Source organism: Chitinimonas sp. JJ19, from assembly GCF_036961565.1.
Lineage (GTDB): Bacteria > Pseudomonadota > Gammaproteobacteria > Burkholderiales > Chitinimonadaceae > Chitinimonas.
Genome location: NZ_JBAMDD010000013.1, coordinates 57672 through 115342 on the forward strand (window position 1 = coordinate 57672; position 57671 = coordinate 115342).

Sequence of the window (57671 nt, forward strand, 5' to 3'; positions counted from 1 at the left end):
TGAACGCGCTGCCCGGTGCCGACGCCAATTGAGCACGGTGCTGCAGGCCGCACAGCGCCTGGGGCAGATTCCTGCCCATGTGAACTGCGACTTGGCTGCCTTTGCCCTGAACAGCTACTTGATAGGCTGCATACGCGAGTGGCTGGAGCTGCGCGAGTTCAACCTTGCCGACCAGGCCGAATGGTTGATGCAAACCTTTTATGCCGGCCTGCAACACGCACCACCACCGCCTGCCAAAGTCGAGTAAGCCTACGGCCATCTGTGTTTCCCCCGGTCTGTTTGGCTGCAGTCTGCACCGGGGCTACTGACAACGTGTTGTCAGTAGCTTGCAGGAACACCGGGCGGGCAAAGGCCTATCTGACCGCGTACTGTGTAGAAATAGTGCGTGTTTTCCCCCAAACGGAGGATTCGCAAATGATCACGTCAGGATATATTCCATCTCGTAGTGACATGTCAGTAGATGAAATCATCACGGCAGCGCTAAGGAACACCAAGAGGAGGAGGACCTCGCATCCGTTGCAGCAAGGCCTGGCCAATTTGGCGCCGATGGCGACGGTAAGTGGTGCATAGATGGGTATAGATTCTGATACGTGAAACCGGCCCGACACGCGGGCTGGATAGTTGAAAAAAGGCGGTGATCGGCAACGGTTATCGCCTTTTTATATGGCTGCAGCGGCAAGGTGCTGGTAGCACCTTAGGGCTATCAGGGTTTTTGAAAAGATCACGCTTGAAATCCGAAAACGCGTTCATATCTTCCTCTTGCGGGTGCTCAACGGAGGCCCGCCAACAACCGATATCGCTTGCTATCAGAGGATATGAACCATGCAAAACTTCGACTTCTCCCCACTGTATCGTTCCGCCATAGGCTATGACCGCCTGGCACACATGATGGATGAAGCGCTGCGCAATGATGCCCAGCCCAGCTATCCCCCCTACAACATCGAGTTGCTGGGGGATGATCAATACCGCATCTCGATGGCGGTGGCCGGTTTTGACCGCAGCGAACTGGATATCGAGATAGAGCGCGACACGCTCAAGGTGGTTGGTCGCAAGCAACGCGCCGATGCCAAGCCGACCTTTCTGCACAGGGGTATTGCCACCCGCGACTTCGAGCACCGCTTCCGCCTGGCTGATCATGTAAAGGTGGTCAGCGCCGGTCTCGAGAATGGCCTGCTCAATATCGAGCTGGTGCGCGAGATCCCTGAGGTGCTGAAACCGCGAAAGATCGCCATTGATGGCGATAACGTGCATATGCTGGAGCGCAAGGTTGCATAAGACCTAAGCTGCGGGTTGATGGATAGCACTATGGCCGGGAGTTTCCCGGCCATAGTCGTTTTGCTAGGCTGCGGCTGTTGAGGCGGTACTCATGCGGATAAGGGGGCTACTGCGATTGCCGAGGTGAGCGCGGAGATAGGCCTTGTATATATCCCTACTGGCTATAGGCTTATTAAGCCATGGCATGCTGGAGGAAGCGCGCCGGGCTTAACCTCAACCGGAACTGGCTAAATGAGAAAAAACTTGCCTGTCACCGAGGTGGAGCATCATCTCGACCCTAAGCGCCCAGTGGTCACCAAGACCGACCTGAAAGGCATCATCCGCTACGTCAATCCGGCATTCATCGAGATCAGTGGTTTCCAGAAAGATGAACTGCTGGGGAGCTCACATAATCTTGTCCGCCATCCGGACATGCCACCTGAAGCCTTTGCCGATATGTGGCGTACGCTTCAGTCGGATTTGCCCTGGCGAGGACTGGTTAAGAACCGCTGCAAGAATGGCGATTACTATTGGGTAGAGGCCTATGCTACCCCGCTGTATGAGCAGGGGCAGAAAGTGGGTTATATGTCGGTTCGCAACCGACCTGATGCCGCCGAGGTCAGACGCACCGATGCGCTTTACCGCGCCATCAACCAGAAGCAGCAGGCGTTTCCTGCTACGCGTGCACCACGGCGTATACCCATGGCAGCCCGTATGCTTGCACTGGCGCTGGTACCGGTACTACTGATGGATGGCTTGCCTATGCTGGGTAGCCCGTTCTGGCTGACAGCCTTGGCAGGCCTTGTTGTCGCGACCGGTTTGGGCATCTGGACATGGTTGGGCATGCAAGTGCCGTTGCAGCGTGCCGACTTGGCCTTGCGTAAGCTATCTGAGGGCGACTTTCGTTTTGAGTTGGATACCGATGCCGCCAGTGAATATGGACAGTTGCTGAACGGCCTTAAGTCCATGCAGATCAATTTGCGCGCCATCATGTCCGACGTGGTCTCGGCAGCGGACAGCGTCAGTGATCAGTCCCGCTCGGTAAACCAGGAGGTGGCGGATGTAGTGCATCGAGGCAATCAGCAGTCCGATGGGATTGCCAGTGTGGCGGCGGCATTGGAGCAGTTGTCGGTCTCGGTGAATGAAATATCTGAAGCAACCACACGCAGCTCACACCATGCCCAGACCACCATGACGCTGGTGGGGGAGGGGGTGGGGGCCATGCGTTCAACCCTGTCGGTTAGTCATGAGTTGGTGGAACGGGTACACGGTGCGCAGAACGTCATCGATCAATTGAGCCAAGAGGTCCTGGCCATCAACAAAGTGACCCTGACCATCAAGGAAATTGCCGATCAGACGAATCTGCTGGCCCTCAATGCCGCCATCGAAGCGGCAAGGGCAGGTGAAACCGGGCGTGGTTTTGCGGTGGTGGCGGACGAGGTGCGCAAGTTGGCTGAACGTACCACGCAAAGTACTGCCGAAATCGCCACTACCATAGACCGCATCGTGGGCCAGACCAATACTGCGCTATCGGCCATGCAACTTGCGACAGGCAAGGTGGAGGAGAGCACCCGCTATATTCATCAAAGCCATGCTGCGCTGGATGCGATCAAGATTTCCAGCGAGGCGGTGTCAGCCTCGGCCCAGGATATTGCCAATATGCTGAGCCAGCAAAGCCAGGCCTCGGGTGAGGTTGCGCGTAGCATGGAGCGCATGAGTGCCTTGACCGAAGAGAACAGCAATAGCATGGGGGCTGCTGGTGGCTCGGTGGAGCAGCTATCGGAGACGGCCGGAGAGCTGCACCTGCTGGTCAAGCATTTCGAGCGTAGCTTGTAGCAAGCAACGTAGCGGTGCCCATCAAGCATCAAGTAAGGAAAGGGGCGCAGACTCGATATGGCCGCTTTTGCTGAACAATCAATGGGGTGCGCTATTTGCATTCCATCGGCTGTTTAGGAAGTGCGGAAAACAAGACGACTCTTGGGTTAAGCGCTCCCAATACGGTCACTCGCCCCATACTTGCTTAGTCACTGATGTCTCTCGCAATCCCCTGCAGCAAGGCCAACCCCTCGGGCCAGTCGGCCAGCCCACTTTGGGCATTGATATGGCCTGCGCCAGTGAGCAAGTAAAAGCCGGAGCCCCATTGTTGCGCAAATTGCTGGCTACGCGCCAGCTGGCAATAGGGGTCGTTGTCGCTGGCGACCACGATGCTGGGAAAAGGTAGCCGCTGATGGGGTATAGGTGCGAAGCCTTGTATCTCGGCCGGGGCGTGGTCGCGTTCGACGTCGGCCGGGGCAACCAGCAGGGCGCCGGCAACGCGGTGTTGATGCTGCGGGTAGTGGGCGAGCCAGTGCAGCAGGGTGAGGCAGCCCAGGCTGTGGCAGGCCAGTAGTACGGGCTGAGCTTGCTGGGCCAGGTGCCTATCCAGCGTCTGTATCCAGTCGTTCAGGTTGGGGTGGTCCCAATCGGTCTGTGGGACGCGGCTGCTGCCGGGCTGGCTGGTTTGCCAGTGGCTTTGCCAGTGTTCGGGGCCGGAATTTTGCCAGCCTGGGTGTAGCACTAAGGGAGGCATGGTGGGCATGGGCTCCGCCTATCGGGTTGGAGGTGAGCGAATGGCTGCCAATCGGCAGTCTCATTATGGCTGGGGCGCTTTCGGCAACCACACTTTCATCGCGCTACGGGGCTGCCCTTGTCTTGCATGGGTCGGCCCCCATCGGCGCGCTGAGGTTTCTGATAGTGCCCTGGGCGGGGCTTATCAAGCACAGTATGTGTACCCTTGGTGCTGTTGCTGGGCATGATGCCGGTATCGGTAAATCTCAAATAGGAAATTGGAATTGTTTTTTTAGATCGATTTGGAATTTATGGGCGACGCCGGCTGTGCGGTCTTCCATACGGCAGGCCTGACTCGGCGTATCATCGCGCTCAATGAACATGCTTTTGGAATATCTACATGGTTGAACTGCTGTTTGGCATCGTGGCGGTGGTTGTGCTGTTGGCGGGCATTCTGGTGGTGGTGCGGTTGGGGCAGTTGGCCCAGTCACAGCGCACCACGCTGGATTTGTTGTCTGCCCAGCTGGAAGAGAAGCACAGGGCCATGCTCAATGATTTGCATGGTGGTTTGCAGCGGCAATCTGAGGCATTGAGCCATGGATTTGCCGAGCAGAGTGAGCGTTTGCGGAACAGCGTGACCGAATCGGGCGAGCGCCTGCGTGATAGCGTGGGGCAGTCGTTTGATCGCTTGCGCGAATCGGTGGGGGCGGAGCTGAAAGACACCCGGGTAGGCCTGGACAGCCTGAGGGCGACCCAGACCGAGGCACTGCAGGCGGCGCAGATTGCCCAGACGGCAGCCTTGCAATCGATGCAGCTGACGCAGGCCCAGGCTCTGGCCGACAGCCGGGAGGCCATAGCCAAGCAACTGGCTGAGATTTCGCAGACTGTGCAGCAAAAGCAGGATGCCTTGCGCACCGAGGTGCTGGAATCGGTGGGCAAGCAGGTGGGTGAGCAGGGACGGGCGCAGCAGGAGCTGTTACTCAATACCCTGCGCCGCACCACCGAGCAGTTGACTCAGTCGATTACCTTGCTGAGCGAGGGGGTGGACAAGCGGCTGGAGCAGATTTCGGGCAAGGTAAGCGAGCGGCTGGATGAGGGCTTCAAGAAGACCAATGAGACCTTTGCCAGCGTGATGGCGCGCCTGGCGACGATAGACGAGGCGCAGAAGAAGATAGATGGCTTGACCAGCAATGTGGTGAGCCTGCAGGAGTTGCTGGGCGACAAGCGCTCGCGTGGGGCTTTTGGCGAGGTGCAGCTGGAGCATCTGGTGAGCAATGTGCTGCCGGCTTCCTGCTACCAGTTGCAGGCGGTGCTGAGCAATGGCACCCGGGCGGACTGCATACTGAAGTTGCCGGAGCCGACTGGAACGGTCGCAGTGGATTCCAAGTTCCCGTTGGAGAACTATCACAGGATGTTCGGTACCAGTGTGGAATCCGAGCGCTTGATGGCGCAGCGGCAGTTCAAGGTGGATGTGAAGAAACATATCGACGCCATCAGCGACAAATACATCGTGGCGGGTGAGACGGCGGATGGTGCCGTGATGTTTATCCCGGCCGAGGCGGTTTTTGCCGAGATCCATGCCTACCATCCCGACCTGGTGCAGTACGCCATGGGCAAGCGGGTGTGGATTGTGTCGCCGACCACCATGATGGCCGTGCTCAATACGGCGCGTGCTGTCATCAAGGATGTGGAAACGCGTCAACAGGTGCATATTATCAAGGCGGCGCTGTCGCGCTTGTCGGAAGACTTCCGCCGGTTTGATACGCGCATGAAGAACTTGGCTACGCATATCCGCCAGGCGCATGAGGATGCGCAGCAGGTACAGATCAGCAGTGAGAAGATCAGCAAGCGTTTTGTCGAGATCGAGCATGTGCGGTTTGAGCACGAAGCAACGGAGACCCTGCCGCTTGAGGCAGCCAGCAGTGAGGAATTGATATGAGCATGACGAATGTACGTGGCCTGTGCCTGGTAGGCGTGGCCCTGGCAGCCACCCTGGCGCACGCCAAGGTGTACAAGTGGGTCGACGCCAATGGCCAGGTGCAGTACGGCGATCAGCCGCCCGCCATGGTGAAGAGTGAGCAGATGAAGCTGCGCTCACCGGCTGGCGTGGTGCAGGTGGCGCCACCCCAGGCAGCGGGCAAGGGCAATGTGATACAGGCTGGTGTACCGACGGCGGAGGAGGCCAAGGTGCTGTGCGCCAATGCCAATGCCAACTTGAAGGCACTGGGCGCCAAGGAGGTTTTTACCACCGGGCCGGACGGCAAGAATGTGAAGATGCCGGAGGCGGAGCGCCAGGCGAAGATTGCCGAGAATACCAAGGCTCAGCAGCGGGTATGCAAGGGCAGTAATTAAGCGCCGCCAAGGTGGAATAGCTAGGGCGCCGGCGAGGTGTTGGCGCCCGTGCAAGGTCTCTGCTTCGTCGTGGCCCCGCCGGGCTCGCTAGGCGCCGTCGTCCCGTTTCATGGTTTTGCCCAGGGCTACCCGGCGATGGCGGGCATCTTTGGGGTCGGCGATCAGGGGGCGGTAGATTTCCACCCTGTCGCCTTCCCGCAGCGGGGTATCCAGCGCTCTGACATGACCATGCACACCGGCTGTCAGCTTGGCCTGCGATAGCTCGGTAAAGCGTTCGGTGAGGCCCGATGCGGTGATGGCGGTGGCGATCGTGCTGCCTGCGGGCAGGTTCAGGGCAACGATAGCCTGCGTATCTGGCCGGGCGTAGGCTACTTCTATGCTGATCATCGTGCTCATCCGTGCCGCCTGTCTGCCTCTTTGACGAAGGCATCGACAAAGGTGCCCGCTATCTTGCTGAATACTGGGCCGACCAGGCTTTCCAGCGTGCGGCTGGAAAACTCGTAGTCAAGCTCGAATTCTATCTTGCAGGCGTCGTCCGCCAGCGCGTGGAAGCGCCATGCTCCGGTGAGCGCCCGGAAAGGGCCGTCTTTCAGCTCCATGCTGATAAGGTCGGCCTGCTTGCGGTTTTCGGTGGTGAATGCCGATTTCAGACCCAGGTAGTCTATGCCTATGGTGGCGACGGTCCAGTCGTGATCACGCAGGTGGATCTGGGTCTGGCCGCACCAGGGCAGGAACTGTGGGTAATCCTCGACCCGATCGATCAGGTCGAACATCAATTTGGCCGGGTAGGGCACGAGGACGGATTTACGGACTTGGGGCATGGGTGTGGTCGCGACTGGTAGAATACCAGCCTAGTTCGCGGCATAAGGTCGCGTATCCTAAGTTTCAACAGGGTTACATGCAATTCAATCAAGAAGACATACAGGATTTTGGCGACCATGAATTGTCGCTGGACCCGCAGGTAGCTGCCATCCGCACACCGCCGCACTCGGTGGAGGCGGAGCAGTCGGTATTGGGCGGCCTGCTGATCGACAATGGTTCCTGGGACAGGATTGCGGACGCGATTACCGAGCCGGACTTCTACCGTGACGACCATCGTGTGATCTTCCGCCATGTGTCGCGGTTGGTGGAAACCGGCCGCCCGGCGGATGCGGTGACGGTGGCAGAATCGCTGGACAATGCTAGCCAGCTGGCCTATGTGGGTGGCCTGAGCTACCTGGCCAGCCTGGCGCAGAACGTACCCAGTGCCGCCAATATCAAGCGCTATGCCGAGATCGTGCGCGAGCGCTCCATCATGCGGCAGTTGGCCGCTATCGGTACCGAAATTGCCGATGCCGCCTATAGCCCCCGTGGCCGCGAAGCGGCACAGCTGCTGGATGAGGCTGAAGGCAAGGTGTTCGAGATTGCCGAGCAGTCTGCCCGTGGCAAGCAGGGTTTTCTGGGCATGCCACAGTTGCTCAAAGAGGTGGTCACCCGGATTGATGAACTGTACAGCCGCGACAACCCTGATGAGGTGACCGGGACACCTACCGGTTTCTCTGACCTGGATGGCAAGACATCGGGCTTGCAGCCCGGTGACCTGATCATTGTGGCCGGGCGGCCTTCCATGGGTAAGACGGCCTTTTCGGTCAACATCGCCGAGAATGTGGCTATCGATTCGGCCTTGCCGGTGGCGATCTTCTCGATGGAAATGGGCGGTGCGCAACTGGCCATGCGTATGATCGGTTCGGTAGGGCGGCTGGATCAGCACAAGATCAAGACTGGCCGGCTGGAGGATGACGATTGGCAGAAGCTGACCTATGCCGCCGGCAAGCTCTCTGAGGCCAATATCTTTATCGACGAAACGCCAGGCCTGACGGCGCTGGAACTACGCGCCCGCGCCCGCCGCCTGGCGCGGCAGTTCGACGGCAAGCTGGGCCTGATCGTCATCGACTACATACAGCTGATGTCGGGCTCGGGCAAGGATCAGAACCGGGCTACCGAAGTGGGTGAAATCTCCCGCTCGCTCAAGGGCCTGGCCAAGGAGCTACGGGTACCGGTAATTGCCCTGTCGCAGTTGAGCCGTTCGGTGGAACAACGGCCCAACAAGCGTCCCATGATGTCTGACTTGCGGGAATCGGGCGCCATTGAGCAGGATGCCGACTTGATCATGTTTCTGTACCGGGACGAGTACTACAACCCGGATTCGCCCGATAAGGGCTTGGCCGAGATCATCGTTAGCAAGCATCGTAACGGCCCGACGGGTGTGGTCAAGCTGACCTTCCTGGGCCATTGGTCGCGCTTCGAGAATGCGGCGTTGCCAGGTGGCGGCTGGTCGTCTGGGGAATGATGGCTGCGGATAAGATGCCTGTGGTGTTGTCCTACCCGTTTGCGGTGGCGGTGCTACGGTCTGTTACCCAGCCGGACTGGGTATGCCATGCCGCGTCTATTTGCGACTTGATGGGGTGATGCATGGTGTGTAGCACGACCACCCGGCGTACGCTGCTGACCGTGCCGTTGTGGCTGTACGCCACCACCTGCCAGGCTGCGCCCATTGTGCTCTATGCGGATGAGGCGTTTCCCCCTTACTCCTATGTCGAGCAGGGGCGCTTGAAGGGCATCTATGTGGACCAGGTTCGGGCAGCTGTGGCCAGGCTCAAGCAATACCAGGTGGAGCTGCGGCCCATCCCTTGGGAGCGGGGCTTGGCAGAGCTGGCGCAGGGGCGGATTTTTGGCTTGTTTGCCTCCTACCGTCGGTCTGAGCGAGCTTATATCAAGCATTACTCTGCCCCGCTGCAGCTGGAGCATGTGGCGGTATTCTGCAGGCAGCAGGTATTGCAATCACCCCGAACAGATTGGCCCCGGGACTATGGTGACCTGCGTATAGGCATCAACCAGGGCTTTGCCATGAGCGATGTGTTTGTGCAGGCCAGGCAATCCGGTGCGATCAGGGTCACGCAGTTCAAAGGCAACGAGGAAAACCTGCTGGCGCTGGCGGCGGGCAAGACCCATTGCTATGTCAATGACCGGCTTTCCATCCTCTGGAACTTCAAGCGCCTGCAGCGCGATCCTCGCATCAAGGCGTCGATGGCTGCGTTGGACCTGCGCGAAACAATGACGCTCTCCAGCGAATCGGCCCATGTGGTATTCGGCCCAGGCGAAACTGACGCTACACAGAAGGCATTTATTGCTGATCTGGACAGGGAGCTGGCGCAACAGCACCGTAGCGGCGAGGCGCAGGCGATTGTGGCGAGGTATTTGAAGTAGCTACGCTCGACGACGGCTGTATGCGGTGCAATGCGGGGTCTGTGGTGCCTGGGTGGGCTGACGAGGTTGCCGTGAACCCCGAGTAGCTCAGCAGTTCGATGGGGCCCTGGTATTTCTATCCGCCCCATGCGGCAGGCACCGCTTTGCTAAGGCCGACCTAGCTGTAGACGGCGCCGGTGCAAGGTTGCTGGGGCTTGCCGTCTGGTATGACGCTACTGCGCCAGCTGCCGCAGCCGTTGCATCCGTGCCGGTTCCGCCTTGACCAGCCATTCGTCCTTGGATAGCACGGCAAGGGCGCGGGCGAAGTAGTTGCGGGACTCGTCGCGGCGGCCGGTCAGTAGCAGGTTCTCGCCGATTTCCTCGTAGACGTAACCATCTTCCTCTCCCTGGCGCTGCCAGGCGCGTTCCAGGTCCAGCAGGATGGTCAGGGCGCGTTCCACTTCGCCGCTTTCGCGCAGTACCTTGGCCACGCTCCAGCGGGCTACCAGCAGTGATTTACCGCTGCCGTGCGCCTCGTGCCAGGCCTGCGCCTTGCGCAGGTAGTCGAGCGCCTTGGGCAGGTCTTTCTGGTCGTGGTAGGTCCAGCCCTGGTTGTTGTAGAGCGAGCCCAGCCAGTCCTTGGCGCGCATGTCGCTGCTCTTTTCGGCCAGCTGTATGGCTTGCTGGTTCCATTCCAGCGTGGCCTTGCCGCTATCGACGATGCCCAGCATATGCAGGGCGTCGATGGTGTAGAAGTCCAGGTTGTGGCGCTGTGCCAGCGAGAGTGCGTTGCGGAACCAGCGCCAGGCTTTCTTGGGCTCGCCGGCTGAGTTGATCAGGCGGCCGCGTTCCAGCAGGTAGCGCACGCTGACGGCGGGTGGCAACTGGCCCATGGTGGGCAGTACGGTGTCGAGCGTGAGATTGCCGGCCTGGAAGTTGCCCTGCAGGCCTTGGGCACGGGCGATCTGGGTGAGGAGTTCGCCCGCGGTTGCGCCGTCGCCGGCCTGCTGGGCTTGTTCCAGTGCTTTGCGAAAACGGGTTTCCGATACCGCCGGTTTGTCGTAGTCCCATAGCTTGTCCACGTCGGCCGCCAGGGCCGAGGCCATGAGACTGAGAGCGAACAGGATGCGTACTATCACAAACTCACCTTGATGAAGCCGGATTCAATCAGTTCGTCCAACAGGTAGCTGAAGTCCTCGGCGCTTTCCGAGTCGGGGGCGAAACTGAAAACATCCTGATTGCTGCCTACGCCTTCCAGAATGCTCTGGCTCTCGAACACGCGGGTGCGGCAGAAGTCCTTGCCATAGCGGCGGGTCAGTTCGTGGGAGACTTTCTCTGAGGTGGGGTGGCCGCGCTGGTAGCGGTTGATGAATACCTTGCGAGGGCGATAGAGGCCCTTGGTGGCCAGGCCTTTCAGGGTCTGGTCCAGCTGCTGGGCGCCGTTCATCGCGAGGTATTCGGCGGTGACGGGTACCAGTACGGCATCGGCTGCCATCAGCGCCGAGAGCGACAGTACGCCGATCATGGGGCAGCAGTCGATCAGGACGGGGGTATCGCTATCGGCCAGCATTTCATCTGCCATGGCTTTTTTCAGCCGCCGCAAGTCGCGCCGGTTCTGGGTCAGCATCATATCGACCTTGGCCAGTTCCATATGCGAGGGAATCAGGTTGACCTGGTTGCCCAACTCGGTCACCAGTTCCGATAGGGGCGTCTGGTTCTGGTAGAAGCTGTAGACCGTGCGGTTGGCCTTTGGGGTGAGGCCGGACATGCTGGTCAGGTGGGCCTGCGGGTCCAGGTCGATCACCAATGGCGCCAGCCCGTTGCGGGCCATGGCGGCGGCCAGGTTGGCGGTGGTGGTGGTCTTGCCTACGCCACCCTTCTGATTGAATACGGCAATGATGGTCATGCGGTTCGCCTCGTTGGTCTGCCATCATTTTAGCTGCCGTACGGCCAATGGCGATGAAAAAACGCCCGGCTTGCTGCAGTGGCCGGGCGGTTTGATGGGATGGGCCTGCCTCGAACCAGCCTGCCAAGGGGCTGGCCGGGGCGGGGAGGTTATAGTACTTCGGCGGCGTGGTCGGCCAGGCGTGAGCGCTCGCCCCGCTGCAGGGTGATGTGGCCAGAATGGCCCCAGCCCTTGAAGCGATCCACCACATAGGTGAGGCCGGACGATCCCTCTGTCAGGTAGGGGGTGTCGATCTGGGCGATATTGCCCAGGCAGACCACCTTGGTGCCGGGGCCGGCACGGGTGATCAGGGTCTTCATCTGCTTGGGGGTGAGGTTCTGTGCTTCGTCGATGATGAGAAACTTGTTGAGGAAGGTGCGGCCGCGCATGAAGTTGAGCGATTTGATCTTGATGCGTGACCGTATCAGGTCGCGGGTAGCGGCGCGGCCCCATTCGCCGGACTCGCCATCGGTCTGGTTCAGCACGTCCAGGTTGTCTTCCAGGGCGCCCATCCAGGGGGCCATCTTTTCTTCCTCGGTGCCGGGCAGGAAGCCGATGTCCTCGCCCACCGGCACGGTGACGCGGGTCATGATGATCTCGGTGTAGCGCTTTTCCTCCAACGTCATCATCAGGGCCGATGCCAACGTCAGCAGGGTCTTGCCGGTACCGGCCTGGCCCAGCAGGGTGACGAAGTCGATATCGGGGTTCATCAGCAGATTGATGGCGAAGTTCTGCTCGCGGTTGCGGGCGGTAATGCCCCAGATGGCGTTCTTGGGATGGCTATAGTCCTTCAGCGACTCCAGTACCGCGGTCTTGCCTTCGACCGATTTGACCATGGCCAGGAAGGGTTTGTCGGCCTCCTGCCAGACCATCTGGTTGAGCAGCAGGCTGGCGCAGTCATTGCCCTTGAGCTGGTAGTAAGCGCGGCCACCTTCCTGCCAGCTCTTCATGTCCTTGCCATTTTTCTCCCAGAAGTTCTGGTCTATCTCGCGTACGCCGGTATAGAGCAGGTCGGTGTCTTCCAGCACCTGATCGTTGAAGTAGTCTTCTGCCGCCAGACCCAGGGCGCGCGCCTTGATGCGCATATTGATGTCTTTGGACACCAGCACGACTTCGCGCTTGGCATGCTGCTGCGCCAGTTGCATGACGACGGTAAGTATCTGGTTGTCAGCCTTGCCGACGGGCAGGTCGGCAGGTAGTTCGATGCGGGTGGCCTGGGTCTGCAGGAACAGACTGCCGGTGGCCATGCCCTTGGATGGGTCTTTCAGGGAGACGCCCTGGTTGATCTCACCTTCCTTGCCGCTGACGATATCGTCCAGGAACCGGCTGGCCTGGCGGGCGTTGCGGGCGACTTCGCTCATGCCTTTCTTGTGGCCATCGAGTTCTTCGAGGGTGACCATGGGGAGGCAGACGTCGTGTTCCTCGAAGCGGAACAGGCTGGTGGGGTCGTGCATCAGTACATTGGTATCCAGCACAAAGAGCTTGGTGGTTTTGGCTTTACGGGCAGCGGCCATATTTTCCTCGGGCTAGGTGATAGGTCGGCTTGTGGCCGACGTCGCGAGAACCGGTACCAAATCGGTGCCGCTGACAAAACCCGGCTGGCGTTGCGGAGCAGACCGGCCGTGCTGTCTGGACGGTCTGCTCCGCGCGCCTGTTGCACGCGCCTGCTGCACGCCTGGCCAGCAGTGCTACGTTGGGTTTTGCTCGCGGCGCTCATCCGGCTCCACAAAGCAAAACGCCCGTCACAGGGACGGGCGTTTCGGTCATTTCATCGTTTGCACGAAAGCTAGCACATCGCTCACATGGCCCGGCACCTTCACGCCGCGCCATTCCTTCACAATCTGTCCCTTGCCATCGACGACAAAGGTGCTGCGCTCTATGCCGCGCACCTGCTTGCCGTACATATTCTTCATCTTCATCACGCCGAAGGCTTCGCACAGCTGCTCTTCGGGGTCGGATACCAGTTCGAATGGGAAGGCCATCTTGGCCTTGAAGTTCTCGTGCGACTTGAGGCTGTCGCGGCTGGCGCCGAACACTTGCGTGCCAGCGGCCAGGAAGGCGGCGTGGTGATCACGGAAATCACCGCCTTCGGTGGTGCAGCCTGGGGTGTTGTCCTTGGGGTAGAAATAGAGAACGTAGGGGGTGCCGGCCAGTTGGGCCGTGTCGAAAATCTGGTCGCCCGTCATGGGCAGGCTGAGGGCCGGTACTGCTGTCATTACGTCCTCCGGTTTGATTTGATTGTGGTCAAAAACATGGGGGCATACAAGCACGGGCGCGGATGGCGGATGGTTGTTTTTTCCACCCGGCGCGAAGTGCTTGTTTTGATTGAACTAGCCTCGCATGCCTGTGTTGCAGGCATGTTGTAGGGGTGGGGTCGGGGCTGGGTGCGGTGATTGCCAGTCAGCTGAGTTCGGCCAGCAGTTCCTTGACCCGCACGGCCCTGATGGCCGGGTCGGGCAGGGCGCTTTCCACCCGCAGGCGATCTGGCCCGGCCAGTTTGTAGTTGCGCTTTGTCTGTATCAGTTTCATGACCTTCATGGGGTCCAGGGTATTCTGCGCGGCAAACTGTACCGAGATGGCGATCTCGGAAGCATCGAGCTTGAGTACGCCCATGGGCTTGGCTACCAGGCGCAGGCGGTGGCAATCCAGCAGTATCTTGGCTGGCGGCGGCAGCAGGCCGAAGCGGTCGATCAGCTCCTGCTGCATGTCGTCCAACTCGTCGTTGGTTTCGCAGTTGGCCAGGCGCTTGTAGATGACCAGCCGTTCGTGCACATCGGGGCAGTAGTCATTGGGCAGCAGGGCGGGGCTGTGCAGGTTGATTTCGGTCGCGACGCCCAGCGGGGCGTTGAGATCGGGCTCCACCCCTTTCTTGAGCGCCTTGACGGCTTCGTTGAGCATGGCGGAATACAGCGAGAAGCCGATTTCCTGCATCTCGCCGGATTGGTCGTCTCCCAGCACCTCACCGGCGCCACGGATTTCCAGATCGTGCATGGCGAGATAAAAGCCGGAGCCCAGTTCTTCCATCTGCTGGATGGCTTCCAGGCGCTTTTGCGCCGAGGCCGTCAGGGCCTTGATGTCGGGGACCAGCAGGTAGGCGTAGGCCTGGTGATGGGAGCGGCCGACGCGACCGCGCATCTGGTGCAACTGGGCCAGGCCGAACTTGTCGGCGCGGTTCATGATGATGGTATTGGCATTGGGAATGTCGATACCGGTTTCGATGATGGTGGTGCACAGCAGCAGGTTGAAGCGCTGCTGGTTGAAGTCGCGCATCACCTGTTCCAGATCGCGTTCGCGCATCTGGCCATGGGCGACGCCTATGCGGGCCTCGGGCAGCAAGGCGGCGAGCTTCTCGTGCATATTGATGATGGTGTCTACCTCGTTATGCAGGAAGAACACCTGGCCGCCGCGCTTGAGTTCGCGCAGGACGGCTTCGCGGATAACGCCGTCGCTCCAGTTGGCGACAAAGGTCTTGATGGCCAGCCGACGGCTGGGGGCAGTGGCGATGACGGAGAAGTCGCGCAGCCCCTCCAGCGACATGGCCAGGGTGCGCGGGATGGGGGTGGCGGTCAGCGTGAGTACATCCACTTCGCTGCGCAGGGCCTTGAGCTGTTCCTTGTGGCGGACGCCGAAGCGGTGTTCTTCGTCGATGATGACAAGGCCCAGGTTCTTGAACTTGATGCCGTCCTGCACCAGCTTGTGGGTGCCGATGACGATGTCGATGCTGCCTGATTCCATGCCGGCCACCGCGGCATCGACTTCTTTCTTGGAGCGGAAGCGGCTCAGTTCGGCCACCCGTACCGGCAGGTCGGCAAAGCGGTCGGAGAAATTCTGGAAGTGCTGCTCGGCCAGCAGGGTGGTAGGGACCAGCACGGCGACCTGCTTGCCGTCTGCCACCGCCACATAGGCGGCCCGCAGGGCGACTTCGGTCTTGCCGAAGCCCACATCGCCGCAGATGAGCCTGTCCATGGGCTTGCCGCTGGTCATGTCGGCGATCACGGCTTCAATGGCGCCGGCTTGGTCGGCGGTTTCCTCAAAGCCGAAGCCGTCGGCAAAGGCTTCGTAATCGTGCGGCTTGAAGCCAAAGGCGTAGCCTTCACGGGCGGCGCGTCGGGCGTAGAGGTTGAGCAGTTCGGCGGCGGTATCGCGTACCTGTTCGGCAGCCTTGCGTTTGGCTTTCTCCCATTGACCCGAACCCAGCTTGTGCAGCGGTGCACTGTCTTCGGCACCGCCAGCATAGCGACTGATCAGGTGCAACTGGGCGACGGGGACATAGAGCTTGTCGCTGCCGGCGTATTCCAGCAGCAGCATCTCGGTGACGCCTTCACCGAGATCCATGCTGACCAGGCCCATGTAGCGGCCTATGCCGTGTTGTTCGTGTACTACCGGATCGCCGACCTTGAGTTCGGACAGATCGCGCAGCATGCCTTCGGCGTTGCTGCGCTTTTGCGCCTTGCGGCGGCTGAGGGTGCTGCTGTGGCCGTACAGGTCGGCCTCGGTAATCACAGCCATACCGCTGACGATAAAGCCAGCCGCCAGGGGTGAGACGCCCAGCACTACCCGTGCAGTGCTGGCGAGGCAGTCCTGCCAGGTTTCGGCTACGGCGACGCTGAGGCCGTATTCGGCAAAGTATTGGTGCAGGGTCTCGCGGCGGCCCAGGGATTCGGCCAGCAGCACAACGCGGCCATCGAAGCCATCGACAAAGTCGGCCAGTTTCTGGATGGGGTTGTCGGCACGGCGGTCTACCCGCAGGTCGGGCAGGCTTCGGCTGGCTTCACGCCAGGCGGTTTCGCGCGCGTCCTCTACCGCTGGCGCCTCGGCCGTGAGTTCCAGCCGCCGGTAGGGCTTCATCAGGGCGAAGAAGCGGTCGGTGCCGATAAACAATTCATTGGGTGGCAGCAGGGGGCGGTCGCGGTCGCCGGCCAGCATCTTGTAGCGGCTTTGGGTATCGGCCCAGAAGCGGTCACAGGCCTGCATGAGGTCGCCATGCTGTGCCAGCAGGGCATCTGCGGGCAGGTAGTCGAACAGGGTGGCGGTCTGGTCGAAGAACAGCGGCAGGTAGTACTCGACGCCGGGGGGAATCAAGCCGCTGGAGATATCCTTGTAGACCCGCGACTTGCTGGGATCGCCCTCGAATACCTCGCGAAAGCGTGAGCGGAACTTGGCGCGGCCGTTGTCGTCGAGCGGGAATTCACGTGCGGGCAGCAGGCGTATCTCTGGCACCGGATAGATGCTGCGCTGGGTATCGACATCAAAGGTACGGATGGTTTCGATGTCGGAATCGAACAGGTCCAGCCGGTAGGGCAGGGTGGAGCCCATGGGGAAGAGGTCGATCAAGCCGCCACGGATGGAGAATTCACCGGGGCCATAGACCTGGGTGACATGGCTGTAGCCGGCGAAGGCCAGATCACTGCGGAGTTTCTCCACATCCAGCCGGGTCTTGGCCTTGAGGAAGAAGCTGTAGGCGGTGAGGTATTCGACCGGTGGCAGCGGCATCAGCGCGGTCTGTACCGGCACGATGATGACGTCGGCCTGTTGCTGGCGTATCTGCCACAGCGTGGCCAGCCGCTCTGATATCAGATCGTGGTGCGGCGAAAAGCTGTCGTAGGGCAGGGTTTCCCAGTCGGGCAGGAGGACGACAGTCTTGTCGGGGGCAAACCAGGCGATCTCGTCCTTTAGCCGTGCTGCCGTCTGGGCATCGGCTGCCAGTATGGCCAGGGGTTTGACCTGGCCCGCCATCGCAGCGAGCAAGCTGGCATCGCTGGAGCCGGCAGGCAATACGAGTCGGGTGCGTTGGCCGGCGGGTGGCAGCGGCGGTATGGGCAGCAAGTGCGGCATGGCGAGCGGCGGATGGGGTGGGTTCGGCGAAGCAGACGATTATACGCCGACGCCATGCTGGCCGTTGCGTGTGCTCAAGGAAACTGTATCGGGTAAGAACGATGCAGGAACCGGCGGGGCGGACGCTAGCTGCCGGTAACGATGCGCTGGTCCTGTTTTTCCAGCCAGGCACTGAAGTCTTTGGCAGGCATGGCTTTGGCGTAGTGCCAGCCCTGTGCTTCGGGGCAGCCCATGCGGCTCAGCACGGTTGCCTGCTCCAGCGTTTCCACCCCTTCGGCAATGGTCTGGAAACCCAGGCTGGCCGCAAGGCCGACAATGGCACGGGTAATAGCGGTGTCGCCTGCGTCGCCGGGCAGCCCCCGTACAAAGCTTTGGTCTATCTTGAGCCGGTCTATGGGCAGGCGCTTGAGGTAAGCCAGGGAGGAATAGCCGGTACCGAAGTCGTCGATGGCCAGTTGCACGCCCAGGGCCTTGAGGGCGCGGAGTCGCATGGCGACAGCGTCGATATGCTGCATCACCACGCTTTCGGTGACCTCCAGTTCCAGGCAGGCCGGTTCCAGGCCGCTGGCGATCAGGGCTTTCTCAACCAGTCTGGGCCAGTTCTGGCGCTGGAACTGTACGGCCGAGACGTTGACGGCAACCCGTAGCGGCTGGGCCCGGCCTTGGTTCCAGAGTGCGGCCTGGCGGCAGGCCTCAAACAGTATCCATTCGCCTATGGGCAGGATAAGGCCGGATTCCTCCGCAACCGGGATGAACTTGGCCGGGGAAATCGGCCCCAGGCTGGGGTGGTTCCAGCGCAGCAGGGTTTCCATGCCTATGGGCCTGCCGTCACTGATATCGACCTGGGGCTGGAAGGATAGCCAGAGTTCGCCGTTGTCGATGGCGCGGCGCAGGTCCTGTTCGAGTTCGAACGGCGCGTTGACCTCATGGGATAGGTCGGGCGTATAGAGCCGTACCGTGTCGAGTGCCTCGCGCTTGCAACGCTGCATGGCGGCGGTGGCGTGGGCCAGGATGTTGACGGTGTCTTCGCCATGCTCGGGGAAGCAGGCGGCGCCGATGCTGGGCCGTATCAGCAGGGTGTCGGCATCCAGCACGAAGAGGGCATTGAAGCAGCCGCCTATACGCCTTGCGATGCGCATCACATCTTCCAGCGTGTGCAGGCCGCCTACGGCGATGCCGAATTCGTCGCCGCCCAGCCGGCCCATCAGGGCATTGCTCAGTTGCAGGGCGCGCAGGCGTTCGCCTATCTCGCTGAGTATGCGGTCGCCTTTTTCGCGGCCATACACCTGATTGATGACCCGCAGGCGATTGAGGTTGAGCACGGCCACCAGGGCGCGCTGCTTTTGCTGGCGAGTAGTTCGGAGGAATTCTGCCAGGCGGGCGCGGAAGACCTCGGCGTTGAGTACGCCAGTGAGGGTGTCAACTGCGGTGAGCTCACGTATCCGTTGCTCGGCCTCGATGCGCTCGCTGAGATCGCTGAATACGGCAAGGTAGTTTTCGGTCTCGCCATGTTCGTTCTTGACCGACGAAATGGTCAACCATTCGGGGTAGATCTCGCCGTTACGGCGACGGTTCCATATCTCGCCACGCCAATGGCCGTGCTGGGTGAGCCTTTGCCACATGTCGCGGTAGAACTGCGCACTTTGGCGGCCTGATTGCAGCATGCGGGGGGTTTGCCCCAATACTTCGTCCACTGAGTAGCCGGTGATCTCGCAAAACCGGGGGTTGACGGCGCGTATGACGCCGGCGGGGTCGGTGACGATGACGCCGTCGTTGGCGCGTTCTATCAGTCTGTCCATCAACCTGAGCCGGCGGAGGCGGCGCAGGTGGCCCAGGCCGAAGGAGACGGCGTCGGCCAGGCGGGTGATGACCTCGACCAGTTCGGCATCAAAATAGCCCACATGCTGGCTGGCGACAGTGAGGGTGCCAACTATGCGTCCTTCCTCAAACAGAGGAAAGGCGGCAAAAGCGTTGAGTTGATGGTCGCGGTACAGCTCACGCTGCAGGGCAAACGCATAGTCTTTGTCGATATCGTTGCAGATGAAGGGCTTGCCGGACTGGATGGCGCGCAGTGAAACCGGTGCTGCGTTAGCGCTTGCAGGGTCCAGCGACAGCGGTTCAGCGTAGATGGCGGTGGCCTCGCCCAGGCTATAGCAGCTGTGGAGGAGTTTTTTATCGGGGTCGATACGGGTGACGGCGGTGACGCGTATCCCCGGATTGCTGACGACGGCCTCGCAGACGGCCTGGTATAGCGGTTCGGCATGCTCTGCCCGCATGGCGGCATCGCCCACCTTGGAGACGGCTTGATAGAAGCCGGCCAGTGCCTGTATGCGATGGTGGGCCAGGCGGTTGCTGGCTCGGCTGCGTTGTATCAGCCAGTGCAGTGCGGCACCGGTGAGCAGGACGAAGAACCAGCCCTTGAAGGTCTGCAGCGTGGCGATCAGGGTGGGCGAACTGACCAGGGCCTGGAGCAGGCGATCGGAAAAGGCGATCCATGCCGCTGCGATCAGGACGTAGTAGAGACTGGGCGGTATGCGCTGCAACAACGTACGTAAGGACATTGGGGCCGTTTATTGTTGACCGGTGTATGGGCGCTGCCTTCCTCCTGCCCGGCGCCTTGCCTATCAGCATAGACCGTACGCGGTGCAGTTATCATTTTCCTGATAGTTGCATGAGCGGGTCAGGTGTCCTGGTGGCCAGCAGACCCGGATGCGGCTGGGCAATCGGCTTGCCCGAAGCGCTTGTGGCTGCGTTATTTATGGCGCTTGCCGGATTTCTTTTTGGGCTTGGCGGGCTTGCGCTTGGGGGCTTCGACCTTGGGTAGCAGGCTGGGGTCGTGATAGGCGGCCTTGATGCGCTGGGCCAGTTCGTGCACCGCCATTGCGTAGTGGGTGCTGCGGTTGTAGCGGGTGATGGCGTAGAAGTTGGCGAGGCCGAGCCAGTAGCGGGTCACACCGGGTTCGTGCTCGAGCGGTGCCAGTACGGCCAGCGGGTCGCCATTGAGCGGTTCGGCGGGGCGTACGCCATAGGCTGCCAGTTCGCTGACCTTGTAGTGCAGATTGAACTTGTCTGCGACCAGCGGGGCGTAGCCTTCGCCCTCCACGGTGGCAGGCACCAGCAGTGCTTGGCCGCGTTGCCAGCCATGCTGGACGAAATAGTTGGCCACGCTGGCCAGGATATCGCCCTGGTTGTTCCAGATGTCGTGGCGTCCGTCTTTGTCCCAGTCGGCAGCATAGGCGTGGAAGCTGGACGGCATGAACTGCGGCGCACCCATGGCGCCGGCGTAGCTGCCCTTGAATTCAAACGGGTCGGCCTGCTCATCCCGCGCCAGCAGCAGGAACTCGCGTAACTCCTTGCGGAAGAAATCGGCACGCCGGGGGTAGTCGAAGGCGATGGTGCCGAGTGCATCCATGACGCGGAAGCTGCCGGTATTGCGGCCCCAAAGGGTTTCTACGCCAAGTATGGCGACCAGGTATTCGGGCTCTACGCCATATTGATCTGATACTGCCTGCAGTAGCGGGGCATTGGCCTGCCAATACGCTACACCCAGGCGTAGGCGGGTATCGTTGACGAAGTCGGGACGAAAGGCATGGTAGGGGCGGCTGGTGGAAGGCTTATCCAGCACGGCCAGGATGTTGGGCTTGAGTGTGACCTGGGCAAACTGCTGGACCAGCGCGGCGCGGTCGAAGCCATACTGGGTGGCCATTTCGTCGATGAAGGCCTGTACGTCGGGCCGCTCCCAGTAGGCGGGCGTGGCCTCGGGCGCGGACGGGGGCGGCGCATCGTCGGCGAGGCAGGCGATGGCGGCGAGGGAGAGCAGCAGCGAACGTAGGATCAAAACAGGGTATCCAGTGGTGTGGGGCACGGCATGCCAGCCTATCGCGGTGGCGCGACGGGCTGACAGGCTCAGTGGTGGTGCGAGAGCGCGGAAGACAGCAGCCGCGCGGTGATATCAACAATGGGTATCACCCGCTCATAGGCCATGCGGGTAGGGCCGATGACGCCCAGGGTGCCGACGATCTGGCCATTGACCTTGTAGGGGGCGGTGACGACCGAGCATTCATCCAGCGAAGAAATGCCGGCTTCCTGGCCTATGAATATCTGCACACCGGCAGCATGCTGGCCGTGATCCAGCAATTGCAGCAGGGCGGTTTTCTCTTCAAACACGCGGAACAGCTGGCGCAGGCGTTCGACATTGCCTGATAGCTCGTCTACCCGCAGCAGATTGCTTTCACCGGTGATCACCATGGGCGTGGCTTCTTCGGCCATGGCCTGGCTGCCGGCCTCGACTGCCGCGTTCATCAGGGCCGAGATATTGCCCTGCAGATTGCGTAGATCCTGGTAGACGGCATCACGTACTTCTTCCAGCGTCTTGCCTACGCAGTGCTGGTTGAGGAAGTTGGTGGCTTCAATCAGCTCGCTGGCGGAATGGTCGCGCTCGGTCAGCAGGATGCGGTTCTGCACATCGCCATCAGCGGTGACCAGGATCAGCAGGATGCGTTTTTCGGCCAGGCGGACGAATTCCACCTGGGCCAATGGGATGCCGCGCCGCTTGGGCGACATGACCACGCCGGCGAATTCGGTCAACTGCGACAGCAAGGTGGAAGCGGCTGCTACGGCACGGGTGGGGTTGTCGGGCTGCAACTGTCCTTGCAACTCTCGTATCTGAAGTTGCTCCAACGGTTGGATGGTGAGCAGGGTATCGACGAACAGACGATAACCCAGCGGCGTCGGGATACGTCCCGCTGAGGTATGCGGGCTGATGATCAGCCCCAGTTCTTCCAGGTCGGACATCACATTGCGTATGGATGCCGGTGACAGTTCCAGACCCGAGAACTTGGATAGGGTGCGGGAACCAACCGGCTGGCCTTCGGCGATATAGCGCTCGACCAGGGTCTTTAGCAGTATTTGGGCGCGTTCGCTGAGCATATCGGCGATTGTAGCGCGTCGCCGCGCTGCGGCAAGCGGCCATGTTTGCGTTCTACAACATCGCTATTGCTGCATTGCGACAAATGCAGGGGATGGTTGTTCGCATTGTCAGCTAGGCGTAGGCTTCGGCCCTTGCGCCCACACTCGGATGGTGCATTGCATAAGGGGGGTACCGAAATCATGAAAAGCTTACGTCTGCTCTTGCCGGTCTTGCTGCTGGCGATTTTCTCTACCGCGCAGGCCGAAGAAGTGCGCATTGCCATCGAAGGCAAATACCCGCCTTTCTCTGACGTAGATGCCAAGGGCAATCTCAAGGGTTTTGACATCGATATCTCCCAGGCGCTGTGCAAGGAGATGAAGGTGGAGTGCAAGCTGGTCAAGGTGGACTGGGATGACTTGATCCCGGCCCTGCAGGAGAAGAAGGTGGACGCGGCGGTGGCCATGATGTCCATCACGGAAGAGCGCAAGAAGCAGGTTGATTTTACTGACCGCTACGCCAATACGCCGGCATTCTTCTTTGCCAAGAATAAGCGCGTGCCCTATGTGTTCATCACGCCCAAGCGCATTGCCAAGATGAAGATAGGCGTACAGGCCGATACCACCTATGACCGCTACCTGACGGCCAAGTATTCGGCTACTTCGCCCATTACCCGCTACAAGAACGCGGACGAAATGTACGATGGCCTGAGCCGTAACGAGGTCGACATGGTAATGGATGACGTGGTGGCCGGTTATTATGGCTTCCTGCAGACCCCCAAGGGCCAGGGTTTCGAGCTGGTAGGCTCGTCGGTGGTTGACCCCAAGTTCTTTGGCGAGGGCCAGGGCATTGCGCTGCGCAAGGGCAATACCGCCCTGAAGTCACGTTTGAATACGGCGCTGGCCGCCATTCTGGAGAATGGTACTTACCAGGAAATCCAGCGTAAGTACTTTATCTTCAATATCTATTGATCAGCGAGTACTTGCCCAATGCAAACAGGCCGCGATGCGGCCTGTTTGCATTGGGTGCGAGCTCTATTGAAAAGCCGGTTTCTGCCAGCCCCCTCAGTGGAGCAGGGCGGATTCACGGCTGATGAGCGCGCTGATTTCCCGCAGATCGCTCAGGGGCGTAGCGCTGGCGCTGAGCTGCGGTGAGCGGGTACGGTAGGCGAAGCCGGCATCGGCAGCCTTGATCAGGCATAGGTCGTTGTCGCCGTCACCCACCATCAGGGTGTGGCCAAAAGGCTGATCGGCGAAATCCTCCAGATGCTGCAAGACATTGCGCTTGCATATCACATGGCTGGCGCAGCCGGACGAATGCGCGAACAGTTCGTTGACTCTCAGCTCGCCAGTGGCTTCGCCCTGGGCGAAGTTCAGCACATGGGCGACGGCAAAATCGGCAAAGACACGCTTGCGGATGATTTCTGCCGCGATGTAGTAGCTGTCTGAGACGATACCGACGCGATAACCCATCTTGCGCAGCTGTATCACGGCCTCTACAGCGCCTTCCTGCAAGGGAATGGATTTTGCCACGTCGATGAATGTCTGCTGGGGCAGGCCCTTGAGCAAAGCTGCGATGGCCTGGGAGCGGGTAGCGGCATCCAGAATGCCGTTGTCCAGCAGGGGGTGCAGCGCCTCTTCAAAGCCGGCACGCTGCGCCAGGGCCTGGATGAAGCGCCCCTTCAGCAAGGTGCCGTCCATATCAAACAGGGCCAGCTTGCCGCCTGCGTCGATGCTGGATGCGATGCCGTCCAGTTCCGCACCAAGCTGGCGCTCGTGCTCCATGGTCTCGGCCAGCTTGTCGGCCTGCAGTCTGCCTACCAGCTCGGCCCGGCGCAGGATGGCACGGCTGACCTGCATGGCCATATTGCCCAGGCTGGCCAGTGGCTTGCTGTCGTGCTCTACCGTGCCGACATCCACTTCTACCACCAGCGCGCCCAGGAAATGGGCGTCGATAAGCAGGCCGATGTCCACGCCGAAGTCGTCTTCGAACCTGAGCCGCTGTAATAGCTCGGTGCGGGCCGCGATGATACCGCCCAGTGGCTGGCTGAACTGGCTGAGTTCCGGAAAGAAGGTACGTAACAGCGGCCTGGCTGTGAGTTCGGTGACGCGACCGGCAGATCGGGCGAAGCTGGCTTTGACGAAGTCTGCCCCGCGCTCAAGCGGAGACAGCATGCGGTCTATCAGCGAGGCGTCCAACCTGCGCATATCGCCATCCAGATAGAGGATGAAGTCTGTCTGGACGATTGCTAGCGCATCACGCATGGACGGGCCTTTTCCCAGCAAGGTGCTGGTGATGACGTTTGCCCCAGCTTCTGTTGCCAACCGAACGGTGTCATCAATCGAGCCATCATCCACCACAATGACTTCCCGAACAGAGGGGTGGGCTTTGGCGAATCGGACAACCGACCCGATGTTGGCGGCCTCGTTCAAGGCTGGAATGGCGATGGTCAACATGCTGTATCTCCCTAGGGTGTCGTGCTATCTGATGCTGCTCAGATGCGCTTGTGTGCACGGGAAAGGCTTGGAACGACGCCATCCCATGCATCCATTGTATTTGCATTTGTAGGAATGTAATTTTACACCAGCCGGGCGGTACTGCCGACTATTCTGGTGGCCAGTAGTCGGGCGGGAGGCTCTGGGAGCGTAGCGTGGTTTGGTTTAGGCTGAAAGGATGAAACCCTGGCGAGCCAGGGTTTTATGAGGGGGATGTCAGTCGTCGAACTCGATGGGTTCGTCCAGGTTCTTGCAGAAGTTGAACTTGCTGGGTTCGCTGTAGCTGCCATCGGCAAACTTGGCCCTTATCCACTGATCGCAGCCTTCGTTATCGGTGCTCTCGTCCCATTCCATGCGCTCTTTCTTGCCGGGGCCGATACCGCTACCTATGTCAAAGTCGCCCCAGTCCTTCTTGGTCTCGGACACCTGCAGCTTCACTATCTTGGTCTTGGTGTTGTTCTGGACGTAGAAATACCATTCGCTGGCAGCTTGCGCCGTAATGGTGGCAAGGGTTAACACGGTTACACCGATGGCGGTATGCGGCAGCCTAATCTTCAGCATGGCAATACTCCTGTATTGGAAAAGGCAATGCCGGGCAGTGTTACCGTGCCCGGCATTGCAATATAGGCCATGCTTGATACGGCGCCAGCCGATGGAAAGGGATAGCCGTGTGCCTGGCTGATGCGGCCTTACCTGCTACAGCAGCTTGAAGGCCAGCATCGCCACCAGGGTGGGCGGGAGTGCTGCCGCCAGCAGCCCCAGCGGGTGGACGGCACCGTCGTCGAACTTTTCGCGCAGGATGGCGATACCCGCCGGGTTGGGCGCGTTGGCGATGATGGTCAGGCCACCCCCAGTGACGGCACCGGCTACCAGGGCGTACTTGAACTCGTCGGACAATCCTTCGACCAGTGAGCCCAGATAGGTCAGGGCGGCATTGTCGGTCACGGCGGTCAGTGCGGTGGCACCGAAGTAGACGGCATCGGCATTCATGCTCAGGAGCACGGGTTGCAGCCACCACTGCTGCTGCCCACCCAGCACTACCAAGCCTGCCAGGAAGAAGGCCACCAGCAGGCCTTCACGCAGGATCAGCTTGTCCTGATGGCGTTCGTAAGCGTGGGCCACGCCGAGGAAGAACAGGAATAGCCCCATGAAGACGGCGGGATGATGGGCAAATACCACGACCCCGACCATGAACAGCAGATGCACGGCGATCAGCGCCGGGGGGACAGGGTGTGTCGCCGCGCCTGTGCTGTTTGGCTGTAGGCCCAGCAATTCCTTGCGCAGCAGGGTAGTCACCGCAACCGCGTTGAACAAGACGGCGGCGGCAGCTTTCCAGCCAAAGGTGGTGATCATGAACGCGATATCCCAGTTCCAGGTGGCGGCAACCATCAGGACGGGCGGTGCGGCGAAAGGTGTCAAGGTGCCGCCGATGGAGATGTTGACGAACAGTACCCCCAGGGTGGCGTACTTGAACCGGTTGCTGACACCGGCACCCAGATAGCGATCGCGCAGTACCAGCGCTGCCAGCGTCATGGCGGCCGGTTCGGTGATAAAGGAACCCAGCAGGGGAACCAGTGCGAGCACCAGGAAGTAATGCGCCAGGTTCGTCTGCAGGGGGATCAACCTGGCCAGCGCCTCAACCAGCCAATTGGCCAACTGCAATATGGGGCGGGTGCCGGCAATGACCATGATGGCGAAGACAAACAGGGGCTCGGTGAAATTGCGCGAATCGATATAGGCCGTTGCCACATCCTTGCCCTGCAGGAAGAACATCGCCAGCATCAACACCATGGCCCAGAAGCCGAAAACCACCTCCACCTCGCCCAGCAGATGCCAAATGCCGGCATGTTGTGGCCGGCTATGGGCCAGGCGCTCGAAGAACTTGGTGGAGAAGGTGTGTATCAGGGCGATGGCAAACAGCGCTGCGCCTATGATCTGTATCGTGGTTGGGTTCATGTGTGTGTCTGTACCGTTGATGGCGCGTTTTAAGGCTCAGTGGCAGATGTAATGGGATGCATGATGCTGTGTGCAGTGGCTTACAGCAAGGCTTGGCGGTGGCATGAGGCATGCCTCGTTATATTCCCACAAATATAAGCGCAGGTGGGTTAACGTGCTTTGACGCTATGTTGGGTCGCGAGGCGCCTGCTTGGCTTTGCTGCCTGTTGCTTATTGGCATCTTGCTGCGGTCCAGCATCGACGACGCTGGTGTGGCACTACTATAGTGGCCGACTATTTTTCAGGAGTCCGCCATGTCTGCTTCACGCCTTTGGATTTGCAGCTTGCTATGTCTTGCCTTTGGGGTGCCCGTCCAGGCAGAAGACGACCCGCAGGCCGCCCTGAAGGCGCGTCTGGCCCGCGTGCAGGCATTGCGGGCAGAGCGACCCGGTGATGGCTTGCTGGCGTACTACCAGGCCATGACGCATGCCAGCCTGGGCGACAAGGCTGCCGCACTCGCAGAACTAAGGGCGCTGAAGGGACGCAAGCTGGGCTTGGTGCCTTCGCCCGGCCTGGGGTTTGACGCGCTGTGGGCGGATGCCGATTTCCAGGCTGTGCGGCAGGAGCTGGCTGCGGACGAGCCCCGCACGCCGGATGCGCCAGTCGGTTTGCGCCTGCCAGACCCCAAGCTGATACCAGAGGGGATTGCCCATGATGCACGCGGCAAGCGTTTCTTCCTGAGCAGCGTGGCCCTGCACAAGATAGTGGTGGTCGATGCCAAGGGACGAACCAAGGATTTCTCGCGCAAGACCGATAAGCTGGATGCCGTGCTGGGCTTGGCAGTAGATGCCCCACGGGGCGTGCTCTATGCCGTCAGTACCAATGGCTTTGAGGACAGCAACAAGCTGGCACGCCGCAATGCGGTGCTGCGCTACGATCTGCGCACCGGCAAATTGCTGGGCAGGCTGGAGGGGGCGGATGCCCTGCAGTTCAACGATGTGGCGGTTGCCGATGACGGTAGCGTTTATGTCAGCGATTCGGCTGAAGGCTCGCTCTGGCGATTGAAGCCGGGCGAAGCAGCGCTTGCCCGCTTTGGCGAGAAGGGCAGCTTGCGTGGCGCCAACGGCTTGGCGGTAGGCCAGGGGAATGCCTTGTATGTGACCCTCTCCACCGGTATTGCCCGGGTGGATGCGACAACGGGCGAAGCGATGCGCATGCCGCAACCCGATACGGTCATGACAGGCGGGATAGATGGGCTTTACTGGCGTGATCAGGCGCTGTTTGGGGTGCAGAACAGCACCAACCCAGGGCGGGTGATACGCGTGGCACTTGCCGCCGATGGCCGCAGCATCAGCGGTATGACGGTGCTGCAGTCGCATCACCACCCTGCACTGGATGAACCGACCACCGGCACCTTGGTGGGGGATAAGCTGTATGTGATTGCGAATTCCTTTGTGGGGCGCTACCAAGCCGATGGCAGCCTGAAGGATGCAGCCAGCCTCAAGCCCACCCTAGTGCTGGCGGTGCCGCTGCAGCGCTAGCTTGTCAGGCTGCACTTGACCGTACAGGCCTGCCTGGTTTAAAACAGCAGTACTTGTTCAACCCACTCTCAGTCAGGAAAGGAGAAACACCGATGTCTGTTGCTACGTATCTCCGCTTAATCCGCTGACCCATACCGCCATTGGCGTGAAGGGTACAGCCTTCACGCCGGTTGCCCGCAAAGCCCCGGCCATGTCCGGGGTTTTTTCATGCACTTATCCCATGCTGCCGCATTTGCCAAAAGCAATCGCTGTTGCGATCGGCTGGCTGTGCTCGGCCCATGGGCGCCATACCCCACAAGATTTCCGCTAGACCTCGTGCAACCCAAGGTTGCCCTTACCAGGAGTACATCATGCAAGCGACAGCCCAACCCGAACACGCACATCCATACAAGATTGCGCCGCCAGAGAGGTGGCAGAGGGAAGCTGTCTATGAACAGACTATACGCCGAGGAGATCATCGGCTGCCTGCCTGAGGGCAGGACGGTTTTCAATTATTACCCAGAGCGCTACGCATGGTTGCTGCTCAAACACCTGGTAGGGCCGAGGGTCAGCATTGCGGCGATCAAGCGTAGTGCCTACGCGGGCCTGCTGCAGAAGCCAAGGATCAAGCAGTGGTTGGCGCAGGCTGGCAGCAAGCAGCTGTGTGCTGCAGATGTACTGGCTGCGGATGGCGACCCGGCAGCATTGCCCTTTACCCTGAGCCTGGGGCTGTGGGATGGCGCACAGACCACCCGGGGCGGTGCGAATCTGGTTTTGCAGCTCAATTTTGACCGTGGCCACGATGCAACCTATCAGCGTCTGGTGCGGCCACGGGAGCACTGCCTGCCATTTGGCACCCGCTACCACCCCATCAACAGGGTGGGCCGCAATACCCTGGCGTGGTCACGCCTGGACGTGGACATGGCGTCTGGGGAAGTACTGATAGAAGAGGTGCAGACCGATTGGCTGCGAAATGTTGCCGCTGCGGCGTTGAATCCCAAGGTGGTATGGGGGGCGGATGCAAGTGAGGAAAGCATCAGGACCTATGCCGAGTTTGCGCTTGGGCGCTACCGCAAGCTGTGGGCAGAAGCCATGCTGACGGCAACCATCTGGTTTGTGCGGGAGGAGTTGGGGCTGCGCCGCATGTTTTATCACAGCCCGGCATCGTGCGCATCGTTGAAGGGCATACGCCTGCGCCAGCCGCCACGTTCGATCTACACCGATCTGCCCAGGCAGTTCTGTTTTGCGGCAGGGAGCGAGGCACCGCGTTTTTTGAGTAAAAAGCAGGCGAAACAGGCCTGCGAGGCAAGGCTGTATCAATTGAATCTGGAGACTATGACACCATGAAGATCAAACTGAAAGTACCCAAGCCCCGTAACCCCGTCGCGTTGGCCGCCGGCCAGCGCAGCGGGGGCGGTGTGCACGAGAAGGCCGAGAAGACCCGGCGCCGAGATAGCCGGCAGGCATTGCGGCAAGCGCTCAAGCAGGGGCGGGACGATGTCCCGCCTTTTTTATGGCTGACGGGCAGGCCCACCGCATGGCGGCAGATGGCAGTTTGCAACGTGGCTGGCAGCTATAGTGCATAGGACGAGGGATCCGGAAGAGGATCATGACGACTGATGACAGGCCGCGCTACCGGGCTGTGCTACCGCTTTATGTGCCGGCTTTGCTGGGCGCGGCGGTATTGCTCGTCCTGTTTGTCACGGGGCAGCGTGAGCAGCAGGCGCTGCTGTCTGAGCGGCTTGAGCAGATAGTGCAGCGGCACGAACAGACCGCCCAGCGGGTGGCTGGCAGCATGGCGCACGACCTGGGGGATGCACGCGGCTCGATAGAGCGCTTTGCGCGGGAGCTGGAGCGCCAGCTGGATCGGCCCGATCCGCATGCCGCTGGGGCGTTCGATAGCCTGTTTGAAAGGCGGACGGATGGCTCCTACCGTTCTCGCCGGGCCAGCCTGGACCCCCAGCGCGATGCAGCTGCCGTGCTGCCCAAGTACCTGCAGCCGGATGCCGCCAGCCGCGAGTTCTTTGTCCGTAGCGTGCACTACACCAGCCTGTTTGGTCAGGCTACGGTCGGCAAGGCCTTTGTCAATACCTGGATCTTGCCCAAGCAGGGGGGCGAGGTGATTTTCTGGCCCGGTGAGCCGGGTTGGCTGGAGCAGCCGGCTGCGGATTTCGATTACCGCGCCACCGAGTGGTTCATGCCGACTGAACCGGCGCAGAACCCGCAGCGTAAATCCTATTGGACTGCCCTGGCTTTTGACCCGGTGCCCCGTATCTGGATGGCCAGCGTTGTGGCGCCGCTGTATTGGCGCGGCGCATGGTATGGCTCGGTGGGCCATGACATGCCACTGGCCAATCTGCTGCTGCAGACGCAGCAACTGAGGCAGCAGGAGGGTAGTCGTTTTGTCCTCTTGAGCGGCCAGGACAGCATCGTGGCATCGGACCAATATGGCGAGGAAATACTGCGGGCAAAGGGGCAGTTGCGGCTAGGCCAGCTTGGCGACCCGGCCTGGGCCGCCGCGATTCAGCAGGCGCGCCAGCAAGGCCTTGCCAGGCAGGGCTTTGTCCGTGTCACTCAGGCCGACAGGGTGTGGTTTGTCGCCCGTATCGAGGGGGCCGACTGGGTCTTGGTCAACAGCCTGCCACTGGGCCCTATCGTCAGGCAGATTGAGTCCTCGTTCACCACCCTGCGCAATATTGCCTTGGCGACCCTGTTGATCGAACTGGTGATTGCCACGGTGATCCTGGCGCTGGCCCACCGCCGTGGCCGTAAGCATTTCAACGACATACTGAAACTGCATGACGACCTGGCGGAAAGGGAGTCCCGCTATCGGACCCTGGTCAGCAATCTGCCCGGCATTGTGTACCGCTGCGCCAATGATACTGATTGGACCATGCACTACATCAGCGATGCGGTGGAAGGGCTCACCGGGTATCCGGCAGCGGCCTTCATTGGTACGGGGGCCATCAGTTTCAATGCCGTGGTCCATGTCGATGACCGCGACCTGCTGTGGCGGCAGATACAGAATGCGCTGGAGGCCAGGCTGCCTTACCGGGTTGAGTATCGCCTGCAACACAAGGATGGCCAGATCATGTGGGTCATGGAGCAGGGGCAGGGCTGCTATGACGCGAAAGACCAATTGGTCTGGCTGGACGGCGTGATACTCAACATCAACGCACTGCATTATGCCCAGGAGCAACTGGGCCGGCTGAACCTGGAGCTGGAGCAAAAGGTTGAGCTGCGCACCCGTGCACTACGCGAGGCCTTGGGCGAGCTGGAGAGCTTTGGCCATGCCATTGCGCACGACTTGCGGGCGCCATTGCGGCAGGCCAGCAGCTATCTGGAAATGGTTGGCGAGGCCATGCCGGACGATGATCCGTCCCGCCAGTGGCTGGAACGCTCGCAGCGGGCGCTCGAGCGCATGAATGACATGATACAGGGGCTATGGTCGGTGGCCAGGCTGGGTAGTGCCGCACTCAACGTCAGCCGGTTTGCTCTGAGTGGCCTGGTAGATGAGATTCGGGCCGAACTGAATGCCGACATGGCGGCGAAGATCAGCTGGCAGGTAGGCTCCTTGCCCGAGCTTGAGGCTGATCGCATCTTGTTGCGCGAAGTCCTGCAGAACCTGTTCGACAATGCGATGAAGTATTCAGCCCGGCAAACTGACCCGGTAGTCGGTATCCGCGACCATAGCGAAGCCAATGGGCAGGAATGGGTGATCGAAGTCTATGACAATGGCGCCGGCTTCGACCCCTCGCACGCCGATAAGCTGTTTGTGCTGTTCCAGCGTTTGCACAAGAGCAGTGAGTTTCCTGGTACCGGCATAGGGTTGGCATTATGCGCCCGCATTATCGCGCTGCACGGTGGCCGCATCTGGGCCAGCAGCAGTCCAGGGCAGGGGGCGAGTTTCTTCTTTGCGCTGCCCAAGCGCCAGTAGCCCTGGTTTTGCCTACAGCGCTATTTGCCGGTGCCACTACCGGTACCACCGCCGGGTTTGCCGCCGGAACCCGGCGTGGTGCTGGAGCCCGGCCCACCACCTCCCCGCTTGGGCGGGGAGGAAACGGGGGGCATGGTTTGGACGGTGGGACGGCTGGGACCACTGGATTGCACAGGGGGCGAAAAAGTTGACCCTGTCGGCACCAGACCACCGGATGGCGACGAGGTGGTTGTGCCGCTACCACCATGGACAGAAGTAGGGAGCGGGGTGGGAATCGGGGCCATGGGGGTGGACGTGCTGGGTGAGGGTGAGGCTACCGGCGGCATCGGCCCAGGCGTGGTGTGACTGGTGGTTGAGCTGCTGGAGCTGGTGGAGGTTGGGGCAACCAAGGAAGGGAAGGCATCAAGCCCTAGTGAGGGCGCCTTGGGCGCGGTACCGGGTATCCGGCCTGAACCCCAGGAGGGGGCAAGCGGGGCCGAGGTTTTTGGGGTGGGCCTGCCCCCGTCTGCACCCACTGGACCACGGGCCAGGTCTCTTTGTTGTTCCTGACTGGCTTCAAGCTGCCTGATACGGCGATTCAGGTGGGCGTTCCATTTCTGGTGCCCGGTATCCAAGCCGCCGTGCTGGGTATTGCCATGCACGGCGCGCGACTTTCTTTCGGTTTTGATGGCGGCAAGTTCTTTGCCCTCATCCCCTTCTTCCGCCGCCTGGTCCTTTTGCGCCTGGGCTTCCTTGTAGTGGCTGTGGGAACCGAAAGGCTGTTTCCCTGGGCCACCGGGTGGTTTGCGCCCACCCCCACCACCTGATCGCGTGCTCATGTGCTCCCCCTTTGGCTAGGGTTGTAGCCAAAATCAGGCTATTTGCCCAGACTCGTCCTCTTCCATGGCTTCGCGCCAATAGCCTTTGTGGCGCTTGTACCATGCATCAAAGTCCACAATCGGCATGGGTTTGGCCACCAGAAAGCCCTGCACTTGATCGCAGCCGAGTTCTACCAGGGTGTCCCAAGCGGCCTGGGTTTCCACGCCCTCTGCCACCACATCGAGCTTGAGCACATGGCCCAACTCGACGATGGCACGGGCTATCTGCAGGCCATCGGCCTGGTCCAGCTGCAGTATGAAGGAGCGGTCTATCTTGAGTTCCTGCACTGGCAGGCGTGAGAGATAGGCCAGCGAGGAATAGCCGGTACCAAAGTCGTCGATGGAGAGTTTGAAGCCCAGGCTGCGCAGATGCCTGAGCGCCTCCAGCACCTTGTCGGGGGCTTCCATGGTGGCCGACTCGGTGATTTCCAGGCACAGGTTGTGGGCATCGGCGCCTGTTTCTTCCAGCAGGGATTGCACCATGCCCGCAAAGGCGGGGTCTTCGGTGTCATTGACCGATACGTTGACCGAGATGCGCACATTGCGGCCCAGCGCTGCCCAGTGGCAACTGGTCAGCATGCATTCACGCAGCATCCACAGGGTAAGTGCCCGTATCTTGCCGGTCTGTTCGGCAAACGGGATAAACTGCCCCGGCGGTATCCAGCCCCGTTCGGGGTGGTTCCAGCGTACCAGCGCCTCCACCCCGCAAATGCGGCCATCGCTGAGGTTGATTTTGGGTTGCAAGAAGGTGGACAGCTGGTTGCCCTCTACGGCGGTTTTCAGTTCGCCCAGAAGCGAGAGCTGGCTTTTGCGGTTGGCTTCCTGGCCAGGATCGTAGATCAGGTAATCAGCATGGGTGCGCTTGGCCAGATACATGGCGGCTTCGGCCTCACGCAGCAGCACATTGGCACTGGTGCCATGCAGGGGAAAGAAGGCCACGCCGGTGGAGCCGGCCACATCGATGCTCTGGCCAGCAATGGCGAGCGGGTTCTCCAGTATCCGGTGCAGGCGCCGCACGACATTATCGATATTGCCTTTGTGCACGCCGGGCAGGATCAAAACGAATTCGTCACCGGAGAAGCGACCAAGATGGTCGGTATCACGCTGCACCTGGCGCAGCCGCTGGGCGATGCTCTTGAGAGCGGCGTCGCCTGCGCTATAGCCCAGGTAGTCGTTGATGTACTTGAAGCGGTCGATATCTATCATCACCACGGCGACGCTGTCGTCACCTTGCTGGGCAGCCTGGATTTCTTCGGCGATCAGTTCCGCCAGCCTGACGCGGTTGGGCAGCTCGGTCAGCGGGTCGATATAGGCCATGCGAATGATCTCCGCCTCGCGCTCCGATATGGCACTGCCCATGCTGTTGAAGGCACGGGCGAGCAGGGCAAACTCGTCGTGGCCGCGTGCCGGCACCCTGACTCGGTAATCGCCATCGGCAATGCGGTCTGCCGCCTCGGCAAGCCGGCTGAGCGGGGCAGACAGGGTGCGGGCCAACCAGAATGAGCCGAGTACGCCGGCCAGGAACAAGCCCATGCCTATCAGCAGGGCCTGGTTCAAGGCCTCGCGCTGCTGGGCTTCTACATCGCTCAGGTCGATATCAGCACCGAACACCAAGGTTTTGCCGTCTTCCCGCTGCATGGGCTGGAACACAGAGCGGAAGTGTCCGTAGCGATCCTCGTACTCGGCGAACTGCGGCTTGCCGGTGGCAAAAGCCTGGGCCAGGCCCAAGGGCCGGGTGTCGTATTCGCCATAGTAGCGGCCATAATTGCCGGCGCGGATTTCCTCCTCGCTGGCGGCGTCGGCCAGGTAGATGATTCTGTTGCCTTCCTGGGTGAAGACATAGAGGTAGCGCAGGCCTACCTTCTGGCAGTAGTCATGCAGCAGGCGCACCATGGCCAGGTAGCGCTGCTCGTCGATCGCCTGCGGGTCACGGGCTTCGCGCAGGTAGTCGTACCCTATCATCTTGGGGGCGGCACTGGCGGCGGCTACCAGCCGCGCATCGATGGTTTCGCGGACCGCATCGGCTTTCAGGTTCCAGGCGTAGAGGGTATAAGCCACCGTCGCCGCCAGGTTGATGGCGATAAACACCATGAGGATCTTGATCCTAGCGGTGTGCGGTATCAAACGGGCATACAGGCGTTTCAACACGGCTCCCCTCTGCGGAAGTGGTGAGGCGCTTCGACTGGGGCAGTACAAGGTTTGCAGTCAGCGTGGCAGTATGGCCAGATCATGGGCCACCCATCAAGATAGGAATTTGCTTATATGCGAATATATCGTATGGCAACCGAGGCGGATAGAGATGCGGTGTATCGCATCTGCCTGCTAACCGGAGATGCCGGTCGCGATGCCAGCGCACCAGGCAGGCAGGAAGCACTCTACGGGCACCTTTACGCGGGGCCGTATCTGGCACTTGCGCCCGAACATGCCTGGGTGGCAGAAGACGAGGAGGGTATTTGCGGTTATGCCTTGGGCTGTGCCAATTCAGCAACGTTCTACGCCGATATGGAGCGGGTGTGGCTACCGCCACTACGTGAGCGCTATCGCGTGCCACAGCACCCTGCCGATGCCTGGCTGATCGACCGTTTGCAATCTGCCCATGCGCTGGACCCACGCCTGGCTAATTGGCCAGCGCACCTGCATGTAGATTTACTGCCGCGTGCCCAAGGGCAGGGGGTGGGCGGCGTGTTGATGGATAAACTAATGGGCAGCCTGCGGGCTGCAGGTGCGCCGGCCGTACACCTGGGGGTAGACCCGCGTAACGAGCGTGCTTTGGGATGGTATGGCCGGTTTGGCTACGCAGAGTTGTTTCGGCAGCCTGGGTGTATCTGGCTGGGAATGCGGTTGTGAGACCAGTGCGATGGAAAGGTACGGGGGCAGGTGGTAGCCATCCTGGCCTATCCACCTGCGCGATGCCGAGCTGATGGTGGTGCTATCAATCCACCACGAACTGGCCTATCTGCACATTCAGCCCGCGCGATAGTTCACCCAGGCGCTTGGCCAGGAGATTGGCGGACGAGACCGAGGCGTGGTTTTCCTCGCTCATCTGGGCAATCTTTTCGATGTTTGATGCAATCTGGTTGGCAGCAACCCGCTGCTCGCGGATGGCGTCGGCGATTTCGGTCAGGGTGTTGACCGTGCCTTGCGAGCCGGCACGTATCCGTTCCATGGCATCGGCCAGCTCCCGGGCATGGGCCACACCCGCTTCGATGCGGCCGCTGGCTTCCTGCATGCGGGCACCAGCGCTGACGGTATCGCGTTGGACGGTTTCTATCTTGGCCGAGATATCCGCCGTGGCGCCAGCGGTGCGCTCGGCCAGCTTGCGCACTTCATCGGCCACCACGGCAAAGCCGCGGCCCTGTTCGCCGGCCCGGGCGGCCTCGATGGCGGCATTGAGGGCCAGCAGATTGGTCTGATCGGCTATGTCCTTGATCACGCGGACGATGCCGCCGATTTCGTCGGAGCGGGCATTGAGTGTGGTAATTGCCTGGCTGGCGGCCTCCAGCGCCTCGGCGATACGGGCAATCTCATCGGCGGTTTGCCCTGCCAGTCGTTCACCGTCGCCCGCCTGACCGGTGGCCGCGCCTGCGGCCTCGCGCACACTTTCTGCGCTGTCGGATACCACGGCGATACTGGTGGTGAGCTCTTCAATGGCGGCAGCAACGGCAGCCGATGCCTGGGCCTGGTTGGAGGAGGCCAGGGCGACCTGCTCGGATATGGTATCCATCTCGCTGGCGGATTCCGCCACCTGGCGTGCCCCGCCACGGGTATCGATCACCAGGCTGCGCAAGCCTTCCAACACCCGGCAGAAGGCGCTGACGGTACGGCCTATCTCATTATCGCCATGTGAAGGCATCTTGACGGTAAGGTCGTTGCCGGCCGCAATTTTCTGTGCCGCCGTCTGGGCGGCATTGAGCGGGGTGCGAATGGAGGTGGCAACCCAGGTGGCGATGCCGATGCCAAGCAGTATGGCTGCACCAGCCCAAAGCCATAGCCCACGCTCGGTCGATGCCTTGGCGCTGGCCAGTTCATCGGTGACCTTGGCGGCCCGGCTTTCGGTGTATTTCAGTAGTACATTCAACTGGCCTTCCATGCCACGCACATAAGCCTTGTGCACATCAATGGCGGCATTGGCGTCAGCCGTGGTGGTGATGTCCTGGCCCAGCCTGGCTGCAACCCCACGGTAGCCTTCGGCATACTTGCTCATCTGCTCCCGTAGTGCCGTTATCTTCTGGCGTATCTCCTCGGCTGCCAGTTTGTCGGCCTTGGCCAGGCTCTCCTGGGCCTTGGCTAGTGAGCCATCCCACTTTTCGCGGTATTCCTTCACCTTCTCAGGCTTGTCGATATTGATGAAGCTGTCCTTCTCGAATCGGCGTAGGTTGCCAACGTGGTAGCGGGTGTCGCTCGCTGCAGTGTTCAGGGCGATATCGCCCTCCACCAGCGCTTTAACCTGCTGATACTGTTGTTCCACACCGCGTGAGCCGGTGATGGCAACGACTATCATCAGCACAAGCAGCAAGGCGAAGCTGGCGCCTATGCGCAAGCCGAAGCTGAGGTCTTTCATGCCGTTTCTCCGCGTTGACCCATTAACAAGGTGGAGGCTGGCGCGCTTTCTGCCTGGGCCTGGCAGCGGCGCTTGGACAGGTCGGCATAGGTACTGCCTGTCTATCAGCATACGAAATATAAAAAAAAACGCCTTAGTAATTGCCGTTCGGTAATCCAGCCAAATTTTGCTAGAATCCAAGGTTTTTCAAAGGCTTGTCTATTTTGCGTATCGCGCTTGCCCCAATGGAGGGGCTGGTTGATGCCCCGCTACGTACTGCGCTGACCGAGATTGGCGGTGTGGACTGGTGCGTAACCGAGTTCGTGCGGGTTACCAGCACCCTGTTGCCACCCCGTTACTTCAAACGGGTAGCGCCAGAATGGGCCAATGGCTGGAAGACCCCTGGTGGAGTCATGCTCAAGTTGCAGTTGCTGGGATCGGACCCAGCCTGTCTGGCTGACAATGCGGCCCGCGCGGCCGAGCTGGGTGCGCCCGGCATAGACCTGAACTTTGGCTGCCCAGCCAAGACCGTCAATCGCCATCGGGGCGGTGCCGTGCTGCTGCAGGAGCCGGAGCTGCTGCATGCCATCGTGCGCGAGGTGCGGCGTGCCGTACCGGCGCATATACCGGTCACCACCAAGATGCGGCTGGGCTATGAAGACACGGCACTGGTGCTCGATTGTGCCCGCGCACTGGATGAAGGCGGTTCGGCTGAGCATGTGGTGCATGCCCGTACCAAGCTGGATGGCTACAAACCGCCCGCGCACTGGCACTGGATTGCCCGTATCAAGGAAGTGGTGAAATCGCCCGTGGTTGCCAATGGCGAGATCTGGACGGTGGAAGACTACTTTCGCTGCCGCAGCGAATCGACCTGTGACGACGTCATGCTGGGGCGTGGACTGGTAGCCCGGCCCGACCTTGCCAGGCAGATACGCGCAGCCATTGCAGGCGAAGCGGCAGACGTGGTTGAGTGGCCCGAGCTGCTGGAGATCATCCGGCGTTTTCATACGGGCTTGATTGGCACCGGCGCCCCAACTTATGCGCCTGGGCGTTTAAAGCAATGGCTGGGCTATCTGCGCCGCAGCTATCCGGAAGCCACGGCCTTGTTCCGTGAGATACGCACCCAGTCGCAGCTTGCTGCTATCCCGGCCTGATGCGACCCGCATGAGCGCTAGCCCCAACGACAACCCTTGTCTGAGCTGCGGCGCCTGCTGTGCGGCTTTTCGGGTGAGCTTTGACCGCGCCGAGCTGGACGAGGAGGGCGGGCGAGTCCCCGCAGGTCTGGTGGATTACGAAAACGATGTGCTGTGCCGTTTGCGCGGTACGGACTACCTCAAACCCCGTTGTATTGCCCTGGTGGGCACCATAGGCAGCCGGGTGCAATGCGGTATCTATGCCGAGCGCCCTGGCCCTTGCCGCGAGTTTGCCCCGCTGGCCGAGCATGGGGTCTTTCCGCCGGCCTGCAACCGCGCACGTGCCCGACACGGCCTGCCGCCATTGGCTGTCAGCCAGGATTAGAAAGTATTTTATGAGTCAGCTACTGGAAACCACCCCTTACGACCTGATAGGCGGCGAGTCTGGCGTCGCCACCCTGGTGCAGCGCTTCTACGACATCATGGACAGCGACCCGGTCGCCGCCGGGGTGCGAGGTGTGCATGCGCCGGATCTTGCTGAGGCAAGAGAGAAGCTGCGGTTGTTTCTGACCGGCTGGATGGGCGGGCCGGCGCTGTATATCGAAAAATACGGCCACCCCATGCTGCGCGCCCGACACCTGCCTTTTCGCATAGACGAGCGCATGCGCGATGAGTGGCTCTATTGCATGTTCAAGGCCATGGGTGAAATGAATCTGGATCAGGCCCTGGTGGATCATCTGGAACAGGCGTTCTGGCGCACCGCAGACTTTATGCGGAATGCGGATTGAAATCAGCATTGCGCTTGAGCTAAAGGCTGATGCTGCCTGTGCCGTTTTTAAGCATAAGCACTCAGCAAGCCTTGATTGAAATCCTGTGAGCCGGGACTCTGCTCATAAGCTTGGCGGGCACGCTGGCCTTGGCGGGTATTACTTTCTGCTTCGGTTGCTGTTGCGCCGGCCTTGCCATCGGCCTCGCTGGGTTCTTCGTCCTGCGCTTGTCGGGCTTGCTCACCCTGGGCGTCCATTGCCATCTGCCTGGCTTGGGCGGCAATGGCGCGGTCTGCGGCTGAAGGGTCTTGCGGCGCCAGTGCGGCGCGTTCTATCGCCTGCGCCTTGGTGATGGTTTCTTCGGGCGTCCTGCCCTTGGATACGCTGATGGCGACTTCGCCACCAACAGCGTAGTTCACACCATCGGGGCCGCGCTGGTAGGTATAGCTGGGGCCCGATACCACCAGGCCGCCAGCGGCTGCCATATGGGCCTGTTCATGCTGCCTGACTTGCCGATCACGCTCTTGCAGCGCACGCAGGCGTTCCATTTCCTCGCGACTGAGTTGCTGCTCCCGGGTGCTGCCGGATTCGGGCTTGCTGGCATCGGTCTTGACCGGCTTGCCGCTGAGGTCGGTAGGCGGGGGCGAGCTCTTGACGGTCTGGGGCATGCACATGGCGCAGCTGCAACCACTACTATGCAGCCGTGCGGGCATGGATGCATAGTATGTGCTGCCACCTGAAACCCCAGAGATGCTCATTGGTCTATCCCCATCATGCGCGTTACACGGCGCGGATATTCCCCTAACCTGATTTTACCGCCCGATTGACGATAATTGTATCCCCGGTTGTCGGTTAAGCCCTTGTTCTCGATGGAATACCTCACGATTTGCTCACACATGCCATGACGTTGGGCCAGCGCCTCGCTAAACTGCCTGACGTGCGCCGACTATCCCAACTTATCCCCCTGCATCTGTTGACTGCCTTGCTGGCGGCACCGGGCTATGCTGCCGGCCTTGATTATCAGGTCGAGATTGTTGCACCTTCACCGCTGGATGATCTGCTGCGGCAGAACCTGGGGGTGCTGCGCTGGCAGGGTAGTGACTATATCGACCAGGAGCAATTACAGCGGCTCTACGAGGCAACGCCGAAAGAGATAGAGAAACTGCTTGCGCCGCAGGGGTATTTCAACCCCAAGATCACGGCCAATATGGCCACGGAACGTCATCGCTGGTTGCTAGGCTTCAAGGTGGAGCCGGGTGAGCAGGCGCTAGTGCGTGATGTGGAACTGCAAATAGCAGGCGCTATCCGCGAGGAACCCGATTTCGGTAGCCGCTGGGCTGAATTGATCGAGGTATGGCCCTTGCCCATAGGGGGCTATTTTACCCAGTCCGATTGGGATGCTGCCAAGCGGCGTGGTGTGCAGGCACTGATTATCGATCGTTTCCCGGCGGCCTCCATCAAGGACAGCCGCGCGTATATAGACCCGGAAAAGAACAGTGCTGAATTGAGCGTGCAATACGACTCTGGACCGAGGTTTACCTTTGGCCAGTTGCAGGTCAGCGGGCTCAAGCAGTATTCGCGTGAACTGGTGGAGCGTTTGCAGACCTTCAAGCCCGGCGAGGGCTATAGCCAGCAAAAGCTGCTGGATTTTCAGACTGCCTTGCAAAATACCCCGTATTTTTCATCGGTGTTTCTGGATGTGCCCATCGATGCCAGCCAACCCAATGATGTGCCGGTCAAACTGGAGTTGACCGAGGCGCCGCGTTATCGCACCGATGCCGGTGTGGGCTATGAAACCGACAAGGGAGCACGGACGCGGCTGGCGTTTACTGACAATAATCTGCGAGGCCGTGGCTGGATAGGCTCGTTGGAGCTGAAACTGCAGCAGCGGGAGCAGCGCTTTGATGCTGATGTGAAGCTACCGCCCGATGTCGATGGCTACCGCTACAGCAGCAGTTTTCAGGCCAAGAACGAAGACGTGGAAGCGGTGCGCACATCGGCACAGACCCTGGGGGTGCAGCGCAGCCGGCTCAAAGGCTTGATCGAGGTAACCCAGGCCTTGCAGTACACCCGCAGCGCGGAGCAGGCGGCAGGCAAGGCGCGGCAGCTCAACCGCGCCCTGATTGCATCGCAAGCCTGGTCGCGATCTGAGCTGGATAACCCGGTAGACCCACGCAGCGGTTTGGCGCTGAGTTGGCAGTTGGGGGGGGCGGCCAAGGCTTTACTGTCGGATACCAATTTCGTGCGCGCCTGGGGGCGGGCTACCTGGTATATGCCTGTCGGGGATGCGGGCATCATGCTGTTGCGTGGGGAAGCTGGCCAGGTGCTGAGCGACAACAGCGATAGTGTGCCGACCGATTCGCTGTTCCGCGCGGGGGGGGCGGGTTCGGTGCGCGGCTACAACTACCAGTCCATCGGTATCAGGACGGATACCGGCGCGGTGGAGGGCGGCAGGGTGCTGGCTATAGGTAGCGTGGAGTATCAGCACCGCATTGTGGGCAAGTGGCGTGGTGCGGTATTTGCCGATGTGGGGGCTGCCGCCGATGACTGGCTCAGTTTTAAGGCGTACAAGGGCTATGGCGTGGGTGCCCGCTGGGTTAGCCCGGTGGGGCCGTTTGCGCTGGATGCGGCCTATGGTGCGGCAGACAAGAAGGTGCGCTTTCACTTTTCGCTGGGGATAGGGTTTTGAGCGAGCCCCAGACTACTTCCGCCCCACAGGCAGCAACGCCCAAGGCCAGGCGCAGATGGCGCCTGGGGCCGGTATGGCTGGAACTGTTCCTGTTTCTGCTGGTGTCGCTGCTGGCGGCCGCCGTGTTGATGGCAGCCAGCCCCACCGGGACGCGCGGCCTGTTTGCCCTGTTGACGCATTTGACCGACGGCATGATACGGGTGGCCCAGGTGGAAGGTACGTTATGGGGAGAGCTGCGGCTGCAGGGCGTGCAGATCAAGACCGAGACTGAGGCGGTGCGGCTCGATAGTGCCGTGTTGCGCTGGCAGCCGGCGCAATTGCTGGTGGGGCGGTTGGCGGTGGATGCCCTGGTGCTGGGCAATCTGGACATACGCACCCAAGCCAGTACTAGCCCCACCGAAGTCCCTGATGCCTTGGACCTGCCGTTGGCATTGCGCATCAGCTCGGCCACGGTCGGCAAGGTGGTGGTGGATGGTACGCCGGTCCTGCAATCTGCCAGCCTGATGCTGGAGAGCACAGGCACGCTGCACCAGCTGACGGTACAGCAAGCCCGTACTCCCTGGTTCGATGGCAAGGGCCAATTGCAGCTGGCGGGTATCCGACCATTCAAGCTCCACGGCGAGCTCAAGATGACAGGCAGCGCAGAAGGCGCTCCCTGGCAGGCCGGACTGCAATTGTCGGAATCACTGGAAAGCCTGCGCCTGTCGGGGCAGGCCCAGGGCGGCCCGGTGCTGGACAAACCATTCCGCGCCCGCTACGACTTGCGTCTTGCACCGTTTTCCCGTTCAGCCTACGGCATACTCAAGGCCGGTGAAGTAGCCACCGAGGCGATGGATCTGCGCGTGCTCTCCGCCAGCCTGCCGCGCACGGCGCTGGATGTGCAACTGCAAGCCAGGCCGGCAAGGTGCAGTGATGCGCGTGTCGGCAGCCAAGGGCAGGAACATAGGCGTGCCCCCTGCCGCGAAGAGGCGGTGGCGGTAAGCTTGCAACTGAGCAATCCGTTGGCTGGCAACTGGCCGGCCGGCAGGCTACCCCTGCGGCAAGCATCTGCCAGCCTGCGGCTGGATACCGAGCACCTCTGGATAGAACGGCTGAACGCCAGTTTGGCGGAGGGGGAATTGGGCTTGGCGGGGACGGCAACGCTGGACCTGCTGGATATCAAGGCTGTGCTGAGCAAGTTGAATCCTGCCGCATTCGGTGGCCCTGCCTGGCCGCTATCAGGCCAGTTGTCGTTGTCGGGTAGCCCGCAAGCGCCACTGCTGCAAGGTGAGGTGGGGGATGGCCGGTTGACGCTGGCGATGGAGCTGGGCCTGGTTGGCGAGCTACCAGCCCACAAGCTGGTGGCGAAGCAACTGATATTGAAAGCGGCGGAAGGCAGCCTAGCGCTTAACGGGGAGCTGGGGCTGGCAGGCAAGCAGAGCTTCAAGTTGACCGGAAAACTGGCGGGGATGGACCCGCAAGTCCTGGCCAAGTTGGTGGATTACCCGCTGCCTGCTGGCCAGATCAATGCGGATCTCTCCGCAGCAGGGCAACTGGCCGCGCCTATGGCACTCACCTTCAAGGCGGACATCGCCCCCAGCCGTTTCAATGGGCAGCCATTGCAAGGCGAATTGGCTGCCGATTGGCGGGCTGCGGCCGTGTTGCAGAAGGTAAGGGCCGCATTGACGCTGGGGCCGAATCGCTTGAACGCGCACGGTGATTTCGGCCTGCCCGGTAATAGCTTGCGGCTGGATATACAGATGCCTGATGTCGGCGACTTCGGTAAAGGATTCAATGGCCGTCTGGAGGCGCAGCTGAATCTGTCCGGCACCATGCAACGGCCCTCGCTGGAGGGGACGGCCCGTAGCGAGCAGCTGCGTCTGCCTGGAGAGATCGCCATAGGCAATGCAGTGCTGGCTGCCCGCCTGGATGCCGCCCCCGACAAACCTACCAGCAGCCCGCTCATGCTGAAGCTGGATGTGACACAACTGACCGCCCCAAAGCTGGCATTGAACCGGGCACGGCTGCAGATTAGTGGCACCCAGGCGGCCCACACGGTGGAGCTGGACGGCGCTGGCAAATTGGCGGAAGAAGATTTCGAGCTGCTGCTGAAGGGCGGCGGCAGCCTGGATAATCAGCAGTGGCGTGGGCAGATTACGGCACTGGAGAACAAAGGCGTCTGGCCCATGCGCCTGAACATGCCGGCGCAATTGCAGGTGGCGCGTGATGGTGGCGCGGTGCATGGGCTGGATGCCGTGGCACTGGGGGCAAAGATACGGGTGCAGCGTGGCGAGTGGCATCACGGTGGCCGGTTCAGCGCTCAAGGCGATATGCGCGATGTGGCACTGGCCGAATGGCTGGAGCGCTTGCCTGAGTTCAAATCCAATCTGTCTACCGACCTGGTGCTGGCCGCCCGCTTTGACTTGCAGGGCGACGAGAAGCTGGCAGGCAGCCTGGTGCTTGAACGGCAGACTGGCGACCTGGCGCTGCTGGTGGACGACCCGACGATCAAGCCCATGCCACTCAAGCTATCGAGTGCCAAGGCGCAACTGGATCTGGCCGGCGATCAGGCTGCCCTGGCCTTGGACCTGAAATCAGCTTCCTTCGGTTCGGCCTCGGGCCGTATCAGTACCCGGTTCGAGCGGACTGAACAAGGCTGGCGGCCCGCCGCAGGCGCTGCGCTGGAGGGTAAGCTGCAGGCGGAAATGCCATCGCTGGGTTGGGTGGGCCCCTTACTCGGGCCTGCCGCCAAGGTCGAAGGCAAGCTGTCGGCTGAAGTCGCAGCCGGTGGGCATATCGGGGCGCCGAGCTGGTTTGGCCGGCTCAGCGCCAAAGACGTGGCACTGAGGCTGCCCGATAGCGGTATCTATTGGCGCGAGGGCCAGCTGGATGCCACGCTGGATGGCGATACCGCACAGCTCTCAGCCTTATCGCTCAAAGCCGGCAAGGGGGAAATGACCGCATCGGGCCGTATGAGCCTGCGGGATACCGGCCCTGAGGGCTCGCTGCTGGTGAAGTTCGCGCAATTTGGTGCGTTGACCCGACCAGATCGCAACCTGGTGGTGTCGGGAGAAACCGCCCTGGGTGTGCAGGGCGAGGCACTGACGCTGACCGGTAAGCTAGCTGCCGATGAGGGCCTGATAGAGCTACCGCGTGGTGACGCGCCGACGTTGGGTGACGATGTGATCGTGAAGGGGCGCGAGACGCCGGATCGCAAGCGCAGCAAGGCACCGCCGATTACCCTGCGGCTTGATCTGGATCTGGGCCGCAAATTCGTGTTCAAGGGGCAGGGGGTGGATGCCCGCCTGTCTGGCTTGGTGAGAATTGCCGCCAGCCCTACCCAGAACCTCTCTGCCAGCGGCGCGCTCAAGGTTGATGAAGGGCGCTATGCTGCCTATGGTCAGAATCTGGCCATTAGCCGAGGCATCATTACTTTCCAGGGGCCGCTGGACAATCCGGCGCTGGATATTCTGGCTGAACGCAAGAATCTGCCAGTAGTGGTGGGTGTGAAGATTGTGGGCACTGCCCTGGCACCCAGGGTGAGCCTGGTGTCCAACGATGCCATGTCGGATGCGGAGAAATTGTCCTGGTTGGTGTTGGGGCGCGGCTCGGCGGCGGGCGGTGGCGATGCCGATCTCTTGCTGACGGCAGCGGATGCCCTGTTTACAGCGGGCGACTCGGTGGGCTTGCGCCAGCAGATGGCGGGCCGCTTGGGGTTGGACGATATCAGCATTGGCCGCTCTGACAGCTATACCAAGGACGAGGGGGAGGGTGGCGCCTTGTCGGGACGGGTGGTTAGCCTGGGCAAGCGGGTATCGGATAAGGCCTATGTGAGCTATGAGCAGAGTCTGGACGGTGTGGGTTATGCGGTAAAGCTGACCTATCAGCTGACACGGCGGGTATCGGTTGCCCTGACCGCAGGGCAGAGCAGTGCAGCGGATCTGCTGTACTCCTGGACTTTCGATTAAAGTGACGGCCCCTTGCCCTTCTTATTGCGTAGCACCATGCCTGATTTGCTAGACCAGCCGCTGATCTTCGTCGACCTCGAAACCACCGGGGCCAACGCGCAGCGTGATCGTATTACCGAGGTTGGCCTGGTGGAGTGGGATGGCGAGCGCATGACGGAATGGAGCTGTCTGGTCAACCCGCAGACCGCCATTCCGCCATTTATCAGCCAGTTGACGGGCATCAGCGACGCGATGGTGGCGGAGGCCCCTACCTTTGCCCAACTGGCCGAGCCGCTGCTGGCGCGGCTGGAGGGCAGGGTATTCGTGGCCCACAATGCCCGCTTTGACTATGGCTTTCTCAAGAACGAGTTTCAGCGTGCTGGCCTCAACTTCCGTGCGCGGGTGGTGTGCACCGTCAAGCTTTCGAAAAAGCTGTTTCCTGGCGAGTACAAGCACAATCTGGATGCAGTATCGGCGCGCAATGGCCTGGTTGCGGAAGGTGAGCGGCATCGTGCCCTGACCGATGCCAGGTTGATCTACCAGTTTCTGGTCAAGCTCAAGCGCGAGCTGCCGGCAGCGCAATTGAATGCTGTGCTGGAGGAGATCAGCCGTCAGGCCAGCCTGCCAGCCGGTGTCGATCCCGAGGTGATCGAATCCATGCCGGATGGCCATGGGGTGTATCTGTTTTATGGTGACAGCGATACCTCGCTCTATGTGGGGCGCAGCAGCAACCTCAAGCGCAGCGTGCTGGCGCATTTTTCTGGCGATGGGCGTGCCAGCAAGGCGCTGCGCTTCCATCACCAGATCACCCGCATAGACTGGATATCCACCGCAGGCGAGCTTGGGGCGTTGCTGATGGAAGCACGCCTGCTCAAGCAGTTGCAGCCACTGCACAACCCAAAGCAGCGGTGCGACGAGCAGTTGTGCGCCTGGCGCTATGAACCCAATGCAGAGGGTAGTGCCAAGCTTGAGTTGGTCTACGCCCATGAGCTGGACTTTGGCCGCCAGACCAACCTGTTTGGCCTTTACGGCAATGAGCGGGAGGCAAGCAATACCCTGCGCAAGATCGCCGAGGCCAACAAGCTATGCATGATGGCACTGGGGCTGGAGCGCACAAGCAGGCGAACGGGTACGCCCTGTTTTGGCATGCAGATAGGCAAATGCCGTGGTGCTTGTGTCAACAAGGAGCCCCTGCTGACCCACCAGGCGCGTGCCTGCGCCGTGCTGGCCAAGCTCAAGATCAATAGCTGGCCCTATGGCGGACCTATCCTGGTCAAGGAGCAGGCCGAGTCCAGTGCGGCGGTGGATCTGCACCTGATAGACCACTGGCGCCATCTGGGTACGGTGAATTGCGAGCAGGACTTGCCCGAGCTGCTGGAGCAAGTGGGGCAGATGCCGTTTGACCTGGATAGCTACAAGATACTGAACAAGCATTTGCGCAGCCTGCCAGGGCTGGCGATTGTGCGGCTGCCCGGCGTGGCGTGAGCGGCCCGCATCTGGTGCGGGTAGTTGGCGGTTAGCATCAGGTTTGGGGTGTTTGGCGGCTTTGAATGGGTGGGTAGCTGGTGGTTTGGCGGATTTACCTTACAATCAAATGCTGAAATACGCCGAGTACGGTTGTTGGCCCTGGCTGATACCCAAACACCAAGAGCGCGATGGAGAAGACCCCCGGAATCTGGCCGCCCCTGTTGAAGGGGATGGCTGCGGCTACCGCTATCCTTGCGGCGAGCCTGCTGCCTGCATGGGTGGCGCTGCCCCTGGCCGTGGCCATAGGTGGAGGGGTGGCCTATGGTTGTCATCTGCGTTCTGCTGCCAAGCCCGATGACACCGAAGTTGCCACGGAGCTGGCTGGCTTTGTGGAGCAGTCCCTGGTTGGCATCTACTGCCTGGAGGCAGATCGCATCGTCTATGGCAATCAGGCCATGGCCGATATCCTGGCCTACCCACGCGATGCGCTATCTGACCTGCCGCTCAGTCGCGTCATACATCCTGATGACCTGGACCTGGTAACCGAGAATGTCCGCCGTCGCATGGCGGGGGAGGTCGATAGCCTGCGCTATCCCTTCCGTATCCTGCGCGGTGATGGGCAGATAAGGCATTGTGAAGTGCATAGCAGGGCCGCCCGGCTGGGGGGTGAGCATCGTCTGGTCGGTGTGTTGATCGACATTACCGACCGCATCACCGTTCAGCATGAGCTGGCGCTGTATGCGCGAGCTTTCGAGGCCAGCAGCGAAGGCATCGTAGTGACCGATGCGATGGGCATGATCGTTACCGTCAACTCGGCACTGGAAAGCCTGTCGGGCTATCGCCGCGATGAGCTGTTGGGGCAGCCTGTGCTGTCGCTGGAGCACCGCATCAGTGGCACGCGCCTGGAACATATCGTAGCGGCAGCCTTGAGCAGCGGCCGCTGGCAGGGGGAGTTCCTGGCCCTACGCAAGAACGGTGACGTCTATCCGACTATGCTGTCGATCAGCGCACTGCGCAACGAGCACCATGCCGTCAGCCACTATATAGCCATCATCAGCGATCTTTCGCCTATACGGGCGGCAGAGCGCAAGTTGCTGGAATCTGAGGGCAAATTTCGTGCATTTGTGGAGCTGTCGCTGGTAGGCCTGTATGTGGTGCAGGATGGCCGACTGGTTTATGCCAATCCAGAGATTGCGCGTGTGCTGGGTTATGACTCGGCCGAGCAACTGATCGGTCTTTCGGTGGAGGACATGACCGCTACCGAGGATCTGCCCCTATTGCGCGACTATCACCGTCGCCGACTGACGGGTGAGATGGAAAGTGCCCGCTATACCTACCGCGCCAAGCGTCGCGACGGCAGCTTGTTGTGGGTGGAGGCGCATGGCCGGGTATTTGAATACGATGGCAGGCTGGCCGTGATGGGCATTGCGCTGGATGTCAGTCAGCGCATCGAGGCAGAGCGCCAGTCCAGGCTGGCGGAGCGGGTATTCGAGTCAGCCTCCGAAGGGATATTGATCACCGATGCCGACAGCCGCATTGTGGCAGTGAACCCGGCATTTACCCGTATTACCGGTTATTCGGCGCAGCAGGCCATAGGCAAGCTGTCGCGCATGTTGATGCGGCAGGACGCCCGTGCTGAATTCAACCATGAGATGCTCGACCACCTGGCACGTGATGGCCACTGGCAGGGCGAGATGCGTGATCGACGGCTCAGTGGTGAGTGGTACCCGGTGTGGATGTCCATTTCAGCGGTGCGTGATGATGCGGGACGCATTAATAGCTATGTCGGGGTGTTTACCGATTACACCAGCCGCAAGGAGGCCGAAACCCGGCTGCACTACCTCGCCAACCATGATGGCCTGACAGGGCTGTTGAATCGCAGCGGCTTGATGAGCCAGCTGGAGCGTGAGATCAGCCGGGCCAGGAATCTCAAGCAGTCGCTGGCCGTGTTGTTTCTCGACCTGGACCGCTTCAAGGCCATCAATGACACGCTGGGGCACGGTGCGGGAGACAAGCTGTTGGTGGCCGCCACCGAGCGCTTGCGCAACCAGGTCAAGGCAACGGATCTATTGGGGCGCCTGGGCGGGGATGAGTTCACCATCGTGCTGGAGAACCTGCCCAGCCCGGAAATGGCAGCTGACGTGGCGAACCGGGTGGTCGATGCCATGGCGCAGCATTTCTTTATCGATGGTCATGAGATGTTCGTGACGGCCAGCGTGGGTGTGGCCGTGTACCCAGGGGACGGCCATGATGCGGCGTCGCTGCTGAAGAACGCTGACGTGGCCATGTATAGAGCCAAGGAACGAGGCAAGAACACCTACCAGTTCTTTGCCAAGGAGATGAATGCCCAGGCGTTTGAGCATCTGTTGCTCGAAAACAGCCTGAGGCACGCACTGGAGCGCGGCGAGTTTGAACTGCATTATCAGCCACAGGTGGCAACCGAGACGGGCGAGATTGTCGGGGTGGAAGCACTGATACGCTGGCGCCATCCAGAATTGGGTCTGGTGCCGCCAGCACGGTTCATCCCCCTGGCTGAACAGAATGGCCTGATTGTGCCCATCGGTGCCTGGGTGCTGCAGGAGGCCTGCCGGCAAGGCAAGGCATGGCTGGATGCAGGGTATGGCTTGCGCCATATCGCGGTGAACCTTTCTGCCCGCCAGTTTGCCGATGACAATCTGCTGGGCTATATCAGCGAGGCACTGGACCAGAGCGGGCTGCCGCCCCATATGCTGGAACTGGAGCTGACCGAGAGTACCGTGATGCAGCAACCGCAGGATGCAGTGAGGCTGCTGCTGCGCTTGCAGGAAATGGGCGTGGCCCTGTCCATTGATGACTTTGGTACCGGCTACTCCTCGCTGGTCAGCCTCAAGCAGTTCCCACTGGATAACCTCAAGATCGACCGTGGGTTTATCTCCGGCATTCCACACGAAGGCGACGACATGGCCATCACGGAGGCCATTGTTGCCATCGCCCGCAAGATGGCATTGAAGGTTGTGGCTGAAGGCGTGGAAACCGTTGAACAGTTTGATTTTCTGCGTGCTGCAGGCTGTGATCTGGTGCAAGGCTATCTGCTGGGACGCCCCATGCCCGCATCCGAGCTGATGATGCGCCTGGCTGCGGACAAGATGCTGTTACCCAGGGTGGAGACCGGCTGGCAGGAAATTCATCCGCCACGCTGACAGCCAGGGTAGGGCGGGGGTATGATTCGAGTGAATATTCTAGCAACCGCTAGATAGTTAAATGAGTGGCATTAAGGTGACATATCACCTTTCTGCCATACAAACTTGGCCGCCCCGAACTCGCATGAAAACTCCCCTGCATTTCTCTCACGCCAACAGCTTTCCGGCCAGCAGCTACAAGCAGTTTCTGTCGCAGTTCGAGGCGGATTTCGATGTGGGTTACATAGAAGCGCTGGGGCATGATCCACGGTATCCCGTGCATGACTGCTGGCCCAATCAGGTACTGGAATCCATACGCTATATCGAGCAGCGCTATGACCAGCCGGTGATCGCTGTTGGCCATTCGCTGGGCGGGTTTCTCTCCTTTATGTGCGCCATGGAGCGGCCAGACCTGTTCCGCGCCGTCGTGCTGCTCGATTCACCCATCTTCAGCAGACGGGTCTCAAGCATGTTGCGCCTGGGAAAATGGTTCGGTTTTATCGAGCGCCTGACTCCGGGCAGGGGGTCACGTACCCGCCGCCGCGAATGGCCCAGCGTTGATGCTGCCTACCGTCATTTCCAGGGGCGCGGGATGTTTGCCGATTTCGACCCTCGCTGCCTGCGCGACTATGTGACTGAGGGCACCGTACCGACGGAAAACGGCGTCAGGCTCAAGTTCGACACCGAAGTGGAGTACCGCATCTACGTTGGCCTGCCGCATGTTTTCCCCCGCCATAGAGGCAAGCTGACAGTACCTACCGGCTTTATCGGCGGCAAGACCTCCATCTATGTACGGCCTGCCGACATTGCCAGCATGAAGCGGCATTTTGGCGTGCAACTGGCGGAGTTTGATGGCGGGCACCTATTCCCCTTCGAGAAGCCCGAGCTGGCGGCTGAGGCAGTCAAGGATATGATTGCTGCGCTGACGGCGCCGAAGGGGTAAAGCGGGTATCTGGCATCCTTGGCTTGCATTCTCGTTGGCCGCTTCGCTTGAAGTTCTCGGTGCACGGCGTTGACCAATGCTGCATCAGGAAGTTATTGAAAAACAAGACCATTGTCATAAATGACAGGTGGGTTGAGCAGCGGAACTGCCGCGTTTCGGGCTACCGAGCCCACCGAAATATCAGGTACTCCAGTAGATATGTATCGAGTGGTATTGGTCTACCTCTCTGAGCAGACCACACTGTCGCTTCAACGAGTTTGCTACCTCGTTGCACCGCATCAATTCTCACTAGGTGGGCACTGGACCTATAGCCATCCCATGTGCACTGGCGCTCTGGAAGCAGCTGCTTTCGACCAGCCACCAACAATAGTTTGATACCTAATCAACACCACTAGAGCTTATGCTCACTGCCTATTGTTAATAAAATCAAAGGCTTGAGATTGCGCTGGGACTAAAGTATATTCTCGCGCCTTCAACTGTAAGGCGCCAATTTCCCACCAGCTTTGCCTCGTTAAATGGGTGCTGGCGCTAATGCTCTGAGCATGGCGGGCCGCTTGGCGGCTGGTAGGGCAGCCAAGTTGAAATGCAGTATGGATACAAGATCTGGCACACCTGAGCAGGCCAGGTCTGAGGGGGCGATCTTTTTGGCCCGCACGCTACTGCGTCATAGCGCAGTAGAAACCACCCAACCCGGTGAATACCTAGGTCCTTTCTACGTCTTCCAAGCCTTGTGCATGGAAGCGGGTGAATTTTTTCTGAATTTATTGATAACAATGCGTTTGTTTGAGTTCTCTTACCGCCGTTGTACCAGCATCGCGCTCGCCGTTATGGCCTGGAGCAGTATCTTCATGTCTACGCATGCTGCGATTGGCGTGGATGAGCAGATTGCAGAGCAGCTCAAGAAAGAAGAGGACAGGGCAAAGGCGGTACTGGAACGCCTACAGGCTCAGCCTGACGTATTGAAACCAGCTACCAAGCGTGGCGAGAAGCCCTCGCTGGAGCCTGAAATTCCCTGCTTTACATTGCAACGGATCGACATTGAAACGGATCTGCCACGGTTTCGACAACTATCAAGTCAGATAGGAGATGTTGTAGGGCAATGTGTAGGCGCTAAAGGCCTGCGACAACTGGTGGCCTACCTGAACGATGGGCTACTGGATGAAGGCTTTGTCACAACGCGTGTATTGCTACCTGAACAGAATCTTTCAGGTGGCATCTTGACCCTGAAGGTGATGGCGGGACGGGTTGAGAAAGTGCGTTTTTCCGATGCGGATAGCGGCATCTGGTTTAACGCGCTGCCGGTCAATCCAGGTCAGCTTCTGAATCTGCGTGATCTTGAACAGGGTGTGGAGCAGTTCAGCAGGCTGGGCTCCCAGCAAGTACAGACGGAAATCGAACCGGGCAATATTGCGGGCACAAGCAATGTTGTCATTGTCCGGCAGCGTGGTCCCAGCCTCTACGGTAGTGTCCAGCTCGACAATACCGGGGCTAAAGCGTTTGGTCAGTTGCAGGGCAATGCCAACCTGATCCTGGACAATCCCCTGGGTGTCAGTGATCAGCTGAACGTCAATATCAGCAGCAACCTTAGCAAGCTCAAGCAGGACAATCGTAGCCAGAGCTTGGTGCTCAGCTATAGCGTGCCATATCGCTATGCCTTGTTGTCGGCCTCTGCCTCCGGCAGCAATTTTGCACAGCGCATATTGGGTGTCAGCCAGACTTTTCTATCGCATGGCCGCAGCAATAGCACGGAGATACGGGCGCAGCATGTGATCTGGCGCACAGGCGCAGACCGTCTGTCCATGCATCTGTCTGCCAACTCGCGAGGCTCACGCAGCTTTATCGATGATACCGAGATATTGGTGCAGCGTCGTCGTACCAGCAATGCCGAACTAGGGGTCAGCTACCGGCGGCGATTTGCAAGCGGCAGCATGGATGTCAGTTACTCGCGTCGCCAGGGCATGGCCTGGAATGGCGCACAGGACGATCTTGAAAGTGCCTATGTCGGTGGCGTTACGCTGCGCCCTGATGTCGATACCTTGGATATCAGTTTCAACGGCCAAATTTCGTTGGCGGGTTCCAAGTTGGGCCTGAGCAGCCGCCTGCACAGCCAGTTTGCTAGTCAACCTACCTTGGTGATGGATCATGTCTCCCTGGGGGGGCCTGGTTCGATCAGAGGATTCGACGGCGAAGTCAGCTTGAGTGGTGAGCGTGGATGGTACTGGCGCAATGAGCTGACCTGGCCTTCGGGCGAGCGCGTCTATTACCTGGCCCTTGATGCAGGACGCGTCTGGGGGCCTTCTTCTTCCGATTTTCTGGGTGACCGGTTGGCTGGCGGCATGCTGGGCGTACGCGGACGCCAATGGGGCCTGAGCTATGAGCTGGGCCTGGGTGCGCCTTTGCATAAGCCGAATGGGTTCCAGACCCATGCGGTGAATACCTATATGAGCCTGGGGTACGGGTTCTGATGAACAAGATTGCAATGAACAATATGAACGATATGCAAGTTAACGAGCCACGTAGCTTTTGGCGCGAATTGGTCATCAAATCCGTACTGGTTAGCTATTTCTGGCAGGCCAACCTTGCCTGGGCGGCGGTTGTCGCTGCACCGGGTGCACCAACTGGTACCAAACCGATTGTTGATGCTGCGGGTAATGGCGTACCCGTAGTACATATCGCACCACCGTCTGCGTCGGGCGTTTCGCGCAATCAGTACGATCAGTTCAATGTCGACAAGCAGGGCTTGATACTCAACAACGCCACCGGCAACACCGACACCCAGCTGGGTGGCTATATCACGCCTAACCTGCAGTTCGGCACGCGTTCGGCCCGTATTATCCTGAATGAAGTCACCGGCGCGACTGGCAGCCAGCTGCGCGGTTACTTGGAGGTAGCCGGAGGCAAGGCCGAGGTGATCGTAGCCAACCCCAATGGCATCAGTTGTGATGGTTGCGGCTTTATCAATACTAGCCGCGCCACCTTGACCACGGGCCAAACCTTGTTCGGCGCAGATGGCGCCATCCGTGGCTTTGACGTGGGCGGTGGTCAACTGCATATAGCAGCCGGTGGCCTGAATGCGGCCAATGTCGACCAGCTCGACTTGTTTGCTCGTGGTTTGAGCGTAGAAGGCGAAGTATGGGCACCATTGATCAACGTGGTGGGCGGTGCCAACCAGATTGACCATGCCACGTTGACGACGCTGGCCACCCAAGCAAAAGGGCCTGCACCGCGCATGTTGTTGGATGTATCGGCGGTAGGTGGCATGTATGCCAACCGTATTTTCCTGGTCGGTACAGAAAAAGGCTTGGGTGTGAACTCTGCCGGGCGGATTGCCGCGCTGGAGAGCAACCTAACGCTTGATGTGAATGGCGATGTTCGCCTGCACGATGTTTACAGCAAGGGTAGTCAGCAACTTAAGGCTGCTGGTGATCTTAAGCTGACAGGTCAGAACAATGCAGAAGCCGGTCTGGTGGTGACGGCAGCCAAGTTGGAGAACACCGGCAAAGCCTTTGTCAATGGCGACTTGGTACTGAACACCACCACGTTGAACAACGAAGGCGTATTGGCCTTGGGCGGCGCACAAGGTGCCGCACTGCGCGTCGACAAGCTCAATAACGCGGGTACTGTCTATTCGGCTGGTGATCTCACTGTCGAGGCCAAAGTGCTGGGCAACAACGGCGGAGCTATCAGCAGCGATGGCGCATTGACGCTCAAGGCCGATACCATCGAGGCCAACCAATCCATTCTGGCTGCAAGTGGCGCTCTGCAGGTGCAGGCGGGAACGCTAAGCGTGCGCGATACCATCGTCAGCGCCAAGCAGGAAGTAGCGATCAAGGTTGAAGGCAGCACTGACCTGACTGGCAGTACCGTAGTCTCTGACCAAGCGGTACGGCTTGCCAGCGAACAACTGTTGGCAGACAAAGCTCGCTTCTCAGCCGGCACTGCGCTGGATATCAAGACAGCGCAACAACTATCGTTGCAAGAGGCGCAACTGACTGCGCAAGGCAGGATCACGCTACAGAGCCGCACGCTCAACAGTAACGCCAGCCTGATTGCTACCAATGACAATGTAGAGATTGATGTCACCGAGAGCTTGGCGCTCGCCAAGAGCACGGTCTCGGCCAAGCGAGACCTGAAGCTGAAAGCGGATACGCTGCAAGCGACAGGGGCAGCGTTGGTTGCAGGCGGAAAATCCACTGTCGTGCTGGATAAGGCATTGGCACTTAAGGATGGCTCCCTTGTGGGAGGCGAAGTCGAAATCAAGGCGAGTGGCATTGAGGTGGACGGCGCCATCCTGGCCAGCGCCGGCAACCTGGATATCCAGGCCCGCGACCAGGTCAGCAATATCGGCGGCACCATCAGCGGCAAGGGCAACGTCAGCCTCCAGGCCGCTGACCTGAACAACCAGGGCGGCACCATCGTCGCCGACGGCCAGACCCGTCTGGACGCGGCTCGCCAGCTCAACAACCAGAACGGCCAGATTCATGGTGGCCAAGGGCTGAACCTCAAGGCCAGCCAACTGGACAACCGCCAGGGCAAGCTGCTCAGCGGCGGCGACAGCCAAGTCAGCGGCAGCGCCAGCCTGAACAACCAGGACGGCATCATCCATGCCGCCCGCCAACTGACCCTCAGCGGCCAGCAGATCAACAACCAGCAAGGTGCCCTGGTCGGTGGTGAGCGCCTCCAGCTCAGCGGCAACCTCGACAACCGCCAAGGCCAGGTCGCCAGCGGCGGCCAGCTGCAACTGCAGCAAGGCCAGATCGACAACCGCAACGGCAGCATCGCAGCCCAAGGCGACGCCCAGCTCCAGTTGCACAGCCTGGACAACCAGGGCGGCAAGGTCGTGGCCAACGGCCAATTGGCCGTGGTCAGCCAAGGCCAGATCCAGAATGCCAGCGGCCAGTTGAGCGGTGTCAACGGTGTCACCGTGCAAGGCAGCGAGCTGAACAACCGCAGCGGCAGCATCCTCAGCGGCCAAGACCTGCAACTGCAGAGCGGCAGCCTGGACAACAGCCAGGGTGTACTGGGTGGTCAGGGCAAGGTGGTGGTGCAGGCCAGTGGCCAATTGAACAACCAGCAAGGACAGATAGCGGCGGGTCAGCGCCTGGAAGTCAGCGGTGCGGGCATCGTCAATGACGGCGGCAGCCTGACCGCCACGGGTGATGTGGTGGTGGATGCGGGCGACGCCGCCCTGAGCAATACCGGTGGGCGCATTGAAACCCTGGCCGCCTTGCAGATCAAGGCAGACGAGATTACTGGTGCCGGCCGCTTGGCGGCAGGCAGCGACCTTGGCCTCAACGTCCGTCGCTTCAATAACGACGGCGCCATCCTGGCCAGCGCCGGCAACCTGGATATCCAGGCCCGCGACCAGGTCAGCAATATCGGCGGCACCATCAGCGGCAAGGGCAACGTCAGCCTCCAGGCCGCTGACCTGAACAACCAGGGCGGCACCATCGTCGCCGACGGCCAGACCCGTCTGGACGCGGCTCGCCAGCTCAACAACCAGAACGGCCAGATTCATGGTGGCCAAGGGCTGAACCTCAAGGCCAGCCAACTGGACAACCGCCAGGGCAAGCTGCTCAGCGGCGGCGACAGCCAAGTCAGCGGCAGCGCCAGCCTGAACAACCAGGACGGCATCATCCATGCCGCCCGCCAACTGACCCTCAGCGGCCAGCAGATCAACAACCAGCAAGGTGCCCTGGTCGGTGGTGAGCGCCTCCAGCTCAGCGGCAACCTCGACAACCGCCAAGGCCAGGTCGCCAGCGGCGGCCAGCTGCAACTGCAGCAAGGCCAGATCGACAACCGCAACGGCAGCATCGCAGCCCAAGGCGACGCCCAGCTCCAGTTGCACAGCCTGGACAACCAGGGCGGCAAGGTCGTGGCCAACGGCCAATTGGCCGTGGTCAGCCAAGGCCAGATCCAGAATGCCAGCGGCCAGTTGAGCGGTGTCAACGGTGTCACCGTGCAAGGCAGCGAGCTGAACAACCGCAGCGGCAGCATCCTCAGCGGCCAAGACCTGCAACTGCAGAGCGGCAGCCTGGACAACAGCCAGGGTGTACTGGGTGGTCAGGGCAAGGTGGTGGTGCAGGCCAGTGGCCAGCTGAACAACCAGCAAGGACAGATAGCGGCGGGTCAGCGCCTGGAAGTCAGCGGTGTGGGCATCGTCAATGACGGCGGCAGCCTGACCGCCACGGGTGATGTGGTGGTGGATGCGGGCGATGCCGCCTTGAGCAATACCGGTGG

The 57671-nt window shown here is 60.6% G+C and carries 42 protein-coding genes (2 of these 42 cut by a window edge); 25 read left to right on the forward strand and 17 right to left on the reverse strand.

Going from position 1 to position 57671, the window contains the following annotated elements; translation table 11 throughout:
* The 3 genes from V7714_RS15595 to V7714_RS15605 form a co-directional block, all read left to right on the forward strand.
* Nucleotides 1-247 carry the end of a TetR family transcriptional regulator gene (locus tag V7714_RS15595; protein WP_290334191.1) on the forward strand. 392 nt of this gene lie to the left of the window's left edge, so only the last 247 of its 639 coding nucleotides appear in the window; its start codon lies off the left edge, out of view; it ends in the stop codon at nucleotides 245-247.
* Nucleotides 248-822: 575 nt separating this feature from the next.
* Nucleotides 823-1275, forward strand: a complete 453-nt coding sequence (locus tag V7714_RS15600; protein WP_335710535.1) for an Hsp20 family protein — start codon at nucleotides 823-825, stop codon at nucleotides 1273-1275.
* A gap of 231 nt (nucleotides 1276-1506) precedes the next feature.
* A complete protein-coding gene (locus tag V7714_RS15605; protein ID WP_335710536.1) occupies nucleotides 1507-3090 on the forward strand; it encodes a methyl-accepting chemotaxis protein in 1584 nt (527 codons plus the stop codon).
* A gap of 184 nt (nucleotides 3091-3274) precedes the next feature.
* On the opposite strand, the gene V7714_RS15610 is transcribed toward V7714_RS15605, so the two are convergent.
* Nucleotides 3275-3832: an RBBP9/YdeN family alpha/beta hydrolase gene (locus V7714_RS15610; RefSeq protein ID WP_335710537.1), complete on the reverse strand. Its 558-nt coding sequence runs from the start codon at nucleotides 3830-3832 to the stop codon at nucleotides 3275-3277.
* A 369-nt stretch (nucleotides 3833-4201) separates the two neighbouring features.
* Between V7714_RS15610 and V7714_RS15615 the strand changes: the two genes are divergently transcribed.
* Nucleotides 4202-5740, forward strand: a complete 1539-nt coding sequence (locus V7714_RS15615; protein ID WP_335710538.1) for a DNA recombination protein RmuC — start codon at nucleotides 4202-4204, stop codon at nucleotides 5738-5740.
* Nucleotides 5737-6153: a DUF4124 domain-containing protein gene (locus tag V7714_RS15620; RefSeq protein ID WP_335710539.1), complete on the forward strand. Its 417-nt coding sequence runs from the start codon at nucleotides 5737-5739 to the stop codon at nucleotides 6151-6153. The genes V7714_RS15615 and V7714_RS15620 overlap by 4 nt, the downstream gene beginning before the upstream one ends.
* An 87-nt stretch (nucleotides 6154-6240) precedes the next feature.
* Here V7714_RS15620 and V7714_RS15625 read toward each other — a convergent pair whose 3' ends face one another.
* Together V7714_RS15625 and V7714_RS15630 are read right to left on the reverse strand one after the other, a co-directional pair.
* Nucleotides 6241-6549, reverse strand: coding sequence for an RnfH family protein (locus tag V7714_RS15625; RefSeq protein ID WP_335710540.1), 309 nt, complete (start codon nucleotides 6547-6549; stop codon nucleotides 6241-6243).
* Entirely contained in the window at nucleotides 6546-6974 is a 429-nt protein-coding gene (locus V7714_RS15630) for a type II toxin-antitoxin system RatA family toxin (protein ID WP_284196141.1), read from the reverse strand. The genes V7714_RS15625 and V7714_RS15630 overlap by 4 nt, the downstream gene beginning before the upstream one ends.
* 77 nt (nucleotides 6975-7051) lie before the next feature.
* Here V7714_RS15630 and dnaB point away from each other — a divergent pair, with 77 nt between their 5' ends.
* Nucleotides 7052-8482: a replicative DNA helicase gene (gene dnaB / locus V7714_RS15635; RefSeq protein WP_284196140.1), complete on the forward strand. Its 1431-nt coding sequence runs from the start codon at nucleotides 7052-7054 to the stop codon at nucleotides 8480-8482.
* 122 nt (nucleotides 8483-8604) lie between these two features.
* A complete protein-coding gene (locus tag V7714_RS15640) occupies nucleotides 8605-9399 on the forward strand; it encodes a substrate-binding periplasmic protein (RefSeq protein WP_335710541.1) in 795 nt (264 codons plus the stop codon).
* Between the two features lie 212 nt (nucleotides 9400-9611).
* On the opposite strand, the gene V7714_RS15645 is transcribed toward V7714_RS15640, so the two are convergent.
* The 8 genes from V7714_RS15645 to hrcA form a co-directional block, all read right to left on the reverse strand.
* The gene (locus tag V7714_RS15645) at nucleotides 9612-10517 is read right to left on the reverse strand and encodes a hypothetical protein (protein WP_335710542.1); all 906 of its coding nucleotides are present in this window, start codon (nucleotides 10515-10517) and stop codon (nucleotides 9612-9614) included.
* Nucleotides 10514-11284, reverse strand: coding sequence for a ParA family protein (locus tag V7714_RS15650; protein ID WP_335710543.1), 771 nt, complete (start codon nucleotides 11282-11284; stop codon nucleotides 10514-10516). Before V7714_RS15650 ends, V7714_RS15645 begins: the two co-directional genes overlap by 4 nt.
* 149 nt (nucleotides 11285-11433) lie before the next feature.
* Nucleotides 11434-12837, reverse strand: a complete 1404-nt coding sequence (locus tag V7714_RS15655) for a PhoH family protein (protein ID WP_335710544.1) — start codon at nucleotides 12835-12837, stop codon at nucleotides 11434-11436.
* Between the two features lie 249 nt (nucleotides 12838-13086).
* Nucleotides 13087-13539 carry a peroxiredoxin gene (locus V7714_RS15660; RefSeq protein ID WP_335710545.1) on the reverse strand — a complete coding sequence of 151 codons (453 nt, stop codon included), beginning with the start codon at nucleotides 13537-13539 and terminating at the stop codon, nucleotides 13087-13089.
* A 184-nt stretch (nucleotides 13540-13723) separates the two neighbouring features.
* Nucleotides 13724-17158 (reverse strand): transcription-repair coupling factor, encoded by a 3435-nt coding sequence (gene mfd / locus V7714_RS15665; protein ID WP_335710546.1) that lies wholly within the window; start codon nucleotides 17156-17158, stop codon nucleotides 13724-13726.
* A gap of 125 nt (nucleotides 17159-17283) precedes the next feature.
* Nucleotides 17284-19719, reverse strand: coding sequence for a bifunctional diguanylate cyclase/phosphodiesterase (locus tag V7714_RS15670; RefSeq protein ID WP_335710547.1), 2436 nt, complete (start codon nucleotides 19717-19719; stop codon nucleotides 17284-17286).
* Between the two features lie 191 nt (nucleotides 19720-19910).
* Nucleotides 19911-20996, reverse strand: coding sequence for a lytic murein transglycosylase B (gene mltB, locus V7714_RS15675; RefSeq protein ID WP_335710548.1), 1086 nt, complete (start codon nucleotides 20994-20996; stop codon nucleotides 19911-19913).
* Between the two features lie 68 nt (nucleotides 20997-21064).
* The gene (gene hrcA, locus V7714_RS15680; protein WP_335710549.1) at nucleotides 21065-22087 is read right to left on the reverse strand and encodes a heat-inducible transcriptional repressor HrcA; all 1023 of its coding nucleotides are present in this window, start codon (nucleotides 22085-22087) and stop codon (nucleotides 21065-21067) included.
* 180 nt (nucleotides 22088-22267) lie between these two features.
* Between hrcA and V7714_RS15685 the strand changes: the two genes are divergently transcribed.
* A complete protein-coding gene (locus V7714_RS15685) occupies nucleotides 22268-23035 on the forward strand; it encodes a transporter substrate-binding domain-containing protein (RefSeq protein WP_335710550.1) in 768 nt (255 codons plus the stop codon).
* Nucleotides 23036-23128: 93 nt separating this feature from the next.
* Here the strand turns inward: V7714_RS15685 and V7714_RS15690 are convergent, their stop codons facing one another.
* The 3 genes from V7714_RS15690 to V7714_RS15700 form a co-directional block, all read right to left on the reverse strand.
* Nucleotides 23129-24520, reverse strand: coding sequence for an HAD-IB family phosphatase (locus V7714_RS15690; RefSeq protein ID WP_335710551.1), 1392 nt, complete (start codon nucleotides 24518-24520; stop codon nucleotides 23129-23131).
* A 255-nt stretch (nucleotides 24521-24775) separates the two neighbouring features.
* Entirely contained in the window at nucleotides 24776-25120 is a 345-nt protein-coding gene (locus V7714_RS15695) for a hypothetical protein (protein WP_335710552.1), read from the reverse strand.
* 135 nt (nucleotides 25121-25255) lie between these two features.
* Entirely contained in the window at nucleotides 25256-26515 is a 1260-nt protein-coding gene (locus tag V7714_RS15700; RefSeq protein ID WP_335710553.1) for a putative Na+/H+ antiporter, read from the reverse strand.
* 293 nt (nucleotides 26516-26808) lie between these two features.
* Between V7714_RS15700 and V7714_RS15705 the strand changes: the two genes are divergently transcribed.
* The 6 genes from V7714_RS15705 (at nucleotide 26809) to V7714_RS15730 (ending at nucleotide 32757) form a co-directional block, all read left to right on the forward strand.
* Entirely contained in the window at nucleotides 26809-28035 is a 1227-nt protein-coding gene (locus V7714_RS15705) for a hypothetical protein (RefSeq protein WP_335710554.1), read from the forward strand.
* 429 nt (nucleotides 28036-28464) lie between these two features.
* On the forward strand, nucleotides 28465-29361 hold the full coding sequence (locus V7714_RS15710; RefSeq protein ID WP_335710555.1) for a hypothetical protein: 897 nt from the start codon (nucleotides 28465-28467) through the stop codon (nucleotides 29359-29361).
* Complete coding sequence (locus V7714_RS15715; RefSeq protein WP_335710556.1) at nucleotides 29358-29600, forward strand: hypothetical protein; 243 nt, start codon at nucleotides 29358-29360, stop codon at nucleotides 29598-29600. The genes V7714_RS15710 and V7714_RS15715 overlap by 4 nt, the downstream gene beginning before the upstream one ends.
* A 23-nt stretch (nucleotides 29601-29623) precedes the next feature.
* A complete protein-coding gene (locus tag V7714_RS15720; protein ID WP_335710557.1) occupies nucleotides 29624-31951 on the forward strand; it encodes a sensor histidine kinase in 2328 nt (775 codons plus the stop codon).
* Between the two features lie 132 nt (nucleotides 31952-32083).
* The gene (locus tag V7714_RS15725; RefSeq protein WP_335710558.1) at nucleotides 32084-32296 is read left to right on the forward strand and encodes a hypothetical protein; all 213 of its coding nucleotides are present in this window, start codon (nucleotides 32084-32086) and stop codon (nucleotides 32294-32296) included.
* Between the two features lie 194 nt (nucleotides 32297-32490).
* Nucleotides 32491-32757: a hypothetical protein gene (locus tag V7714_RS15730; protein ID WP_335710559.1), complete on the forward strand. Its 267-nt coding sequence runs from the start codon at nucleotides 32491-32493 to the stop codon at nucleotides 32755-32757.
* Between the two features lie 45 nt (nucleotides 32758-32802).
* Here V7714_RS15730 and V7714_RS15735 read toward each other — a convergent pair whose 3' ends face one another.
* Nucleotides 32803-34956, reverse strand: a complete 2154-nt coding sequence (locus V7714_RS15735) for a putative bifunctional diguanylate cyclase/phosphodiesterase (protein WP_335710560.1) — start codon at nucleotides 34954-34956, stop codon at nucleotides 32803-32805.
* Nucleotides 34957-35070: 114 nt separating this feature from the next.
* Here V7714_RS15735 and V7714_RS15740 point away from each other — a divergent pair, with 114 nt between their 5' ends.
* Entirely contained in the window at nucleotides 35071-35655 is a 585-nt protein-coding gene (locus tag V7714_RS15740) for a GNAT family N-acetyltransferase (RefSeq protein ID WP_335710561.1), read from the forward strand.
* 85 nt (nucleotides 35656-35740) lie between these two features.
* Here the strand turns inward: V7714_RS15740 and V7714_RS15745 are convergent, their stop codons facing one another.
* On the reverse strand, nucleotides 35741-37369 hold the full coding sequence (locus V7714_RS15745; protein WP_335710562.1) for a methyl-accepting chemotaxis protein: 1629 nt from the start codon (nucleotides 37367-37369) through the stop codon (nucleotides 35741-35743).
* 194 nt (nucleotides 37370-37563) lie between these two features.
* On the opposite strand from V7714_RS15745, the gene V7714_RS15750 reads away from it, so the two are divergent.
* Genes V7714_RS15750 through V7714_RS15760 form a run of 3 tightly spaced genes read left to right on the forward strand, consistent with a single transcriptional unit; the run spans nucleotide 37564 to nucleotide 39269 of the window.
* The gene (locus V7714_RS15750; RefSeq protein ID WP_335710563.1) at nucleotides 37564-38502 is read left to right on the forward strand and encodes a tRNA dihydrouridine synthase; all 939 of its coding nucleotides are present in this window, start codon (nucleotides 37564-37566) and stop codon (nucleotides 38500-38502) included.
* A gap of 10 nt (nucleotides 38503-38512) precedes the next feature.
* Nucleotides 38513-38866 carry a YkgJ family cysteine cluster protein gene (locus V7714_RS15755; protein WP_335710564.1) on the forward strand — a complete coding sequence of 118 codons (354 nt, stop codon included), beginning with the start codon at nucleotides 38513-38515 and terminating at the stop codon, nucleotides 38864-38866.
* 10 nt (nucleotides 38867-38876) lie between these two features.
* Nucleotides 38877-39269 (forward strand): group II truncated hemoglobin, encoded by a 393-nt coding sequence (locus V7714_RS15760; RefSeq protein WP_335710565.1) that lies wholly within the window; start codon nucleotides 38877-38879, stop codon nucleotides 39267-39269.
* Between the two features lie 47 nt (nucleotides 39270-39316).
* Here V7714_RS15760 and V7714_RS15765 read toward each other — a convergent pair whose 3' ends face one another.
* Nucleotides 39317-39916 (reverse strand): putative metalloprotease CJM1_0395 family protein, encoded by a 600-nt coding sequence (locus V7714_RS15765; protein WP_335710566.1) that lies wholly within the window; start codon nucleotides 39914-39916, stop codon nucleotides 39317-39319.
* A 269-nt stretch (nucleotides 39917-40185) separates the two neighbouring features.
* On the opposite strand from V7714_RS15765, the gene V7714_RS15770 reads away from it, so the two are divergent.
* The 7 genes from V7714_RS15770 to V7714_RS15800 all read left to right on the forward strand — a co-directional run.
* On the forward strand, nucleotides 40186-41937 hold the full coding sequence (locus V7714_RS15770) for an autotransporter assembly complex protein TamA (protein ID WP_335710567.1): 1752 nt from the start codon (nucleotides 40186-40188) through the stop codon (nucleotides 41935-41937).
* Complete coding sequence (locus tag V7714_RS15775; RefSeq protein ID WP_335710568.1) at nucleotides 41934-45884, forward strand: translocation/assembly module TamB domain-containing protein; 3951 nt, start codon at nucleotides 41934-41936, stop codon at nucleotides 45882-45884. Before V7714_RS15770 ends, V7714_RS15775 begins: the two co-directional genes overlap by 4 nt.
* A gap of 36 nt (nucleotides 45885-45920) precedes the next feature.
* Entirely contained in the window at nucleotides 45921-47348 is a 1428-nt protein-coding gene (locus tag V7714_RS15780) for a 3'-5' exonuclease family protein (RefSeq protein WP_335710569.1), read from the forward strand.
* Between the two features lie 170 nt (nucleotides 47349-47518).
* Nucleotides 47519-50509, forward strand: a complete 2991-nt coding sequence (locus V7714_RS15785; RefSeq protein WP_335710570.1) for a PAS domain S-box protein — start codon at nucleotides 47519-47521, stop codon at nucleotides 50507-50509.
* Between the two features lie 124 nt (nucleotides 50510-50633).
* Nucleotides 50634-51431 (forward strand): alpha/beta fold hydrolase, encoded by a 798-nt coding sequence (locus V7714_RS15790; RefSeq protein WP_335710571.1) that lies wholly within the window; start codon nucleotides 50634-50636, stop codon nucleotides 51429-51431.
* A 578-nt stretch (nucleotides 51432-52009) separates the two neighbouring features.
* Nucleotides 52010-53896, forward strand: coding sequence for a ShlB/FhaC/HecB family hemolysin secretion/activation protein (locus tag V7714_RS15795; RefSeq protein WP_335710572.1), 1887 nt, complete (start codon nucleotides 52010-52012; stop codon nucleotides 53894-53896).
* Nucleotides 53896-57671, forward strand: partial view of a hemagglutinin repeat-containing protein gene (locus V7714_RS15800; RefSeq protein WP_335710573.1) — the beginning only. It continues 12583 nt past the right edge of the window; only the first 3776 of its 16359 coding nucleotides appear in the window; the start codon lies at nucleotides 53896-53898; its stop codon lies off the right edge, out of view. Before V7714_RS15795 ends, V7714_RS15800 begins: the two co-directional genes overlap by 1 nt.

Coding starts and splice junctions, on each gene's coding strand:
- V7714_RS15740 (WP_335710561.1), top strand. CDS start 35,071: ATGCGAATATATCGTATGGCAACCGAGGCGGATAGAGATGCGGTGTAT.
- V7714_RS15690 (WP_335710551.1), bottom strand. CDS start 24,520: ATGTTGACCATCGCCATTCCAGCCTTGAACGAGGCCGCCAACATCGGG.
- V7714_RS15755 (WP_335710564.1), top strand. CDS start 38,513: ATGAGCGCTAGCCCCAACGACAACCCTTGTCTGAGCTGCGGCGCCTGC.
- V7714_RS15625 (WP_335710540.1), bottom strand. CDS start 6,549: ATGAGCACGATGATCAGCATAGAAGTAGCCTACGCCCGGCCAGATACG.
- V7714_RS15600 (WP_335710535.1), top strand. CDS start 823: ATGCAAAACTTCGACTTCTCCCCACTGTATCGTTCCGCCATAGGCTAT.
- V7714_RS15615 (WP_335710538.1), top strand. CDS start 4,202: ATGGTTGAACTGCTGTTTGGCATCGTGGCGGTGGTTGTGCTGTTGGCG.
- V7714_RS15695 (WP_335710552.1), bottom strand. CDS start 25,120: ATGCTGAAGATTAGGCTGCCGCATACCGCCATCGGTGTAACCGTGTTA.
- V7714_RS15780 (WP_335710569.1), top strand. CDS start 45,921: ATGCCTGATTTGCTAGACCAGCCGCTGATCTTCGTCGACCTCGAAACC.
- V7714_RS15715 (WP_335710556.1), top strand. CDS start 29,358: ATGAAGATCAAACTGAAAGTACCCAAGCCCCGTAACCCCGTCGCGTTG.
- V7714_RS15725 (WP_335710558.1), top strand. CDS start 32,084: ATGGTTTGGACGGTGGGACGGCTGGGACCACTGGATTGCACAGGGGGC.
- V7714_RS15620 (WP_335710539.1), top strand. CDS start 5,737: ATGAGCATGACGAATGTACGTGGCCTGTGCCTGGTAGGCGTGGCCCTG.
- V7714_RS15790 (WP_335710571.1), top strand. CDS start 50,634: ATGAAAACTCCCCTGCATTTCTCTCACGCCAACAGCTTTCCGGCCAGC.
- V7714_RS15605 (WP_335710536.1), top strand. CDS start 1,507: ATGAGAAAAAACTTGCCTGTCACCGAGGTGGAGCATCATCTCGACCCT.
- V7714_RS15765 (WP_335710566.1), bottom strand. CDS start 39,916: ATGCCCCAGACCGTCAAGAGCTCGCCCCCGCCTACCGACCTCAGCGGC.
- V7714_RS15700 (WP_335710553.1), bottom strand. CDS start 26,515: ATGAACCCAACCACGATACAGATCATAGGCGCAGCGCTGTTTGCCATC.
- V7714_RS15630 (WP_284196141.1), bottom strand. CDS start 6,974: ATGCCCCAAGTCCGTAAATCCGTCCTCGTGCCCTACCCGGCCAAATTG.
- V7714_RS15760 (WP_335710565.1), top strand. CDS start 38,877: ATGAGTCAGCTACTGGAAACCACCCCTTACGACCTGATAGGCGGCGAG.
- V7714_RS15745 (WP_335710562.1), bottom strand. CDS start 37,369: ATGAAAGACCTCAGCTTCGGCTTGCGCATAGGCGCCAGCTTCGCCTTG.
- V7714_RS15650 (WP_335710543.1), bottom strand. CDS start 11,284: ATGACCATCATTGCCGTATTCAATCAGAAGGGTGGCGTAGGCAAGACC.
- dnaB (WP_284196140.1), top strand. CDS start 7,052: ATGCAATTCAATCAAGAAGACATACAGGATTTTGGCGACCATGAATTG.
- V7714_RS15660 (WP_335710545.1), bottom strand. CDS start 13,539: ATGACAGCAGTACCGGCCCTCAGCCTGCCCATGACGGGCGACCAGATT.
- mfd (WP_335710546.1), bottom strand. CDS start 17,158: ATGCCGCACTTGCTGCCCATACCGCCGCTGCCACCCGCCGGCCAACGC.
- V7714_RS15705 (WP_335710554.1), top strand. CDS start 26,809: ATGTCTGCTTCACGCCTTTGGATTTGCAGCTTGCTATGTCTTGCCTTT.
- V7714_RS15720 (WP_335710557.1), top strand. CDS start 29,624: ATGACGACTGATGACAGGCCGCGCTACCGGGCTGTGCTACCGCTTTAT.
- V7714_RS15670 (WP_335710547.1), bottom strand. CDS start 19,719: ATGTCCTTACGTACGTTGTTGCAGCGCATACCGCCCAGTCTCTACTAC.
- hrcA (WP_335710549.1), bottom strand. CDS start 22,087: ATGCTCAGCGAACGCGCCCAAATACTGCTAAAGACCCTGGTCGAGCGC.
- V7714_RS15655 (WP_335710544.1), bottom strand. CDS start 12,837: ATGGCCGCTGCCCGTAAAGCCAAAACCACCAAGCTCTTTGTGCTGGAT.
- V7714_RS15685 (WP_335710550.1), top strand. CDS start 22,268: ATGAAAAGCTTACGTCTGCTCTTGCCGGTCTTGCTGCTGGCGATTTTC.
- V7714_RS15640 (WP_335710541.1), top strand. CDS start 8,605: ATGGTGTGTAGCACGACCACCCGGCGTACGCTGCTGACCGTGCCGTTG.
- V7714_RS15710 (WP_335710555.1), top strand. CDS start 28,465: ATGAACAGACTATACGCCGAGGAGATCATCGGCTGCCTGCCTGAGGGC.
- V7714_RS15785 (WP_335710570.1), top strand. CDS start 47,519: ATGGAGAAGACCCCCGGAATCTGGCCGCCCCTGTTGAAGGGGATGGCT.
- V7714_RS15610 (WP_335710537.1), bottom strand. CDS start 3,832: ATGCCCACCATGCCTCCCTTAGTGCTACACCCAGGCTGGCAAAATTCC.